47 protein-coding genes (1 of these 47 only partly in view) are annotated in these 56,508 nt (G+C 71.5%); 28 read left to right on the forward strand and 19 right to left on the reverse strand.

The genetic code is table 11. From position 1 onward, the window contains the following. The 4 genes from IPJ59_RS13370 to rpsB all read right to left on the reverse strand — a co-directional run. Window positions 1-304 (reverse strand): ribosome-recycling factor (locus IPJ59_RS13370; RefSeq protein WP_293271957.1); only part of this gene is annotated, 304 nt, incomplete at its 3' end. 22 nt (window positions 305-326) lie between these two features. After that, a complete protein-coding gene (gene pyrH, locus IPJ59_RS13375) occupies window positions 327-1,076 on the reverse strand; it encodes a UMP kinase (protein WP_293263443.1) in 750 nt (249 codons plus the stop codon). A 94-nt stretch (window positions 1,077-1,170) separates the two neighbouring features. Beyond that, window positions 1,171-1,836 carry a translation elongation factor Ts gene (gene tsf, locus IPJ59_RS13380; RefSeq protein ID WP_293263441.1) on the reverse strand — a complete coding sequence of 222 codons (666 nt, stop codon included), beginning with the start codon at window positions 1,834-1,836 and terminating at the stop codon, window positions 1,171-1,173. A gap of 4 nt (window positions 1,837-1,840) precedes the next feature. Then, window positions 1,841-2,767: a 30S ribosomal protein S2 gene (gene rpsB, locus IPJ59_RS13385; RefSeq protein ID WP_463673360.1), complete on the reverse strand. Its 927-nt coding sequence runs from the start codon at window positions 2,765-2,767 to the stop codon at window positions 1,841-1,843. Between the two features lie 326 nt (window positions 2,768-3,093). Here rpsB and IPJ59_RS13390 point away from each other — a divergent pair, with 326 nt between their 5' ends. The 4 genes from IPJ59_RS13390 to IPJ59_RS13405 are packed head-to-tail and all read left to right on the forward strand — an operon-like array spanning window position 3,094 to window position 6,675. Further along, window positions 3,094-3,963, forward strand: coding sequence for a hypothetical protein (locus IPJ59_RS13390; RefSeq protein ID WP_293263439.1), 870 nt, complete (start codon window positions 3,094-3,096; stop codon window positions 3,961-3,963). A gap of 10 nt (window positions 3,964-3,973) precedes the next feature. Beyond that, the gene (locus IPJ59_RS13395) at window positions 3,974-4,555 is read left to right on the forward strand and encodes a hypothetical protein (RefSeq protein WP_293271959.1); all 582 of its coding nucleotides are present in this window, start codon (window positions 3,974-3,976) and stop codon (window positions 4,553-4,555) included. A gap of 13 nt (window positions 4,556-4,568) precedes the next feature. Next, the gene (locus IPJ59_RS13400) at window positions 4,569-6,563 is read left to right on the forward strand and encodes a tetratricopeptide repeat protein (protein WP_293263435.1); all 1,995 of its coding nucleotides are present in this window, start codon (window positions 4,569-4,571) and stop codon (window positions 6,561-6,563) included. Beyond that, entirely contained in the window at window positions 6,553-6,675 is a 123-nt protein-coding gene (locus IPJ59_RS13405; RefSeq protein ID WP_293263433.1) for a hypothetical protein, read from the forward strand. Before IPJ59_RS13400 ends, IPJ59_RS13405 begins: the two co-directional genes overlap by 11 nt. A 248-nt stretch (window positions 6,676-6,923) precedes the next feature. Here IPJ59_RS13405 and IPJ59_RS13410 read toward each other — a convergent pair whose 3' ends face one another. Beyond that, complete coding sequence (locus tag IPJ59_RS13410; RefSeq protein WP_293263431.1) at window positions 6,924-7,751, reverse strand: hypothetical protein; 828 nt, start codon at window positions 7,749-7,751, stop codon at window positions 6,924-6,926. Window positions 7,752-7,971: 220 nt separating this feature from the next. On the opposite strand from IPJ59_RS13410, the gene pcnB reads away from it, so the two are divergent. Together pcnB and IPJ59_RS13420 are read left to right on the forward strand one after the other, a co-directional pair. Then, window positions 7,972-9,357: a polynucleotide adenylyltransferase PcnB gene (gene pcnB / locus IPJ59_RS13415; protein ID WP_293271961.1), complete on the forward strand. Its 1,386-nt coding sequence runs from the start codon at window positions 7,972-7,974 to the stop codon at window positions 9,355-9,357. 53 nt (window positions 9,358-9,410) lie between these two features. After that, on the forward strand, window positions 9,411-10,307 hold the full coding sequence (locus IPJ59_RS13420) for a class I SAM-dependent methyltransferase (protein WP_293271963.1): 897 nt from the start codon (window positions 9,411-9,413) through the stop codon (window positions 10,305-10,307). Between the two features lie 81 nt (window positions 10,308-10,388). Here IPJ59_RS13420 and IPJ59_RS13425 read toward each other — a convergent pair whose 3' ends face one another. Further along, complete coding sequence (locus tag IPJ59_RS13425) at window positions 10,389-11,450, reverse strand: SMP-30/gluconolactonase/LRE family protein (RefSeq protein WP_293271964.1); 1,062 nt, start codon at window positions 11,448-11,450, stop codon at window positions 10,389-10,391. Window positions 11,451-11,732: 282 nt separating this feature from the next. Here IPJ59_RS13425 and IPJ59_RS13430 point away from each other — a divergent pair, with 282 nt between their 5' ends. Beyond that, entirely contained in the window at window positions 11,733-12,038 is a 306-nt protein-coding gene (locus IPJ59_RS13430) for an FtsB family cell division protein (protein ID WP_293263423.1), read from the forward strand. Further along, window positions 12,035-14,179 carry a sensor domain-containing diguanylate cyclase gene (locus tag IPJ59_RS13435; RefSeq protein WP_293271965.1) on the forward strand — a complete coding sequence of 715 codons (2,145 nt, stop codon included), beginning with the start codon at window positions 12,035-12,037 and terminating at the stop codon, window positions 14,177-14,179. Before IPJ59_RS13430 ends, IPJ59_RS13435 begins: the two co-directional genes overlap by 4 nt. Here the strand turns inward: IPJ59_RS13435 and IPJ59_RS13440 are convergent. Continuing rightward, window positions 14,176-15,291 (reverse strand): TIGR04552 family protein, encoded by a 1,116-nt coding sequence (locus IPJ59_RS13440; protein WP_293271966.1) that lies wholly within the window; start codon window positions 15,289-15,291, stop codon window positions 14,176-14,178. The two genes, IPJ59_RS13435 and IPJ59_RS13440, sit on opposite strands and share 4 nt — an antisense overlap. Before the next feature lie 628 nt (window positions 15,292-15,919). On the opposite strand from IPJ59_RS13440, the gene IPJ59_RS13445 reads away from it, so the two are divergent. Beyond that, window positions 15,920-16,396: a hypothetical protein gene (locus tag IPJ59_RS13445; protein ID WP_293263417.1), complete on the forward strand. Its 477-nt coding sequence runs from the start codon at window positions 15,920-15,922 to the stop codon at window positions 16,394-16,396. Between the two features lie 87 nt (window positions 16,397-16,483). Here the strand turns inward: IPJ59_RS13445 and IPJ59_RS13450 are convergent, their stop codons facing one another. Beyond that, on the reverse strand, window positions 16,484-17,329 hold the full coding sequence (locus tag IPJ59_RS13450) for a fumarylacetoacetate hydrolase family protein (RefSeq protein WP_293263415.1): 846 nt from the start codon (window positions 17,327-17,329) through the stop codon (window positions 16,484-16,486). A gap of 171 nt (window positions 17,330-17,500) precedes the next feature. Between IPJ59_RS13450 and IPJ59_RS13455 the strand changes: the two genes are divergently transcribed. The 3 genes from IPJ59_RS13455 (at window position 17,501) to IPJ59_RS13465 (ending at window position 19,507) form a co-directional block, all read left to right on the forward strand. Next, entirely contained in the window at window positions 17,501-18,508 is a 1,008-nt protein-coding gene (locus IPJ59_RS13455; RefSeq protein ID WP_293263413.1) for a lysylphosphatidylglycerol synthase transmembrane domain-containing protein, read from the forward strand. A 15-nt stretch (window positions 18,509-18,523) separates the two neighbouring features. Next, window positions 18,524-19,042: a DUF2505 domain-containing protein gene (locus IPJ59_RS13460; RefSeq protein WP_293271967.1), complete on the forward strand. Its 519-nt coding sequence runs from the start codon at window positions 18,524-18,526 to the stop codon at window positions 19,040-19,042. Between the two features lie 219 nt (window positions 19,043-19,261). Further along, the gene (locus IPJ59_RS13465) at window positions 19,262-19,507 is read left to right on the forward strand and encodes a helix-turn-helix domain-containing protein (RefSeq protein WP_293263409.1); all 246 of its coding nucleotides are present in this window, start codon (window positions 19,262-19,264) and stop codon (window positions 19,505-19,507) included. A 229-nt stretch (window positions 19,508-19,736) separates the two neighbouring features. Here the strand turns inward: IPJ59_RS13465 and IPJ59_RS13470 are convergent, their stop codons facing one another. Then, a complete protein-coding gene (locus tag IPJ59_RS13470) occupies window positions 19,737-20,183 on the reverse strand; it encodes a potassium channel family protein (RefSeq protein WP_293263407.1) in 447 nt (148 codons plus the stop codon). Window positions 20,184-20,214: 31 nt separating this feature from the next. Beyond that, window positions 20,215-21,978 carry a TrkH family potassium uptake protein gene (locus IPJ59_RS13475; RefSeq protein ID WP_293271969.1) on the reverse strand — a complete coding sequence of 588 codons (1,764 nt, stop codon included), beginning with the start codon at window positions 21,976-21,978 and terminating at the stop codon, window positions 20,215-20,217. Window positions 21,979-22,096: 118 nt separating this feature from the next. On the opposite strand from IPJ59_RS13475, the gene IPJ59_RS13480 reads away from it, so the two are divergent. The 7 genes from IPJ59_RS13480 (at window position 22,097) to IPJ59_RS13510 (ending at window position 32,453) form a co-directional block, all read left to right on the forward strand. Next, on the forward strand, window positions 22,097-23,398 hold the full coding sequence (locus tag IPJ59_RS13480) for a hypothetical protein (protein ID WP_293271970.1): 1,302 nt from the start codon (window positions 22,097-22,099) through the stop codon (window positions 23,396-23,398). 437 nt (window positions 23,399-23,835) lie between these two features. Next, window positions 23,836-24,498, forward strand: coding sequence for a hypothetical protein (locus IPJ59_RS13485; protein WP_293271971.1), 663 nt, complete (start codon window positions 23,836-23,838; stop codon window positions 24,496-24,498). A gap of 142 nt (window positions 24,499-24,640) precedes the next feature. Continuing rightward, window positions 24,641-25,195 (forward strand): inorganic diphosphatase, encoded by a 555-nt coding sequence (locus IPJ59_RS13490; RefSeq protein ID WP_293263399.1) that lies wholly within the window; start codon window positions 24,641-24,643, stop codon window positions 25,193-25,195. Between the two features lie 11 nt (window positions 25,196-25,206). Beyond that, on the forward strand, window positions 25,207-25,845 hold the full coding sequence (locus tag IPJ59_RS13495; protein WP_293271972.1) for an RNA polymerase sigma factor: 639 nt from the start codon (window positions 25,207-25,209) through the stop codon (window positions 25,843-25,845). Window positions 25,846-26,020: 175 nt separating this feature from the next. Next, window positions 26,021-27,481, forward strand: a complete 1,461-nt coding sequence (locus tag IPJ59_RS13500; RefSeq protein WP_293271973.1) for a class I SAM-dependent methyltransferase — start codon at window positions 26,021-26,023, stop codon at window positions 27,479-27,481. Then, a complete protein-coding gene (locus IPJ59_RS13505) occupies window positions 27,478-28,608 on the forward strand; it encodes a GGDEF domain-containing protein (protein WP_293263393.1) in 1,131 nt (376 codons plus the stop codon). Before IPJ59_RS13500 ends, IPJ59_RS13505 begins: the two co-directional genes overlap by 4 nt. Before the next feature lie 47 nt (window positions 28,609-28,655). Next, entirely contained in the window at window positions 28,656-32,453 is a 3,798-nt protein-coding gene (locus tag IPJ59_RS13510) for a WD40 repeat domain-containing serine/threonine protein kinase (protein ID WP_293271975.1), read from the forward strand. Between the two features lie 143 nt (window positions 32,454-32,596). On the opposite strand, the gene IPJ59_RS13515 is transcribed toward IPJ59_RS13510, so the two are convergent. Then, a complete protein-coding gene (locus IPJ59_RS13515; RefSeq protein ID WP_293271977.1) occupies window positions 32,597-33,397 on the reverse strand; it encodes a lysophospholipid acyltransferase family protein in 801 nt (266 codons plus the stop codon). A gap of 226 nt (window positions 33,398-33,623) precedes the next feature. Here IPJ59_RS13515 and IPJ59_RS13520 point away from each other — a divergent pair, with 226 nt between their 5' ends. Beyond that, the gene (locus tag IPJ59_RS13520; RefSeq protein ID WP_293271979.1) at window positions 33,624-34,163 is read left to right on the forward strand and encodes a DUF4405 domain-containing protein; all 540 of its coding nucleotides are present in this window, start codon (window positions 33,624-33,626) and stop codon (window positions 34,161-34,163) included. 76 nt (window positions 34,164-34,239) lie between these two features. Then, window positions 34,240-36,111 (forward strand): DUF2079 domain-containing protein, encoded by a 1,872-nt coding sequence (locus IPJ59_RS13525; RefSeq protein ID WP_293271981.1) that lies wholly within the window; start codon window positions 34,240-34,242, stop codon window positions 36,109-36,111. A gap of 43 nt (window positions 36,112-36,154) precedes the next feature. Here the strand turns inward: IPJ59_RS13525 and IPJ59_RS13530 are convergent, their stop codons facing one another. After that, on the reverse strand, window positions 36,155-37,240 hold the full coding sequence (locus IPJ59_RS13530) for a CE1 family esterase (protein WP_293271982.1): 1,086 nt from the start codon (window positions 37,238-37,240) through the stop codon (window positions 36,155-36,157). A gap of 159 nt (window positions 37,241-37,399) precedes the next feature. Between IPJ59_RS13530 and IPJ59_RS13535 the strand changes: the two genes are divergently transcribed. Continuing rightward, entirely contained in the window at window positions 37,400-38,956 is a 1,557-nt protein-coding gene (locus tag IPJ59_RS13535; RefSeq protein ID WP_293271984.1) for an OmpA family protein, read from the forward strand. On the opposite strand, the gene IPJ59_RS13540 is transcribed toward IPJ59_RS13535, so the two are convergent. The 4 genes from IPJ59_RS13540 to IPJ59_RS13555 form a co-directional block, all read right to left on the reverse strand. Then, the gene (locus IPJ59_RS13540; RefSeq protein WP_293271986.1) at window positions 38,957-39,979 is read right to left on the reverse strand and encodes a ParA family protein; all 1,023 of its coding nucleotides are present in this window, start codon (window positions 39,977-39,979) and stop codon (window positions 38,957-38,959) included. Next, a complete protein-coding gene (locus tag IPJ59_RS13545; protein ID WP_293271988.1) occupies window positions 39,976-41,172 on the reverse strand; it encodes an RNA-binding domain-containing protein in 1,197 nt (398 codons plus the stop codon). Before IPJ59_RS13545 ends, IPJ59_RS13540 begins: the two co-directional genes overlap by 4 nt. Window positions 41,173-41,219: 47 nt before the next feature. After that, window positions 41,220-43,049: a feruloyl-CoA synthase gene (locus IPJ59_RS13550; RefSeq protein ID WP_293271990.1), complete on the reverse strand. Its 1,830-nt coding sequence runs from the start codon at window positions 43,047-43,049 to the stop codon at window positions 41,220-41,222. A gap of 82 nt (window positions 43,050-43,131) precedes the next feature. Continuing rightward, window positions 43,132-43,971 carry a hypothetical protein gene (locus IPJ59_RS13555; protein WP_293271992.1) on the reverse strand — a complete coding sequence of 280 codons (840 nt, stop codon included), beginning with the start codon at window positions 43,969-43,971 and terminating at the stop codon, window positions 43,132-43,134. Window positions 43,972-44,018: 47 nt separating this feature from the next. Between IPJ59_RS13555 and IPJ59_RS13560 the strand changes: the two genes are divergently transcribed. The 3 genes from IPJ59_RS13560 to IPJ59_RS13570 all read left to right on the forward strand — a co-directional run bounded on the left by IPJ59_RS13560 (window position 44,019) and on the right by IPJ59_RS13570 (window position 47,675). After that, entirely contained in the window at window positions 44,019-44,246 is a 228-nt protein-coding gene (locus tag IPJ59_RS13560; RefSeq protein ID WP_293263375.1) for a hypothetical protein, read from the forward strand. Window positions 44,247-44,266: 20 nt separating this feature from the next. Then, window positions 44,267-45,877, forward strand: coding sequence for an alpha/beta hydrolase family protein (locus tag IPJ59_RS13565; RefSeq protein ID WP_293271994.1), 1,611 nt, complete (start codon window positions 44,267-44,269; stop codon window positions 45,875-45,877). Between the two features lie 292 nt (window positions 45,878-46,169). Continuing rightward, the gene (locus IPJ59_RS13570; protein WP_293263371.1) at window positions 46,170-47,675 is read left to right on the forward strand and encodes an OmpA family protein; all 1,506 of its coding nucleotides are present in this window, start codon (window positions 46,170-46,172) and stop codon (window positions 47,673-47,675) included. Window positions 47,676-47,813: 138 nt separating this feature from the next. Here IPJ59_RS13570 and IPJ59_RS13575 read toward each other — a convergent pair whose 3' ends face one another. The 3 genes from IPJ59_RS13575 to moeB all read right to left on the reverse strand — a co-directional run bounded on the left by IPJ59_RS13575 (window position 47,814) and on the right by moeB (window position 53,220). After that, on the reverse strand, window positions 47,814-49,196 hold the full coding sequence (locus tag IPJ59_RS13575; RefSeq protein WP_293271996.1) for an ArnT family glycosyltransferase: 1,383 nt from the start codon (window positions 49,194-49,196) through the stop codon (window positions 47,814-47,816). Between the two features lie 153 nt (window positions 49,197-49,349). Next, the gene (locus IPJ59_RS13580) at window positions 49,350-51,611 is read right to left on the reverse strand and encodes a beta-propeller domain-containing protein (protein ID WP_293271998.1); all 2,262 of its coding nucleotides are present in this window, start codon (window positions 51,609-51,611) and stop codon (window positions 49,350-49,352) included. Window positions 51,612-52,017: 406 nt separating this feature from the next. After that, window positions 52,018-53,220, reverse strand: a complete 1,203-nt coding sequence (moeB, locus tag IPJ59_RS13585) for a molybdopterin-synthase adenylyltransferase MoeB (RefSeq protein WP_293272000.1) — start codon at window positions 53,218-53,220, stop codon at window positions 52,018-52,020. A gap of 147 nt (window positions 53,221-53,367) precedes the next feature. Between moeB and IPJ59_RS13590 the strand changes: the two genes are divergently transcribed. The 3 genes from IPJ59_RS13590 to IPJ59_RS13600 form a co-directional block, all read left to right on the forward strand. Continuing rightward, the gene (locus IPJ59_RS13590; RefSeq protein ID WP_293263363.1) at window positions 53,368-54,399 is read left to right on the forward strand and encodes an AAA family ATPase; all 1,032 of its coding nucleotides are present in this window, start codon (window positions 53,368-53,370) and stop codon (window positions 54,397-54,399) included. A 15-nt stretch (window positions 54,400-54,414) separates the two neighbouring features. Beyond that, window positions 54,415-55,377, forward strand: a complete 963-nt coding sequence (locus IPJ59_RS13595; protein WP_293272002.1) for a DUF58 domain-containing protein — start codon at window positions 54,415-54,417, stop codon at window positions 55,375-55,377. Between the two features lie 220 nt (window positions 55,378-55,597). Continuing rightward, window positions 55,598-56,508 carry the beginning of a vWA domain-containing protein gene (locus IPJ59_RS13600; protein ID WP_293272004.1) on the forward strand. It continues 931 nt past the right edge of the window, so 911 of the gene's 1,842 nt are visible here — the first part of the coding sequence; it begins with the start codon at window positions 55,598-55,600; the stop codon falls past the right edge of the window.

Consider the following 56,508-nt stretch of genomic DNA (forward strand, 5'->3'; position numbering starts at 1 on the left):
GGATCGCCAGGCGGATCACCGTGCCGTCGCTCTGCGGGTTCAGGCCCAGGTTCTGCGCGTTGATCGCCTTCTCGATCGGCCCGACCATGTTGCGGTCCCACGGCTTGACGACCAGCAGCCGCGCGTCGGCCACGCTGACGGTCGAGACCTGATTGAGCGGCATCATCGACCCATAGTTGTCGACCCGCACGCCGTCGAGCATCGCCGGGTTGGCCCGACCGGTGCGAACCTTGGTCAGACTCTTGCGGAGGCGGTCGATCGCCTCCTCCATGCCTTCCTTCGCGAGTTCGAGTACCTCGTCCATCGTCGTTCGCTCCTTGTCTCTCTCAGGTCTGGCCCGCGAGGACGCTCTCGCCGTCGGGGCAGACGAGTGTACCAATCTCCTCCCCGCACACCACCCGGCGGATGTTGTTCCGCTCGAGCATGTTGAATACGAGGATCGGCAGATTGTTCTCCTTGCACAGCGAGATCGCGGTGCTGTCCATGACGTTCAGGCCGCGCGACAGCACGTCTAGGTAGGTGAGCCGACTGTAGCGCACCGCCCCCGCATGCTTGTGCGGGTCCATATCGTAGACCCCGTCGACCTTGGTCGCCTTGAGCAGCACCTCGGCGTGGATCTCCATCGCCCGCAGCGCCGCCGCGGTGTCCGTCGTGAAGTACGGGTTGCCGGTCCCGGCCCCGAAGATCACCACCCGACCCTTCTCCAGGTGCCGCTCGGCCCGGCGCCGAATGTACGGCTCCGCGACCTCCTTCATCTCGATCGCCGACAGCACGCGCGTGTGCACGCCGCGCTGCTCGAGCGCGTCCTGCAGCGCCAGCGAGTTCATCACCGTCGCCAGCATCCCCATGTAGTCGGCGCTCGCGCGGTCCATGCCCGAGGCCGCCGCGCTCAGCCCACGGAAGATGTTGCCGCCGCCGATCACGACCGCGACCTCGACCCGCAGCGCCACGAGATCCTCGATCTCCTCGGCGATCGTTCGCATCACCTCGGCGTCGATGCCATAGCCCTGGGCGCCCTGCAGCGCCTCACCGGACAGCTTGAGGAGGATCCTCTTGTAACGCGGCGCTGCTTCCATGCCAAAGCACCTTCCCGACCCCACGGCCGGACACTCGATCTTCCGCTGCGAGCAACGAAGAGGGCGAGGTGCTGTCCCTCGCCCTTGCGCCCTCTCAGGCCTTCGCGGCCGCGACTTGCGCGGCCACCTCGGCGGCGAAGTCCTCGCTCTTCTTCTCGAGGCCCTCGCCCAGCTCGTAGCGGACGAAGCGGCGGATCTTGATGTTCTCGCCCAGCTTGGCCACGATCTCCATCTGGAGCTGCTCGATCGTCTTCTTGTCGTCTTTGACGAACTTCTGCTCGAGCAGCACGTTCTCCGCGTAGAACTTGGCGATCTGCCCGTCGACGATCTTGTCGACCATCTTCTCCGGCTTGCCCTCGGCCAGGGCCTTCTCGCGCAGCAGCACCCGCTCGGACTCCACCTTCGCGGTGTCCATCTCCTCGCGGCGGACCGCCGCCGGGTTCATCGCCGCGATCTGCATCGCCACGTCGGCCGTGAACTGCTTGAAGTCCGGCGTCTGCGCGACGAAGTCCGTCTCGCAGTTGACCTCGAGCAGCACGCCCACCCGGTTGTTGCTGTGGATGTAGGCCGTGATCACGCCCTCGGTGGCCACGCGACCCGCCTTCTTGGCGGCGGCGGCGAGGCCCTTCTTGCGCAGGTACTCGACCGCCTTGTCCTGGTCGCCGTCGGTCTCGACGAGCGCCTTCTTGCAGTCCATGAGGCCCGCGGCGGTGCGCTCGCGGAGCTCCTTGATCATTGCGGGGGTGACGGTGACGGACATGATCTTAGTTCTCCGAATCGTAGGCCGGGACCACGTCCTCTTCGGGCGTGGCGGCGGCCTCGGGCTGCGGCAGCTGGGTGCGACGCGAGACGATCTCGACGCGCGGGCCGTCGCCGCCGGTGGTCACGCGGATCGGCTCGGGGTCGCGGCCCTCGCCCGGGTCGTTGACCGCGCGGGACTTGCCGAGCTTGGTGCCCTCGACGCACGCGTCGCCGATGCGGGCGCAGAACAGCTTGATCGCCCGGATCGCGTCATCGTTGCCGGGGATCACGTACTGGATGAGCCGCGGGTCGGCGTTGGTGTCGGCCACCGCCACCACCGGCACGCCGAGGCGGTTCGCCTCGACCACCGCGATGTGCTCCTTCACCGGGTCGATCACGAAGACCGCCCCCGGGAGCTTCGGCATGTCCTTGATGCCGCCGAGGTTGCGCTCGAGCTTGCCGCGCTTGCGCTCGAGCATCAGCGCCTCCTTCTTGGTGATCTGCTCGTAGGTGCCGTCCTGGCTCATCCGCTCGATGCCACGCAGCTTGTCCACCGACTGCCGCACGGTCGTCCAGTTGGTCAGCGTGCCGCCGAGCCAGCGGCTGCACACGTAGTACTGACCGGCGCGCTGGGCCTCGAGCGCCATCACGTCGGCGGCCTGCTTCTTGGTGCCGACGAACAGCACCGGCTTGCCCTCCGCCGTGCACTGGCGGATGAACGCGTAGGCCCGGCGGAACATCACCGCGGTCTGCTGCAGGTCAATGATGTGGATGCCGTTGCGCGCGCCGTAGATGTACGGCTTCATTCGCGGGTTCCAGCGCTCGGTGCGGTGACCGAAGTGGACGCCAGCCTCGAGCAGCTGACGGACGGTGATGACGCGCTGGCCGTCGCTCATTTCGAGCTGGGTGTGCAGCTCGGGCGACGAGATTTCTTGAGCTTGAGTGGACATCGGACTGTTCGGACCTTTCGGCGTTGTTGCCTCTGCCCTCTTCACTGGGTCTCGCTCCACCGTGCGGTCAACGACCGCGAGGTGACGCCACGGGACCCTCCAAGGGCATGTGGATTTGAGTTCGGGCGGGCCCTGTAACACGCTCCCCGCCGCCCCTGCAAGGCGAGAGCCGCCACGCGTGAGCCTGCTCCGATCGGCCGACAGGCTCCCGTGCCACCAGGGTCCACTCCGGGCGGGTCCAAGGCCCGTGCGCATCCTCGCACATGTCGCGCGCCCCCGCCGCGTCCCCGACGGGCGCAGGCCGCTGCTATAAGCCACCGGTACCCATGCGTCGCAGCCTCTTCATCGCCGCCTTTGTCGCCGGAGTCGTCGGTGGCTGCTACCTGCGACCGGCGCCAGCACCTGGCTTCCGCTACTCCTGCGAGACCGACGACGACTGCCTCGCCCTCGACTGCGACGGCAAGGCGATCTCACTCGCCGACGCCGCCACCCTGATCGAGGGCTGCGACTCCGTCGAGGTCAAGAGCGACCCCTCGCTCGGCGTCGGCTACCGCCAAACCTGCCGCGCCAACCTCTGCGAGTACACCTGCGACCTCCTCACCTTCAAGACCGACTGCCCCTCCACCGAGGGCTTCGCGTTCTGCTTCAACGGCGCCTGCGCCAACCTCTGCGGCACTGACGACTACACCAAGTACAAGGGCTACGAGTCCAACGACGACTTCTGCACCGACCCGCAGACCTGCGTCCCCCTCAACGCCGAGAACGGCATCGACCCCACCATCTTCGACTCCCTCGGCGGCGGCGGCAGCCTCAACAACCTCGCCGACGGCGCCGGCTTCTGCGGCCAGCGCTGCGACGCCAAGGACGCCCCGCCCTGCCCCGCCGGCCAGTACTGCAGCGGCGCCCTCTGCCTGCCCGGCTGCGACAACCCCGAGGCCACCCCCTGCGCCGACGGCAGCATCTGCATCGCCCTCGCCGGCTACTCGAGCTGCCTCGTCCAGTGCGACCCCAACACCCCGGACAGCTGCGGCGTCGGCCAGGTCTGCGTGCCCGGCTTCGACGTGTGCCAGCCGACCTGCCTCGGTGAGGGCGCAGTCGACTGCGCCGACAGCTTCGAATGCGACGCCAACCTCAAGATCTGCGTGCCCATCAGCATCGACACCGACTCCGGCGGCAGCTCGAGCGGGACCACCTGAACAAGGGCCCATGCACCCGCGCACCCCCACCTCCACCTCGGCCCTGGCCGCCCTGCTCTCGCTCACCTGCGCCTGCGCGAGCCTCCAGCCCGCCGCCCAGATCCACATCGACCCGCGCCTCAACATCGGCAACATGAGCGAGCGCAACGGCTTCGAGCTGCGCACCGCCGCGGCACTGGCCGCCCGCGCCAGCGCCAGCTCCACCACCCCCAACGCTGGCCCCAACGCTGGCCCCGACGCCGCGCCGAGCAGCCGCCGCCCCGTCACGCCGATCCTCTTCTGGCTCGGCATCGGCCTCGCCGCCGTCGGCGGCGTCGGCACCATCGGCACCGCCTCCGCCGGCTTCGCCACCCAGCGCCAGATCTCCAACGGCTACCGCGACGGCGCCAACGTCAGCGACATCCACGACCTCGAGGATCGCGGCGACAAGCTCAACAAGGCCAGCATCGCCGGCGCCGCGATCGCGGTGATCGGCGCCGTCCTCGCCCTTACCAGCTACGGCGTCGACTACACCCGCTGCGGCCCGCTCGCCCCCAAGCGCCGCCGCGCCAACGCCCCCCCGGGCCGCTGCGCCGACGCCGACGACAAGTAACACCGGCGCCGCCATGGACCCGGCCAGCCCCGCGCCGCACCTGTCCCCCGGGACAGCCGAGTCCCCGACCCCCGCGCCCGCCGACCCCCTGCGCCCGGGCGTCGTCCTCGCCGCCCTGCTCACCTTGATCGGCCTGGTCCTGCTCCCGCAGCTCGGCTTCGGCCTGGTCTACGACGACGGCTGGACCCTCGTCACCAACGGCTTCCTCCGCGTCCCGACCGAGCTCGGCGCGCTGTTCTCCCCCGAGGCCGTCACCCGCAACATCCCCGACGCCTTCCGCCCCGGCCTGGTGCTGTTCGACGTCCTCAGCTACCAGCTCCTCGGCCTCGACCCGCGCTGGCACCACGCCGTCTCGATCGCCCTCCACCTCGGCGTCTGCGCCGCCCTGGCCGCCTGGCTGCGCCGCCTCGGCGCCCCCCTGATCCTGTGGGCCGGCACCATGACCCTGTTCGGCCTGCTGGCGATCCACGCCGAGGCGATCGCCGTCGTGTCCTTCCGCGAAGATCTGCTCGCCGCCCTCCTCGGCCTGCTCGCCTGCACCGTCGCCAGCGCCGCCGTCCGCTCGCGGCGCGCCTGGCCCCTCGCCCCGCTCGCCGCCCTCCTGTCCCTCGGGGCATGTGCGATGAAACAGTCGGCCGCCGCCCTGCCCCTGCTGTGGCTGCTCGCCGAGGCCCTCGCACCCTGGCAAACCCGCCGCCCCTGGCCCCGCCTGTTCGGCCTCGCGGGCGCCCTCCTGCTCGGCGCCGCCGCCCTCACGGCCTTCACATTCTGGCTCTACGGCGGCCTCAGCCCCTACGGCCTCGACAACCCCCGCCTGTTCGTCACCCGCACCGGCCTCGCCCCGGTGCTGGCCATGTCGACCCAGATCCACCTCGGCTACCTGCAGCAGATCGTCCTGCCCTTCGGCCTGTCCCCCGAATACGTCGACAGCGGCGCCCGTTGGGACGAGCCCGCCACCCTGCTCGCCAGCGCGGCACTCCTCTCGCTGCTCCTCTACGGCCTCGCCCGCGCCCGCGCCCGACCCCTGGCCTGCCTGGCGATCGTCGGCGCCTTCATCCTCGCCCTGCCGACCAGCAACCTCGCCCCCATGCCCAACATGCGGGCCGACCGCTTCATGTACCTGCCGAGCCTGCCCGTGTGCCTCGGCCTCGCCACCCTCACCCTCGCCGCCGGCCGCCGCCTCGCCACCTCCCTCGCCCGCCCCACCCTCCTCCTCGCCCCCCTCGCCGCCCTCGCGATCCTCCAGGGCGCCGTGCTCGCGGGCACCGCCTTCAACTACCGCAGCAACGGCCAGCTGTGGGCCGTCGCCCGCGCCCTCGCCCCCGGCTCCGCCCGCGCCCAGGCCAGCACCGGCGAGCTCCTCATCGCCAGCCAGAACACCACCACCGACAAGACCCGCCGCGCCACGGTCCTGGCCCGCGCCGAGGCCCACTGCATCCACGCCGAACGCCTTGACCCCCACTACGAGCTGCCGCAGCTGTGCTTCGCCCGCCTCGCCGCCGCCCGCCAGGACTGGCGCGAGGCCAGACGCCGTTTCGCCGCCGCCCTGGCCGACAGCCCCGACCGCAACGCCCGCATCCTCGCCGGCCTCGCCCAGACCAGCCTCGACCTCCCCAACCACAGTGAGGACGAACGCCGTCAGCTCGCCCTCGCCGCCCTCGAACGCGGCCTCCACGAATACCCCTACTCGCCGGAGCTCCACGACGTCGCCGGACAGATCTTCCATCGCCTCGGCGATCCACGACAGGCCCTCGAACATTACCGACGTGCCCTGACCCTCGCCCCCGAACGCGGCGAACCATTGCTCGCAGAGCTCGCCCTGCTCCTCGACCTGGGACTACCCGTGGCCGCGAAACACCTGCTCGCCGCACACCCGCAAACCTGGCTGGCCGCCGACCCCATCGATCGGACCGCGCTCATAGCGCGACAGCGCGACGCCTTGCAGCTGTTCGCGCCAACCATGATACTGTCCGCAGACCTCGTCGGAGTTTTCCCGGATGAACCGTAAATTTTTCACCCTGCTGCTCCTCGCGGCGATGATGATCGCCGCCGGTAGCATGGCGTGCATCAACACCGTCACGACCATCGAGATCACCGACGAGACCGACAGCGCGACCTGAGTCGTCGAGCCCATCGAGCCCACTGAGCGGGCCGAACAGGCCGAACGAGTCGTCCCTCAGCGCGTCACCCACATCATAGTGGGCATCCCCGGCGACGGCCGCCAGCGCGGCATCCAGAGCGATCCGCCAGCCCGGCAGCTCCGCCCCCCGACTGGCGCTCCCCTCCGCGCGACGCTCTGACCTGTCCTCCGCGACAGGTCGCAAAGGACAGCGCCCGCGGATCACCCGGGTGTGTCGCCGCGACCGCATCACGGCACCCCCGCGAACAGCTCGGGCCCCTGCACCGCCACATACGCCCGGCGCTCCGCGAGGTCGAGGTGGCAGTGGTGAGCGCAGCCGCAGCCGTCGATCACCAGCCCCTGCGCGTGCGCGACGTTGCGGACCGCCTCGCGCAACCCGTCCGCCGCGCGGGCCGACAGCCGCCACGAACCAGTGCTCGAGGTCGCCGCATAACGCCGCGACACCTCAAAGCCCGCCTCGACCCCCAGCGCCGCGATCAAGGTCGCCGCGGTCGCCGGCATGAGGCGACCGACGCTGAGGTGCACGTCATGAATGTCGGCCGCCGCGATGTGCCGCAGCAGCGGGTCGATCTGCCCCGGCCGATCGTGAAGGCCAGCCACCAGCGGACCCAACTGCACCGCCACCCCCACGCCGAGCCGGCGCAGGTGCTGGGCCTGCAGCAGCAGCGCGGGCGCCGCGTCAGCCTCCGGCCCGAGCAGGGCCCGCTGAATGTCCAGCTTGTGATGCGCCATCTCCAGCACGACCGTCGCCCCGTGGTCGCGGGCCGCCAGCGCCAGCGCCTTCGGCATCACCCGGGCCGTGCGGATGATCGCCCGCCGCCCGTGCGCCGCCAGCCAGCGCAGCGCGGCCTGGGCCCAGAACGCGTCCTCGCTGCGAGCCAGGCGCAGGGTCACCGCGGTGACCGCCTCCCCGGCCGCCTCGTGCTCGCCGATCAGCGTCGCCAGGGCGAGCTCGGGGCGGCCTGGGTCGCCCGAGGCCCCGGCCCGGCTGCCCAGCAGCACGTGCAGCCCGGTGCAGGAGGAGGTCACGTTCAGGGTCTGGAATCCGGTGCTCATGGTCAGCTTGCTCGCCTGTTCAGTAAACTGCCCCCCGTCCAGTCCTGAGTCAACGCCGCGCTTGATCTGAGCGAGATCAAGTGCCGTTTACACCCCTGAACACGGCGCGCGCCCCCGCCCTCCCGGCTGCCACAGATCCACGGGGCTCCCGGGTGGGCGGGCACACGCGCGAGGTTTGTCCGGGGCCCGGGCGAGTGTGTTAGAGCAGCGTCGCATTCGCATGGCCGACGGCAAAGCAGGCACCAGAGGCGCCATTTCCCTCCGAGACGTGGATCCAGACGCGCTCAAGGTCGTCCGCAAGCTGGTCGCCGGGGGCTTCGAGGCCTACCTGGTCGGCGGCTGCGTGCGCGACCTCTACCTCAAGCGCCGCCCGAAGGACTTCGACGTGGCCACCAGCGCCACGCCCGAGGCGCTGCGCCGCACCTTCCGCAACTGTCGCATCATCGGTCGCCGCTTCAAGCTGGCGCACGTGTTCTTCGGGCCCAAGGTCATCGAGACCAGCACCTTCCGCACCACTCCGGTGGCCGCCGAGGACGACCCGCTGATCACCCACGACAACGAGTGGGGCACCGTCGAGGACGACGCTCGTCGGCGCGACTTCACGATCAACGGCCTCTTCTACGACCTCGACGCCGACGCCATCGTCGACTTCGTCGACGGCCTCAGCGACCTCGACCGCGGCGTCATCCGCACGATCGGCGACCCCCTCCTGCGCTTCCAGGAGGACCCCGTGCGCATGATCCGGGCGATCAAGTTCGCCGCCCGCCTCGACTTCACCATCGAGACCGCGACCTGGGCCGCCCTCCTCGCCACCGTCCAGGACATCGCCAAGTGCTCCCGCGCCCGCGTGCTCGAGGAGATCTACAAGCTCATGCGCGGCGGCGGGGCCCGCCGCAGCTTCGAGCTGCTGCTCGAGACCCACCTCCTGCAGCACCTCATGCCCAGCTACCTCGAGCTGTTCGCCAAGCTCGCCCCGCCCGGCCTGCAGGCGCCCTCGCGCTCGCTGCCCGGCACCCCCGGCCGCTTGCTGTGGGACCTGCTCGGCGCGCTCGACGAGTTCACCGGCGCCACCCTGCAGGTCGCCGACAACGGCGTCCTCCTCTCGGTCCTGTTCGCCCCGCTCATCGACGACCAGTGGATGACCGCCTCGCGCCAGGGCCTCGACCAGATGATCGACGACCTCATGCTGCCCTTCTGCAGCGCCCTCGGCATCGCCCGCCGCGACCGCGAGCTCGCCCGCCAGATCCTCATGGCCCACCGCCGCATGGTCGAGGCCGTCACCCGCCGCAAGCGTCGGCCCTCCCTGGTCCAGCGCCAGTACTTCCACGACGCCCTCGTGTTCCTCGGCCTCTCGGTCAAGGCCCGCGGCGGCGACGGCAACGAGCTCACCCACTGGCAGCGCCTCGCCGCCGCCTCCGCGGGCAACGGCGGCCCTTCGCAACCACCAACGGGACTGGCAACGCCAGCGACGAGGACTCCGGCGCCGGCCCCAAGCGCCGCAAGAAGCGCACCCGCCTGCGCCGCCGCGACGACGACCGCCCCCGCTCCTCCTCTCCCGCCCGCGAGCGCGACGGCTCCTCGAGGTAGCGATGGCCCCCCAAGCTGACGGGCCGATCGTCGTCGAGCTGGTGTTCGGCGGGTTCCTCCCGCGAGGTAGCGATGGCCACCCAAGCTGACGGGCCCCCGCGCCCCGACCCCGACGATCTGCTGCGCCGCGGCACCAGCGACCACTACGAGGACGCGGAGCTCTACGACTTCGAGTACCGCGACCACCGCCACGACATCGCCTGGTACCGCAACCAGGCCCGCCGCATCGCCGCCACGCTCACCACCAGCGGCCTCGGCACCGGCAGCATCGCCACTGGCGGCATCGACATCCTCGAGCTCGGCGCCGGCACCGGTCGCGTCGCCATCCCGCTCGCCGAGGACGGCCACCGCGTCACCGCGATCGACCGCATGCCGAGCATGCTCGAGCTGCTCGCCGCCAAGATCGTCGACCACCGCGCCGGCGCCCGCGTCGAACCTGTCCTCGGGGACATCTGCGCCATGCCCCTGCCGGCGGCGCGCTTCGACCTCGTGATCGCCCCCTTCAACGTGCTCATGCACCTGTACCGCTGGCAGGACCTGCTGGCCTGCTTCCGCGAGGTCGCCCGGGTGCTGCGACCGGGCGGCAGCTTCGCCCTCGACGTGCTGCTCCCCGACATCGAGTGGCTGACCTGGGACCCGGTCGAGCGCCACAGCGTCACCTACTTCACCCACCCGGTCACCGGCGCCTCGCTGGTCTACTCGACCAACCACACCTACGACCCGAGCACCCAGGTGTGCCACGTCCGGATCTACTACGACGACGCACCGAAGCGGCCGCGGGCCTTCAAGCCGCCGCCCGAGCCGCGCCGCATCGTCCACCTCGCGCACCGCCAGATCTTCCCCGAGGAGCTGCGCCTGTTGATCGCCAGCGCCGGCCTCGAGCTCGAGAGCCACACCGGCAATTTCCGCAGCGGCGCCCTCGGCCCCGGCGTCGACGCCCAGTCGGCGATCGCCCGCAAGCCGCGCTGAACGACCAGGCGCTGAGCCCTCAGAACGGGCGGAACTCGGCCCGGTCCTCGAGCAGGACCGGCATCAACCTGCGGCTTGCGCTCAGAACGGGTGGAACTCGGCCCGGTCCTCGAGCAGGCGCGGGATCAAGATCAGCTTGCGGCCTTCATCGACCGCGATATCGGCCGGCGAGCTCAGGTCGGCCACCGGCGTCGTCACCGTGCTGAAGTCCGCCGACACCCGCAGCACCCCCGGGGCCTCCCACGAGCTCACCAGCCAGTCGCCGTCCTCGAGGTGCACCAGCCCGTCGAGCTGCCCCACCGCCAGCGTGATCTCCGGGAACGCGACTGGCACGTCGAGGGTCACGCTGAAGATCTTGTTGTCGTTGTAGGTCGCCAGGTAGAGCCGGTCCGCGTGGACCCACAGGCCGTTCGGCCCGAACACCGCCGGACTCGCCAGCATCACCGCCGGCTGGTCGTTGGTGTCGATCGCGTGGAGGATGTTGCTGCCGGTGTCGCTGACGAAGATGTTGCCGTCCGCGTCGGCCGCGAGGTCGTTGAGGAACACCGCCCCCTCGATCACCACCTCACCGAGCGGCAAGCCGCTGACGCGGTGAAACTTGCGGACCCGCGTGATGTCGGCCACCCACAGCGTGTCGTCGACGATCACCATCCCCTTCGGCGCGTCGAGCCCGACCGTGTCGTCGCCCCCGTCGATGAAGGTCAACGCGTCGATCGTGCCGTCCGGCAGGACCCGGCTGATGAAGCCGTTGTCGTCGACCGCATCCGGCGCGCCGTTGATATTGCTGATGAGGTACACGTCGTCGACCAGGTCGTGGGCGATCCCCTCCGGGTGACTCAGCCCCTCGACCACGATCACCCCGTCGCCGCCCGTGCTGCCCGCCCCCGTGCTGTCCCCGCCGGAGCCGCCGCTGCTGTCCCCCGCGCCGCTGCTGCTCGCCGCGCCGCTGGTCGTGGCGGTCGTCTCGCCGCCGCTCGTGCTCGCCGCCTCGCCCGTGGTCGGCGTCGCCGTCGCGCCGCTGCTCGCCCCCGTCGACGCCCCACTCGAGCTCTCCGCGACCGTCCCCGACTCACCCCCCTCCGCCGCGCCGCAGCCCGTGACCATGCCGACAACAAGAGAGAAGGGGATCGCCGCGACGCGCATGCCGCCGCCATACCACGACCCGACGCCGCGGTCGCGTTCGCGCCTCGTGTCTCGCCGCCCCGCAAATTTGTTGCCCCGCCACGCCCCCAAAAAACCGCCGATTTGTTGCCCCACCACGCCCCGACAAGACGCTGATTTGTCGCCCCACCACGCCCCCGACAAAACGCCGATTTGTTGCGCCCATGGCCACGGCGAGCCGCCGCGCCTTGCCCCACCACGCCCCCGACAAAACGCCGAATTGTTGCGCCCACGGCCCCCGCGGATAGCCTGCGAACCTCTCGCATGCAGTGGGTCAATCGCATCTTGCTCGCCGCCTTGCTGGCGTTCGCCGTGGCCTACCTGCCGCAGCACATCTACGCCAGCAGCGGCGCCGACGACCTCGGTCGCGTCGAGCGCGAGCACGCCGCCTTGCAGCGCAGCAACGACCGCCTGCGCGGCGAGATCGCGGCCCTGCGGGCCGAGCTCACCGCGCTCAAGCGAGACCCCGCCGAGGTCGCCCGCATCGCCCGCGAGGACCTGAACCTCATCCGCCCCGGTGAGGTCGTGTTCGAAGTCCAGCGCCCCGCTCCCACCGCGAAGACACCATGACCCACCTGCGTACCGTCTCGGATCTGCTCTGGCGCACCCGCTGGGCCCTCGTCGTGCTCGCCTCCGCGTGGCTGCTCATGGCCAGCGGCCTCGCCTCCACGGCGGCGCTGGCCCGCGGCAGCCTCCCGCTCGCGCTCGGCCTCGGCGTCTACGCTGCCACCCTCGCCCGCGCCGTCTGGCGCGAGCTGTCCCCGAGGACAGCCGCTCGCACGCCCCGCGCCGAGCTCGAGCTCGGCCTCCTCATCATCACCGGCGTGTACCTGCTGGTCGCCCTCACCGGCGGCCTCCACAGCGCGATCCACCCGCTGGTCTACGCCCTCGTCTCCTTCCTCCTCATCATCCACCGCACCCGCTGGGTCGCGCTCGCCTGGCTCGCCAGCATCGCCGCGCTCGAGCTCATCGTCGGCGCCAACGACGGCACCCTCGTCGTCTACCACCTCGGCTTCATCGGCTTCTTCGCCGCCGGCAACCTCCTCATCCTCGGCGGCCTCGTCGCGCGCCTGCGCGGCGAGCACGAGCACCGCGTCACCGGCGAGCTCGCCCGCATGCGCCAGGAGGCCCGCGACTTCCGCCTCATCGCCGGCAGCAGCGGCCGCAGCCGCGAGGTCGACGAGCTCCAGCTCGCCCAGGGCGCCGTCCACGGCATCCACGAGCAGGTCGCCTTCAACCTCGGCCTCCTGCGCGACGCTCTCGGCCTCCACGGCGCCGCCCTGCTGTGGCTGTCCGAGGACGCGCTCGTGCTCAAGCAGGCCGTCGGTCCCGCGGACGAGCTCTGCGAGACCCTGTCCGGCCCCGGCGTGCTCGCCGGCATCTGCCGCGACCCCCACCCGCTCACCCTCAAGAACATGACCGAGCGGCGCCTCCCGCCCTACTACCGCGACGACCGCGGCGGCCCCGTCGTCACCGACCTCTGCGCCGTCCCGCTGCTGCGCAAGGGCCAGCTGCTCGGCATCGTCTGCGCCGACCGCACCGGCGATCGCCCCTTCACCGCCGACGAGCAGGCCCGGGTCGCCGCCGCCGCCCAGCTGGTCCAGCGCATCGTCGAGCAAGAGCGCGTCTTCTCGGCGATCGAGCGCGGCAAGTACGAGCAGGAGCAGTTCTACCGCGCCAGCGAATTGCTGAGCGGCGCCCTCGGCCTCGACGAGGTTTACAGCAAGAGCTTCCGCGCGATCCGTGCGATCGCTGACTACGACCTCGCCGTGATCACCGGCTTCGACCCCGACGCCCTCACCCACCGAGTCCTCGCCGTCGACGCCCCCGGCCAGGCGGACCGCGAGTACGGCGGCGACTGGCGCGGCCTCAGCGAGCAGCTCACCGACCTCGTGTTCGAGGACGGCGCCGGCCTGGTCGCCATGGCCGTCAAGAACCGCCACCACATGCCCGCCGGCGACGAGCGCGTCGAGCCCGAGACCGTCGTCTTCACGCTCCACACCCGCATGCGCCACGCCCACAGCCTGCTGGTGCTCCCGCTGGTCCGCGGCGACCAGGTGCTCGGCACGATCTGCCTCGCCTCCGCCCGCGAGCGCCGCTTCCCGCGGCCGATCCGCGAGATGCTGCGCGTCATCTCGCATCAGGTCAGCGTCAGCCTGCAGAACGCCCGCATGTACCGCGCCATGGAGGAGCGGGCCACCACCGACGGCCTCACCGGCCTCACCAACCACCGCGCCTTCCGCGAGCGCCTGGCCCAGATCCACGCCCTCGCCGAGCGCACCGGCCAGAAGTTCGCCCTCATCCTCACCGACATCGACCACTTCAAGAAGGTCAACGACACCCACGGCCACCCCGTCGGCGACGCCGTGCTCAAGCGCGTCGCCGCGGTGTTCGCCGGCCGCGCCCGCAAGGTCGACGTCGTCGCCCGCTACGGCGGCGAAGAGTTCGTGCTCGTCCTCCCCGACACCGACGGCGAGGGCGCCCTGCTGTTCGCCAACAAGCTCCGCGAGGAGGTCGCCGCCCAGACCATGACCGCCGCCGACGGCACAACCTTTCAGGTCACGGTCTCGATGGGCGTCGCCGAGTTCCCCCACGACTGCCGCGACCCCAGCGAGCTCATCGAGCGCGCCGACCAGGCCCTCTACCGCTGCAAGCACGGCGGCCGCAACTGCGTGACTCGCTGGTCGCGCAGCCTGGCCGCCGCGAGCTAGGGCTTGCGTGGCTCTCGCAGCAGGCGCACGCGCACGTGCTGGTGCTGGCGGTGCTTGTACTGCGTGTGCGAGTTGTCGCCCTGCTCGTTCGCCTCGGCCGTGCCCTTGTCCATGATCTGGAACTCGGCGGTCACGAACACCACGCAGTGCTTCCCGTCCGCGCGGGCCCCCGGCGGCAGCAGCGAGTCGACCCGCACCGGCAGGTCGGCGATGAAGTTGAGCAGGCGGAAGCTCTGGCCCGAGAACTCGTTGGCCCCCGCGAGCCCGGCCGGGCCCGCCGGAGCCACCGGGGCCGCGCCGTCCTCGGTGTCGAAGCCGTCGTCGTGCAGCGCCTTGAGGCTGGCGAGGTCGATCAGCGTGTTCACCGTCTGACCCGGGACCACGTAGTTGAAGGGGATGCAGCGGTGCAGCAAGATCCGCAGCGTCGGCACCAGGTCCGCCGCGTGGCGGACGATCAACCGGAAGCGCAGCCGGTCGAACACCCGCGCCGCGCTGGTCTCCTTCTTGAGCAGCAGCTTGGTGACCTGCGACTCCTTGGTCTTGCGCGACCACGAGAACTCGACCACCGGCACCCCCGCCGTGCGCAGCTCGTCGAACATCCGCGTCACGCTCTCCTCGACCAGCGAGAAGATGTCGTTGTCGCTGATCGCCAGGGTCGTGCGCAGCTCGCGGGCGTCGAGGTGATGGATGATGTGCATCACCTTCAGCAGCATGCAGGCCTGGCGCTGCTGCGGCCCCGCCTTGCCCGAGGCCAGCAGCGGGATCTGGACCCACGGCGTCCGCTCCGCGACGCTCTCGTCGAGGCGCAGCTTGAGCACCTCGACGATGTAGCGCACTGCCTGCTGGCGCAGCTCGGCGAGGCGCTCACAGTCGCCGGCGTCGCCCAGGTCGAGGGCGTTCAGCGAGAGCAGGCGGCGAACGTCGGCCTCGCTGCTGAGGGCCAGGCGATGCCAGTCGATCACCGACTGTCCGCGCAGCAGCAGCTGGATCTCGCCGATGTCCTGGAGGCTGAGCTCCGTGCCGTTGCTGCCCTGCCACAGCGGTCCAGAGTCCGGCCCGGCGCGCAGCGGAGGTTCACGGTTATCGGGCTTGCCGGTCATCCCACCGGTCATCCCACCGAGCCAACTCCCGAGTCGGCCCCAGAGCCAGCCCCAGAGCCAGCAACTCTCAACCGCTCACGCGCCGCGAGAAGCGGAGGGTGCCGACGAGAAGACCGATCGTGACGAGGGCAGCACAGATGTTTCCGAGATACGCGGTCATGAAACCTTGCTCCAGTCCTGTTGGGGAGCCTGCTAGTTACCATGCGGGCTTCTGTGAAGGAAAAAGTCGGACATGTAGGACAAGCAGGAGGTCTTAAGCCGAACCTTCAGGCCCGGGCCGTCCCTGGGGACAAAGCCCGCAGCTCAAACGTCAGGCCCCAGTTAGCACATTCCCCGCGAGCTTGGAAAGCCCCGACGAGCCAATAAAATCCGGCAGATCCAACGGGAACCGTTGCACCTACACCGGTGAAATCCCGGCCTGGAGCCTGCGCCCGCGCGAGGCCACGGGCCGGGCTTGCCCCCGCCCGCCATCAGACCCCCGATTGGCACCCACTCGGCACCCGCTCGGCCAAGAAAATCCGCAGGGGACGAGAGATCTGGCGAAATTCCCGCCTGTGAGGCCCTCCATCGCAGAATGTCGGAGATTGGCCTGCATCGGCCCGATTGGCCACCGCCCGCCCGCGGCGGTACCGTGCCCGCCATGCGCGACCCGGACGACGACGACGACACCCCGCCACCCCGCGAGCCGCGCGAGGACCGGCTGTTCGGGTCGAGCGGCTTTCGCCGCAAGCTCAGCGAGGGACTGACCAGCCTCCTCGACCCCGAGGGCACCCTCGGCAAGGGCAAGGACTTCGTCACCGGCGTCTCGCAAGCGACCAAGACCGAGGTCATCCGCATGGTCTCCGCCGAGGTCCGCAACTTCCTCGACGGCATGGACACGGTCGACCTCATGCAGCGCGTGATCGCCGGCCTGGTCGTCGACGTGAAGGCCGAGATCCGCTTCTCCATCGACCCCAACGGTCAGCTCAAGTCGTCGATCGCGACCAAGGAGACGGAGATCCGCAGCGCCAACGAGGCCAAGAAGCCCGCGGAGACCAAGCCCGCCGACTACCGGCCCGAAACCAAGCCCGCCGACGCCAAGCCCACCGACGCCAAGCCCACCGGCAAGCACGAGTAGCGCACCTGTCCCGGAGAACAGCTCAAGCAGCGACGCCAGCTGCCAACGCCAGCGAGCACGAGTAGCGCACCTGTCCCGGAGGACAGCTCAACGCGTCGGGTTCACCAGCGGCGGCAGCTCCCAGCCCGCCAGCTCGACCGTCATCACGTCGCCCGGCCGCAGCGCGCACACCCCCTCCGGCGTGCCCGTGAAGATGATGTCGCCCGGCATCAAGGTCATGCACGCGCTGATGTACGCCAGCAGGAACGGCACCTCGAAGACCATGTCCGCGAGCGAGGCGTCCTGCTTGCGCTCGCCATTGAGACCACCCTGGATCCGCAGCGCCGCGGCCGGCAACACCGCGCCGGGCGGGCTCATGCGCAGCCACGGCCCGACCGGCCCGAACCCGTCGAAGCCCTTGGCCCGCGTCCACTGCTTGTCTCGCTTCTGCAGGTCGCGGTTGCTGACGTCGTTGCCGAGCGTGTAGCCAGCCACGTGCTGCCAGGCGTCGGTCGCCGCGATCGCCGTGGCCCGGCGACCGATCACCACCACCAGCTCGGCCTCCATGTCGATGCGCTCGTAGCCCCGCGGCAGCGTCACCGGCTCGCCGCTGGCGACCAGACAGCTCGGCGGCTTGAAGAACAGCAGCGGCTCCGTCGGCACCTCGTTGCCGAGCTCCGCCGCGTGGGCCCGGAAGTTGCGACCGACACACACCACCTTGCTCGGCCGCACCGGCGCCAGCAGCCGCGCCTCGCCCACGCGCCCGAGCCCCGCCCCGCCCGCGCTCGCCCGCACCCGCGCGTAGGGCTCGCCCGCCTCGTCGGCGAAGGGATCGTCGATCGCCACCAGCAAATCGTCCGCGGCCGGCGCCCCGCCGCTCGCCTGCACCTGCACCCACCGCGCGCCCGCGGCCGTGGCGACACGACCGACCCAGAGGACCTCGCTCGTCGACATGCCCCGAGGGTGCCGCGCGCACCCGGCCCTGACAAGCGGCCCTCGGCCGGCAAATCGCCCGCACGCCGCCACAGCGCCGCTCGGCGCAGGCGCTCTCCGTGATCCGTCGCTCTGAGACGGCGCCCGGTATTTGCCGCCGCCGCGCCGCGACTCGCTATGCTTCCCGCCCGCATGAGCCGCTTCGTTCAGCGCGCCCTGATCGGCGTCGTCCTCGGCGTGCTGCTCTACGTCGGCGCCGTGCTCTACGTCGACCTCGGCCGCATCCGCGAGGCCCTCGCCGGCTACGCTTGGTCGGCCGTCGCCCTCGCGCTGCTGCTCTCGAGCGCCAACTATCTGCTGCGCTTCCTCAAGTGGGAGCTCTGCCTCGGCTGGCTCAAGGTCCGCGGCGACGGCCCGGGCGACGCCCCCCAGCTCACCCGCACCCGCTCCCTCCTGATCTACCTCGCCGGCCTGTCGATGTCGGTCACCCCTGGCAAGGTCGGCGAGGTCCTGCGCAGCTACCTGCTGCGCCTCACCGACGGCGTCCCCTTCGCCCGCACCGCGCCGATCGTCGTCGCCGACCGCCTCAGCGACCTCGTCGCCCTCGTCATCCTCAGCCTCATCGGCGTCAGTCAGTTTCGCGAGTACCTCCCGGTCGTGCTCGTCACCCTCGCCCTCGTCGTCGCCGGCGTCGTCGTGCTCGGCACGCCGCGCCTCGCTCGCGGCCTGCTCGCCCTGCTCGCCCGCCTGCCCGGCCTCGCCCGCCTCAGCGCCCGCGCCGAGGCCCTGGTCGACAGCAGCGCCGCCCTCCTGCGCCTGCGTCCGCTGCTCCTCCTCAGCCTGATCAGCGTGCTCGGCTGGGGCCTCGAGTGCGTCGGCTACTGGCTCATTCTCCGCGGCCTGGTCGGCGCCGAGGCCAGCCTGGCCCTGTGCACCTTCTTGTGGTCGACCACCACCCTCATCGGCGCGCTCAGCTTCCTCCCCGGCGGGCTCGGGGCCACCGAGGGCTCGCTCGCCGTGCTCGTCGCCCGCCTCGCCAGCGGCGTCTCGCAGGCCGCCGCCCTCGCCACCACCCTGCTCATCCGCGCCTGCACCCTCTGGTACGGCGAGTTGGTCGGCGGCCTCGCCCTCGCCGTGCTGGTCCGCAAGGCCCCACGCGCCGTCCCACCGGCCCCGCACGCCCCGCACGACACCCCGTGATAATGTCGCGCCACCATGCGTTACACGATCAGCGACGACTTCGACACCAGCCTCGAGCACTACTGGCAGGTCTTCTTCGACGACGCCTACAACGCCGCGCTCTACCAGCGCCTGCGCGTCGGTCGCGAGGTGCTCGACGTCCAGCGCGAGGGTGAGGGCGAGGCGCTGATCATCCGCCGCAAGATCAAGCTGAGCCCCCAGCGCGAGGTCCCGGCGCTGGTCGCCAGGTTCGTCAAGGGCGCCATCACCTACACCGAGCAGGGCGTCTTCACCGCCCGCACCAACACCCTCGAGGTCGTCACGATCCCCGGCTTCATGGCGGACCAGCTGACCACCCGCGGCAGCTACCGCGTGCAGGCCCTCGGCCCCAACAAGGTGCGCCGCACGTGGGACGCCGAGGTCACCTGCAAGGTCCCCCTGCTCGGCGGCAAGGTCGAGAAGCACATCATCGAGGAGGTCACGACCAGCTACCGCGACACCACCGAGTTCACCCGCAAGTGGCTGCGCGACCACCCCGCGAAAACCCCAGCCTGAGGCCCCCTGCGGCCCGCCACGGCCCCTCTGCCGCCCAGGCGCTGCGGCCGACCGCCAGGCCCCACGATGCCCCTGCGGTCCCCACCGCGTCGACATCGCGCCTGACCTCGAGGTCCGGGCGTGCTGGCCCCGCGCACGGCCTCCGACGCAAGCGTCGGCCTGTTCATTGGGCGCGCGCCTTGTCTCCGTTGGATCAAGCGCCTGCTCTACATAGACTGCATGCACATCGTCCTCGACAACTACAACCTCACCGTCGCCGAGCGCCTCCTCTGCGAGACCGCCCTCACCACAGCTGGCAGCATCGTCGAAGCCGCCAAGCTGCTCGGCATCACCCGCCACGCGCTCAAGCGGCGCATCATCAAGCACGGCATCCGCTGGAACCGTGAGGGTGGTCGCATCATGGACACCGCCAGCGACAGCCGCGTCGCTGCTGGTGCATCCGCGGCCGCCGCGGTCGCGGTCTGACTCCTCCAGACCGCGCCCCGTCCTCCGCGTCATCCTCGGTTGTGCCGGGGATGCCGCGTTTAAGCCCTACCTCTAACCTGGCCTACCACGAGCCCGGGCCGCCTCGACGAAGCGTCGTGGCGGCCCGCGCCTCGTCGTGCCCAGCTGTCCGCCGGGACATGTCCCGAAGCTCAGCCCTTGGCAGCCCCGCGCCTCGCGCCCAGCTGTCCGCCGGGACATGTCCCGAAGCTCAGCCCTTGGCCGGCAGCGCCGGGGCCTCGCCGGGCTTGCCCGCCAGCCGCCGCCCGAACATGCGGCCCATCTCCGTCTCGAGCTCGATGATCTCCGAGGCCCCGACCGCCTGCAGGATCCTCGCCTCGCGGGCCGTGCGGGCCCGGGCGATGATGTTCTGCACCCCGATCTCGCGCAGCGCCGCCATCGTCAGCACCGTCGCCTCGAAGTTCTCGCCGATCGCCACGATCACCGCGGTGCAGCGCAGCGGCTCGACCGACTGCAGCGCCAGCGGATCGGTCGCGTCGAGCTCGAGCGCGAAGGCCACCTTGCGCTTGACCGCCTCGACCTCCTGCATGCGGTTGTCGACCGCGATGACCTCGGCCCCCTGCTCGCTGAGCGACTCGGCCAGCGCCGCCCCGAAGCGCCCGAGGCCGATCACGAGGTAGCGCTGACTGGTCGACATGACAGCATCCTCGCAGGGCGAGCGGCGCTTGTCACCCCACCGGCAGGTCCTCGCGGGCCAGGCGGTAGCGCTGGGCCCCGCCGCCGCCGGCCGCCACCGCGAGGGCGATGGTGAAGGGCCCGACGCGGCCGAGGAACATCGTCGCCGTGATGATCAGCTTGCCCGCGACCGTGAGCGAGCCGGTGACCCCGGCGCTCAGCCCCACGGTCGCGAACGCCGACACCGCCTCGAGCGTGAGGCGGATGAACGGCTGGTCCTCGGTCAGCGTGAGCAGCAGGATCACCGTCATCACGATCCCGAGCGACATCGCCGTCACCGCGATCGCCTTGCGCAGCGCCTCCGGGGCGATCGCCCGCCCGCCGAGCTCCGGCTCCCGCCCGCGCAGCTCCCCGCGCAGCGTCGCGAACACCACCGCCGCCGTCGTCGTCTTGATGCCGCCCGCCGTCGACGCCGGCGAGCCGCCGATGAACATCAGCGCGCACATCAGCAGCAGCGTCGCGTCCTTCATCGCCGCCAGGTCCACCGTGTTGAAGCCCGAGGTCCGCGTGTTCACCGACGCGAACAACGCCGCCAGCGCCCGCCCGCCCGGCCCGACCTCGGCCGCCGGCGCCAGCGCCCCGCCCACCTCGAGCAGCAAGATCGCCGCCGTCCCGAACGCGATCAAGATCAGCGTGGTCGATAGCACCACGCGGGCCGTCAGGCTCAGCCGCGGGGGCATCGGCGCCTGCTTGCGCACGACCCGGACCAGCCGGCGCCAGCCCGTGCGCACCAGCTCCATGAGCACCGGGAAGCCGAGCCCGCCGAGCACGATCAGCCCCATGATCACCGTCTGCACCCCGAGGTCGCCGACGAAGCCGCTGAGGTTGCCCGGGAACAGCGCGAAGCCGGCGTTGCAGAACGCCGAGACCGCGTGGAACACCGCCATCCACAGCGCCGACGACTCGCCCAGGCGCGGGTCGCCGACCAGCAAGAAGTACAGCGCCGCCGCCCCGACCGCCTCGATCAGGAAGGTGCCCGCGATGATCCCGACCACGATCTGGCGCAGGTCCGTCAGCGTGCGCGCGTCCAGCATCGCCGCGTAGCGCAGCTGGCTCTGCAGCGAGGTGTTGCGGCTGAAGGTCAGCGCGAGCGCGGCGATCGTCATGATCCCGATCCCCCCGAGCTGGATCCCCGCGAGGATCACCGCCTGCCCGAACAGCGTGTACGTCGTCGGCACGTCGTTGACTGTCAGCCCCGTCACGCACACCGCGCTCGCCATCGTGAACAGCGAGTCGACGTACGACACGTGCCCGAACCGCGTCACTGACAGCGGCAGCGTCAGCAGCAGGCTGCCGACGAAGATCATCGCCGCGAAGCTCCCCGCCAGCAGCAGCGCCGGGCGCTGGGCCATGTGCAGCAGGGCCCGCCCCGTCCGCTCCGGCGCGATCACCAGCCCGCCCGCGAGCCCGGCCAGCGCCGTGAACACCATGTCGTAGGTCTGCGCCGCCGCCACCCGACCGGCCGGGTCCACCCCGTCGGGGTTGAACATGTGCCACACGACCAGCCCGCGAGCGATCACAAAACCAACCAGCGCGACCAACAACCCACCCTCGAACCACAGCACCCCGCCGAGCCACCCGCCCGCCGCGCTCGCCCGCCGCTCCGCCACCAGCTGCCGCATGCGCTCCGCCACCGCCAGCACCACCAGCAACATCCCGAGAAACACCGGCAGCCCCGTCCACGGCGCCGTCATGCTGACGTCGAGGCCCACCACCGCGAGCGCCACCAGCAGGACCAGCCAGTTTCCGACGGGCACCCGCCGATTGTACGCGCACACACCCGCCCCCGCGCGGGGCCCCGCTCCCCCACCCGCTTCACCAGCACCCGCACGCCCCCACGTGCCCGCCACACCCGCGCTAGACTGCCCCGCCCGCATGCCCAGCCGCCGCGCCCTCGCCTCGCTCCTCCCGCTCGCCCTCACCACGCTCTTCATGGGCGGCGGCATCGGCGGCTGCGCTGCCGCGGCGTGCCGCAAGGTCCACGCCGAGCACCAGGACTTCCTCCACCGCCGCGGCCCCGCCGACGCCGCTCAGCTGGTCGTCGCCGTCCCGCTCGCGACCCTCGGCCAGGCCCTCAGCTTCCCGCTCGCGCGCCTCCCCGCGATGAGCGTGCCGATGCCCGACCTCGACCTCCCGATCGACCTCGACCTCGGCAACCTCGAGATCGCCCTGCGCAGCGTGCAGGTGGTGCCCGCCCCCGACGGTCAGCTCGGCCTGCGCGTCCGCTTCGTCCTGCGCAGCCGCGGCCGCGATGTCACCGCGATCGACCTCGACGCCGTGGTCGCCCCGCAGATCGAGCCCGGGGCCGGCAGCGTGCGCCTGTCGCTGCGCCCGCAGGACCTCCTGCGCGTGCGCCCGAGCCTGCCCCCCGGCGAGCGCCAGAAGTTCGCCGCCTTCATCGCCGAGCTGCTGCCGCAGGCCGCCCGCGCGCTGATCGGCGGCCGCCTCGACAAGCTCGCCGACCAGGCCCTCAGCGAGTTCATCGAGCGCAGCTTCCCACGCGTGCGCGACGGCCTGCTCGGCCACCTCAAGACCCTCGTCGACCTCGAGATCGATCTGCCACCGGTGCCGCTGACCCGCGTCGCCCTGCGCTCGCCCGGCGCCGACCTCGAGCTGTGGCTCTCCACCTCGCTGCCCGCCGCCGGCCTCGCCCCGGGCCCCGCCCGCGCCCCCGGCGGCGACCCCCGCCTGGTCCAGGTCCGCATGTCCGGAGGGACAGCCGCCGAGCTCGCCAACCAGGCCATGGCCCGCGGCCAGATCCCCGCCCGCTACGACCTCGCGGGCGAGCCGAGCCCGACCGGCGAATTCACGGCCGGCGTCGCCTGGCAGCCCGGCCCACGCCCGCTGCGGCTGCACGCCTGGAAGCAGTCCGGCGTGTGCGCCCACGTCGTGTTCGCCGGCACACCCAGCGTCGACGCCGTCCGCGGCGAGCTCGACCTTCGCGTCCCCGACGCCCAGATCGAACGCATCACCGGCGCCGCCCGGGCCCGCATCGCCGCGTGGTACAGCGGCCTCGGCAAGCAGACCTTCGCGTTCTCGCAGGCCGTCGCCGGCGCGACCTCCTTCGAGCTCCTCGGCATCGACTACGACGCCACCCCGGTGCGCGCCGCCGTCGTCGCCGACACTGTCACGATCGACCTCCAGCTCGCGCCACGAGCCCCCGCCCGCCGGCCCTGAGCGCGCATTCGTAACCTGTCCTTTGGGACATTCATCGTTCGTCCCGCGATCGATCCCCGCGAAGTGACCTCCGGGATCGCCTCGTGAGCGTGAACACAGGCTCACACGCGCGCCATTTATGATTGAACACTATGTTTTCTGGCTTACAAAAAATACAGATGCATCGCTGTCCGAATGCGTCGCGAACAGTCGTCCGCCGGACTTATCCACAGATCGAGAACAGCGACCATTCGCCCCCGTTCGGGCCCACGCGCGACTTCTCCAGATCGCCATCCCCGCACGCCACGGGCTCGCTTTCGTCGCAAGCCCTGCCTCGCTGTGACGCTGCCTTCGCATCACCTTCGCTGTATCGCCACGCGGAGCGGCTGCATAAACTCCGGGCATCGTTGCGCTCGCGGAAATGACCGCACGCATGCTCAACCTTGGGAGCCCGAGTGATGACCCCCCCCCCCTCGACCCCGAAGAGACCCCGTCGCACCCCGCCGAAGATCATCGGCCACACCGCCCCGACGCCGCGCGTCGTGGGCACCACCGCGCGCAGCTCGCTGCGCTCGCTCGCGCCCACCGTCGCCCGCCCCGGCGTTCGCACCCCCACCGGCGCGCCCGGCATGCTCGGCTTCCCGCGCGCTCGCACCACCGCGCTCACCGCGGACCGCCACGTCGGCCCTGCCGTCTCGGTCCGCAAAGCCCTCAGCGAACAGGCACTGGCAGACCAGGTGGCAGACCAAGTGGCAGACCAAGCCAGCGCCTCGCCGACGCCCGAGCTGCTCGACCCGAGCCGTCCGTCACCAGGGCCCCGCCGCAAGCACAAACCCGGCCCCGCACGCCCCACCGTCCGAGGCCGACCCACCACCCCCGATGAGCAGCCCCTCGCCCACGCGCCCGCCGCCGGTCGCCCCGAGGAGCCGCCCCTGCGCACCACCCTGGCCCGCCCACAAGCCCCCGGGGCCGCGCGGGACGGCGAGCCCGCAGCCCACCGCGCCGCCCGTCGCCGCACCGGCCACGAGACCCGCGTCGCCGCACCGCTGCGCCCGCGCCCCTCGCGGGTCCTCGCCGAGCTGCACGCCGCGCTCGACGAGGCCGCCGCTGCGGCCGAGTAGGCCCCCGAGTTGGCCGCAGAGTTGGCCCCCGAGTTGGCCCCCGAGTTGGCCCCCGAGTCGCAGCCCCGGCAGAGCCTGTCCTTCGGGACAGGCCCGGCCGCAGCTTGACAGCGCCGCGCCGGTGCCCGAGCGTGGCCCTCGCATGCACCCCTGGCACGACATCTACGTCGACGAGCAAGTGATCGAGCACGGCTTCCCGGCCGTCATCGAGGTCCCGCAGGGCAGCAAGAACAAGTACGAGGTCGACAAGGAGACCGGCTTCCTCCGCCTCGACCGCGTCCTATTCAGCGCGGTGCACTACCCCGCCAACTACGGCTTCATCCCGCGCACCTTCTGCGACGACGGCGACGCCCTCGACGTGCTCGTGCTGCAGCAGAGCCCGGTGCACCCGCTGTGCATCGTCACCGCGCGGGCGATCGGCGTCATGCGCATGCGCGACGACAAGGGCATCGACGACAAGATCGTCGCCGTCAGCACCCACGACCCCTGGTTCTCCGACTACACCGACCAGGCCCAGCTGCCGGCCCACATCATGCGCGAGGTCCGACGCTTCTTCGAGGACTACAAGATCCTCGAGCAGAAGGCCGTCGTCATCGACGGCATGCTCGGCCAGGCCGACGCGCTCCGCATCATCCGCGAGTCGCTCGACCTCTACAAGCAGCTGCGCCGCGGCGAGCTCGGCCACAAGGGCCACTAGACGGGCGTACGATGGCCCCGGTGCGCAGCGACGGCGAGCTCCTCCTGGCCTGGCAAGGCGGCGACCGCGAGGCAGGCAACCAGCTGGTCGACCGCTACTTCGACGCGATCACCCGCTTCTTCCGCAACAAGGTCTGCGGCGACGACGACGTCGCCGAGCTCGTCAGCCAGACCTTCCTCGGCTGCACCAGCGGCAAGGACCGCTTCCGCGGCGACGCCAGCGTCCGCCAGTACCTCTACTCGATCGCCCAGAACGTCCTGCGCAAGTACATCCGCGGCCGCTACAAGCGGCACAGCGAGCTCCTCGACTTCGCCACCGTGTGCGTACAAGAGCTCGCCCCCGCGTCGCTCAGCTCGATCGTCGCGCACAAGCGCGAGGCCCAGAGCCTCGTGCAGGCCCTGCGGGAGATCCCCGTCGAGGACCAGGTGGTGCTCGAGCTGATGTACTTCGAGGGCCTCTCGGGCAGCGAACTCGCCGGCGTGCTCGGCCTCCCCGAGGGCACCGTCCGCGGTCGCCTCGCCCGCGGCAAGCAGCGCCTGCGCGAACGCATCGCGGTCCTCCTCGCCAGCGCCCCGCAGCGCCCGACCGTCACCCCCGAATTGCTCGATGCATGGGCCGTCGAGCTGCGCCGGCAACAGGGCTGGCAGTAACACTGAGCCTCGATCGCGCCGCGCGGAGCTGTTGCGTGCATATGCGCGCCGCCTGCCCAAACGAACAGGCACCGCCACGACGCCTGAGCCGCCGAACGGATCGTCTATAGTGGACGCTCGCGCGGCGGCCGAGGACGCCTGACGCCGTGCGCCGCTTGCTTGGGGAGGTCGTGCGGTGAGGACATACGAGGAGCTCACGGGGGGGTTCGGGCACGCCATCGCATTCCGGGCCCGGCGGCAGCTCGCGCGGGAGCTCCTGCGCGAACAGGCCTCCACCATCACCATCGCCGGCGCCAGCTACCAGCTCTACGACATGGCCATGAACGGCGTGTCCTTCATCGCCACCCCCGACGGCCCGCACTGGCAGGTCGACGACATCCTCGAGGTCGACATCCGCGTCCACGACACCAGCGCCTACCTCGGCCGCGCCCGCGTCGCCCGCGAGGAGCAGATCTACGGCCAGCGCCGCGTCGGCCTCCAGCTCCTCTCCGGCTTCCTCGACCTCCACGAGATGCAGCGCCTCGACGAGGAGCAGGCGCTCATGCAGGACCTGGTCGACGGCCCCGAGCGCCTGCTCGCCCGCATCCCCAAGCCCTACCGCGACGTCCTCCTGGCCACCGTCCACTTCGCCGCCTTCTACCAGCGCTCGCTCGGCTACCACGAGGCCCGCCTCCACGACGCCAACACCGTCGCCGCCGACGAACGCGAGGCCCTCGCGCGCCGCGCAGTCGCCAGCATCCGCCCGCGCTGGCACGCCCTCCGCATCGCCGCCGCCGAGGCCGCCCTGAGCCTGCGCGGCGACCGACTCGCGCTCGCGGCCGCCAAGGCCGCCACCGAGACGCTGCTGACCTCCCGCCTGATCGCCGCCCCAGTCTTGCACCGCGCCTACACCAAGCCGCTCGGCTACGCCGGCGACTTCTCGGTGATGCTCCACATCTACAAGGACGGCTTCGAGGGCGACAGCGCCTTCGGCCAGGTCTTCCACAAGCTCGCCTGCGAGGAGCCCCTCAGCGCCGGGGTCCGCACCCGCAAGGACCTGATCAAGCGACTCACCGCCCGCGAGCACGCACGCCGCCGCGACGAGGGCGAACCACTGCGCGCCATGAGCCTCGGCTGCGGCCCCGCCCGCGAGGTCGTCGAGTACCTCGACGAGTGCGAGACCCCACCCGCCGGCATCCACTGGACCCTCATCGACCAGGAGGAGAAGGCCCTCAGCGTCGCCTACCACGACGTCCTCCGCGGCATCGACGCCCGCCAGGCCGACTGCACGGCCCAGTGCCTCTACCTCTCCTTCGAGCAGCTGATCCGCGACCCGCTGGCGATCCGCGGCGAACCCCAGGACTTCATCTACTGCGTCGGCCTGTTCGACTACCTCAACAAGCGCCGCGCCCAGGCCCTGCTCGCCAGCCTCTACGAGCGCCTCCAGCCCGGCGGCGTCATGGCCATCGGCAACGCCCTCGGACCAAACCAGCACTACTGGCTCGCCGAGCTGGTCCTCGACTGGACCCTCATCTACCGCGACCGCGACGAGCTGCGCACCCTCGCCGCGCCGCTCACGAGCCAAGGCGCCACCCTCGAGATCCAGCGCGAGGACTCGAGCGCCTACGACTTCATCCTCCTGCGCAAGCCGCGATGAGCACCACGACCGTGACCGACTTCGAGGCCAGCCTCGCCCCGCGCAACGCGGCGGCGCTGCTGGTCGAGGCCCGGCTCGGCGTGTTCTTCGTCCCGGCCTTCTGGGCCCTCGACTGGGTCGTGATGCCCGCCCAGGTGTGGACCCTGCTGTGGATCCGCGCCGTCCCCACCGCCTTCGGCATCGCCCTGCTGCTGCTGCGCCACCTCGCCCCCGAGCTCTTCGAGCGCCGCGCCACCGTGCTCGCCTTCGGCTTCTCGCTGCTCGTCGCCTGGTCGATCGCCCTGATGTGCTTCCTGCACGAGGGCTACGAGTCGCCCTACTACGCCGGCATCAACCTGCTCGTGCTCTGCGTCGGCCTGCTGTTCTCGTGGCGCACGCCGATGGCGATCGCCTTCAGCCTCGCCATCTACGCCTTCTACATGGCCCCGCTGCTGCTCGGCATCACCAGCGCCAAATCCCTGCCGGTGATGCTCTCCAACCAGTTCTTCCTGTTTAGCACCGCCGTCGTCACCGTCGCCTCGCACATCCACCGCCGCCGCCTCGAGCGCAGCGAGTTCGACGCCCAGGTCGCCCAGCGCCACCTCCTCGCCGAGGTCCAGACCATGGCGACGATCGACTGGCTCACCAATCTCTACAACCGCCGCCACTTCTTCCGCCTCGGCGAGGAGGAGATCGCCCGCGCCCGCCGCTACAAGCACGCGATCAGCGTGCTCATGATCGACATCGACCACTTCAAGCACGTCAACGACAACCACGGCCACACAGTCGGCGACGAGGTGCTCAGCACCGTCGCCAAGCGCATCCTCGCCGGCCTGCGCCAGAGCGACATCGCCGGCCGCTACGGCGGCGAAGAATTCGCCATCGTGCTCCCCGAGACCGACCTCGAGAGCGCCGCCGAGATCGTCGCCGAACGCCTCCGCGACACCATCGTCTCCCGCCCCATCGACACCGCCGAGGGCCCGCTGCGCGTCTCGATCAGCGTCGGCGTCGCCGGCGTCGAGCTCGGCAGCGAGAAGCTGCTCGACGCCCTCACCCGCGCCGACGCCGGGCTCTACGCGGCCAAACACGCCGGCCGCAACCGCGTGGTCCGCGGGACCCCTCCCGCCACGCCCGCCGCACCGTCGTAGCCCAACGAACCCTCGCCATTCGCTTTTCGCTACAGTGATCGCCGCCCGTGCCCGCCCGCGAACCAGACCTCGCCAGCGCCCACACCGAGCTCGCAGACCCAAGCCCCAGCGCCCGCACCGAGCTCGCTGCCGCCGTCGCGCCGCCACCCGACCTCGCCCAGCAGCTCGCCCGCGCCGACCTCAAGTCCCGCCTGTTCGGCGCCCCCGCCGAGTCCGCCCGCGTCGGCCGCTACGCCGTGCTCCGCCGCCTCGGCGCCGGCGGCATGGGCGTGGTCTACGTCGCCTTCGACGAGCAGCTCGACCGCAAGGTCGCGCTCAAGCTGGTCCACCCCGGCCGCCACGACCCCGACGCCAGCGCCCGCAGCCGCCGCGAGGCCCAGGCCCTCGCCCGCCTGTCCCACCCCAACGTCGTCCAGGTCTACGAGGTCGGCGAGTACGCCGGCCAGGTCTACCTGGCGATGGAGTTCGTCCCCGGCCAGACCCTGCGCGCCTGGCAAGACCAGGCCCCGCGCGACTGGCGGGCGATCGTCGGCATGTACCTGCAGGCCGGGCGAGGCCTCGCCGCCGCCCACGCCCGCGGCCTGGTCCACCGCGACTTCAAGCCCGAGAACGTGCTCGTCGGCGACGACGACCAGCGCCCGCGCGTCCTCGACTTCGGCCTCGCGCGCGCCCCGGGCATGGCCCATGAGCCAGGTTACATGTCCCAAGAGACAGATCTTCAGAGCCCCGGCGCCGCCCGCCTCACCACCCCCGGCGCCGTGATCGGCACGCCCGCCTACATGGCCCCGGAGCAGCTCGACGGCGGCGACGCCGACCCGCGCAGCGACATCTTCAGCTTCTGCGCCGCCCTCCACGAGGCCCTCCACGGCGCCCGCCCCTTCATCGGCGAGACCCGCAGCGAGCTGCGCGCGGCGATCGCCCGCGCCAGCCCGGCGAGGCCCCGCGCCGCCGACCTCCCCGCCTGGCTGCAACGCATCATCGATCGCGGCCTCGCGGCCGACCCCGCCGCCCGCTGGCCCGCGATGGAGCCCCTGCTCGCCGCCCTCGCTCGTGACCCGACCCGCTGGCGCCGCCGCCTCGCGCTCGCAATCCTCGTCTTCACAATCCTCGCACTCGGCGTCCTCGCAATCCTCCGCGCCAGCGAGCGCCAGCAGGCCCTCGCCCTCGCCGAGGAGCAGGCCCGGGCCGCGGCCGCGACCGCCGAGCTCCGCCGCAGCGACGCCGCCCGCACGCTCGAGCAGCGCCGCAGCGAGGCCCGCCGCCTCGCCACCCAGTCCGGCCTGCACGCCGACACCGACCCCCAGCTGCGCCTCCTGCTCGCCGTCGAGGCGATCGCCCTCCACACCCGCGCCGGCAGCGAGCCGATCGCCGAGGCCGAGCAGGCCCTCCTCGACGCCCTCGACGCCGTCCGCAGCGCCCCCTTCCTCCGCCCCGGCGCCCGCTTCGTCGACGCGGTCGCCAGCAGCCCCGACGGCCGCTGGCTCGCCACCGGCGAGCGCGACGGCAGCGTCACCCTGTGGGCCACCGCCGACCCACACACCCCGATCTCCCTCCACCCCGGCGACGGCCGCCCCGCCCACACCCTCGCCTTCAGCCCCGACAGCCGCCAGCTCGCCGCCCTCCGCCTCGCCGACCCAGGCCCCCTGGTCTGGCCCCTCCCCACAATCTCATCACCTGTCCCCGAGGCCACCTCACCTGTCCCCGCGGACAGTCCAAAAACACCTGTCCCCACAATATCATCACCTGTCCCTCCGACCACCTCACCTGTCCCTCCGACCACATCACCTGTCCCTCCGACCAGCCCAGACCAACCTGTCCCCGAGACCACCTCACCTGTCCCTCCGACCACCTCACCTGTCCCTCCGACCACCTGGCAAAGCCCCCTCCCCGACCTCCGCGACCTCGAGTGGTCCCCGCACAGCGACGCCCTCCTGGCCCGCAGCGGCGCCCTCGCCGTGGTCCTCCGCCCGGCAGCCCCGCCGACCGTCCTGCGCGGCCACACGGCCGCCCTGCGCCGCGTCGCGTGGAGCCCCGACGCCAGCCAGCTGCTCACCGCCTCGGCCGACGGCAGCGCCCGCCTGTGGCCCGCCCGCGGCGGTCCCCCGCGCGTCATCCGACTCCCCGGCAAGGGCCACGGCCTGTGGTCCGCCGAGTTCAGCCCCGACGGCCGCGAGCTCGCGCTCGCCTCCGCCGACCACTCCGCCGCGATCTTCCCGCTCCACGGCGGCCCGACGCTGCGCCTGCGCGGCCACAGCGACGAGGTCTACACCGCCGCCTTCACCCGCGACGGCGAGCGCGTCGTCACCGTCGCCATGGACGACACGGCCCGCATCTGGGAGCGCGACGGCACCAGCACCCGCGTCGCCCTCCCCGGCCACGCCGACGCCCTCGGCGGCGCCCGCCTCGGCCCCGACCGCAACCTCCTCCTCGGCACCCCCGCCGGCGGCTCCGCGTGGCTGTGGCAGCTCGACCGCCCCGGCCCGCCGCTGGTCCTCCACGGCCACCGCAGCAGCGTCGTCGCCGCCCGCTTCAGCCCCGACGGCCTCCGCATCCTCACCGCCTCGACCGACGGCAGCGCCCGCATGTGGCGCTTCGCCGACGACCCCGATGTCCTCCGCGGCCACGACGCCGGCATCGAACACGCGAGCTTCGCCCCCGACGGCCGCAGCATCGTCACCGCCAGCATGGACGGCACCACCCGCATCTGGCCCCGCGACGGCCGTCGCCCCACCCTGCTCCGCGGCCACCGCGAGGGCAGCTCGGTCACCGCCGCCTTCAGCCCCGACAGCCACCACCTCGCCACCGCCGCCAGCGACGGCCTCGCCCGCCTGTGGTCGCTGACCAGCGATCCCCCGACCCTGCTCGCCACCCTCCCGCCCGAACCAGAGCGCGGCGCCTCGCTCACCGACCTGCAGTGGAGCTCCGACGGCCACCACCTCGCCCTCGCCGCCGAGGACGGCGCCATCTTCCTCGTCACCCTCACCGCCGACGGCCCGAGCACCACCACCCTCCGCGGCCACACCGGCCCGGTCCGCGCCCTCGCCTTCTCCAAAGACAACACCCGCCTCGCCAGCGCCGGCGAGGACAGTGCCCTGCGCCTCTGGCACCTGGACGGCTCGCCAATCACCACACCTGTCCCTTCGACCACCCCACCTGTCCCTTCGACCCAGGTAAACACCCCACCTGTCTCTTCGACCACCCCACCTGTCCCTTCGACCACCCCGATCGCCTCCGAGATCCTCAGCCCCGACAGCCTCCCGATCCGCAGCCTCGCCTTCACCCCGGACGGCCTGCTCAGCGCCGGTGATGACGCCATCGCCCGGCTCTGGCCGCTCACCCCACCAGCCCCGCCACGCCTCCTCCACGGCCACCTGCGGGCGATCTGGCAGATCTCCGCGCACCCCCACGCCGACGCCGTCCTCACCGCCTCCGCCGACGCCACCGCCCGCGTCTGGCCCCGCGACGGCGGCCCCGCGCAGGTCCTCGCCGGCCACGCCGACGCCGTCTGGGTCGCCACGCCCTCCCCCGACGGCACGCGAATCGCCACCATCTCCTCCGACGGCACCGCCCGCCTGTGGCGCCGCCACAACGATACATATACCTCCCTCCTTCTGGCCCACCGCGGCACCGCCCCCAGCGCCGGCGACGACACCCTGTGGACCGGCGGCTTCAGCCCCGACGGCCGCCACCTCCTCACCGCCGGCGCCGACGGCCTCGCCCGCGTCTTCCCCGTCACCCTCGCCGACCAGCTCGCCGACGCCTGCGCCCGCGCCGGCCGCAACCTCAGCCAGGGCGAATGGACCCGACTGATCGGCGACCGCCCCTACGCGCCCGCGTGCCCGTGACACTCGGCCTGCCAAACCCGATCGCAGCAGTTCGCGTCTCAGCGGGCCCCCCATGCTGCACCCGCGGGCGGTCAGCGATATCGGCTCGCTCCACCCGGAGAAGCTGCCCTCGAGCCCGTCGAGATCCGGCGGAGCTCCGCGAATCAGGCGTCAATCGCCGGACCCGTCGGTCCCGGCTCGCGCGCCAGCACCCCGGCGAGCCCGCGCTCGTTGAAGTCGCGGACGATCTGCTCGGTGCGCTCGATGACGGCGCGCAGCTCGTCGTCGCTGAGGCCCGCGGTCTCGATCTGGGCGCCGACGTAGATCTGAATGTCGCTCGGCTTGAGCATCCAGCTGCCCTTGCGGTTGAGCTCGGACATGCCGCGCGTCGCCAGCGGGACTACCGGCAGGCCGGCCTCGCGGGCCATCAGGAACACGCCCTTCTTGAACGGCTGGACCTTGCCGTCGCGCGTGCGATGGGCCTCGGGGTAGGTGAGGATCGAGATGCCACGCGACGCGCGCTCGCGGGCCGCGTCCGCGACCTCCCGGTAACGGTTGGCCCCCGAGCGGACCGGGATGCCCTCCGCCAGCCACATGATCCACCCATACATGGGGATGTGGAACTGCCACGCGTTCATCAGCCCGCAAAACGGCTGCTTGATCGCCGCGCAGGCGGCGTGGGCGTCCATCAGGTTGACGTGGTTCTGGCAGAACACGCTGCAGCGACCGCGGACAAACGCCGGGTCGTAGATGATCGTCACCTTGCTCAGCGTGAAGCGCAAGCACACCGCCATGCCCGGAGCGCCGATGATGTCCTGGGTGTTGCGGCCCGGCATCGCCAGACGCACCACCGCCCAGGTCACCGAGACGAGCCCCATCCAGGCGAAGCCCGCACCCCATACCCCGACGGTGTAGACCACCTGGGCGGTCTTGGCGGCGAGCTTCTTGACGAACTTGCGGAGCATGACGGTACCTCGCTGGCCGTGTCCCCGCGCTTCTAACACACGGACCCCGGGCTCGTCAGCGCCCGGGAGTCGCCCCGCGCAGGGCATCCGGGGCCCCGGCGGCCGCCAAGGCTCCCCGACGCGAGATCGTACTCTCATCTCGAGACGGCTGATCGCCCGCTCGACACCGCGGCGAGAGCTTCACTATTCTCCCAGGCTCGCGACCCGGCCACCAGCACGCAAGATCATGTCCGAAGCTCCCCCACGCAAGCTCCTACGCGCCGTCACCCCGATCGCAGCCGCGGTGTTCGCCGTGTCCGCGACCACCGGCGTGCTGCTGTTCTTCCACCTCGGTGAGCGACTGATCAAGGAGCTGCACGAGTGGATCGGCCTCGCCTTCGTCGCCGCCGCCATCCTGCACATCACCCGCAACGCGCGCGCCCTCGCCAGCTACGCGCGGCGGCCGACGCTGTGGATCGCGGCGGCGCTGGTCCTGGCGACCGCGGCGGCCTTCATCGTCCCGGCCCTCACTGCCCCCCAGAAGGAGGGCGGCGGCTCGCGGGCGCTCGCCAGCGTCGTCCTGCGCGCGCCGCTCGACGAGGTCGCCCCGCTCCTGGACACCACCCCGGCCGCGCTCGTCGAGCGCCTCGGCGCCGCAGGCCTGACCGTCACATCGACCTCGGCCTCGCTCGCCGACCTCGCCGCGGCCTCCGGACGATCGCCGCGTGAGGTCCTCGATATCGCATTCGCAGGCCAGGAGCCGGCGCCCCCGCCCGCGGGCCGCTGAACCTATCGTGGACGGCTCCACCAACTCGATCACCACACCGACGCCGACTGGCTGCAGCTCAACGCTCCGGTTCCGAATGAACATTAGCCACAAGCTGCTCCTCGACCGCCTCGCCGACGCGATAGCCAGCACCTGGCGCTGGCTCCCAGCCGCCGCGGTCCTCGGCTTCGCCCCCGGCTGGACCCTGTGGGCCCTGCTCCACACCGAGCTCGCCGCCCTCGCCGACAACAGCCTCGCCGCCGGGCCTCGCGTCGCCGCCGTCCGCTGGGGCCTCGCCTCCCTCCTGCTCCTGCTCGGCCTCTATCTCCTGCTCACCCGCCGCCGCAACGCCGAGCCCTTCGCCGCCCGGGCCGCCCGCTACAACCGCCGCCTCGCCCTCCTCGCCGGCGCCCCGCTGCTCGTCCTGCTCGCCGAGCCCGAGCTCGCCAACCGCCACGGCTTCGCCGCCCTGCTCACCTGCCTCGCCCTCGCCCTGCTCGCCGCCATCACGGCCGCCGCCTGGCGCCCAGCCACAGCTCCCGACCTCGCTCCCAACTCACCCCCCAACGCGGCCCGCCCCCTCGCGGTCCTCGTCGCCCTCGCCACCCTCACCGTCGCCGGCCTGCTCGCCTATCTCGGCGTCATCCGCCACCACGCCCTCGTCAGCAACATCTTCGACCTCGGCATCTTCGAGAACATCCTGTGGCACACGATCCACGGCGACCTCCTCGGCACCAGCATCTTCAATAGTGGCACTTTTAATAGTGAGCACTTCGCCCCCCTGCTGCTCGCCCTCGCCCCGCTCTACGCGCTCGTCCCGCGCGCCGAGACCCTGATCGTCGCCCAGGCGCTGTGGCTGTGCTCCGCCACGATCCCGCTGTGGCGCTGGACCACCCGCAAGCACGGCAACCCGCCCCTCGCCGCCGCCCTCTGCCTCGCCTATCTCCTGTCCCCCTTCGTCCACTCGAACGCCCTGTGGGACTTCCACGACCTGAGCCTCGGCGTCCCGCTGGTCCTGTGGACATTGTGGGCCCTCGCCGCCGACCGACCGCGGATCTTGTGGCCCTGCGCCGCCGCCCTGCTGTTCGTCCGCGAGGAGATGGCCCTCGTCGCCCTCCTCCTCGGCCTCTACACAATCCTCGAGGGCGAGCGCCGCCGCGGCGCCCTGCTGCTGCTCGCGTCCCTGCTCTACTTCACCCTCGTCGCCACCGTCCTCGCCCCCCACGCCGGCCTCGGCGCCTACCCTCAATCGCTCCACGGCAACCTCTCGCAATCTGCCAGCTACGGCGACCTCTCGGCGGTCATCCTCGGCGACCCGCTGTTCCTCCTGTTCGAGCTCCTGCGCTCCTCCAAGTTCGGCCTGCTCCTGGCCCTGCTCACCCCGCTCGCCCTCCTGCCCGCCCTCGGCGGCCGCATCCTCCTGCTGCTCGCCCCCGGCGTGGCGATCCTCGCCCTCAGCGCCAACAAGGCGGTCGCCCACCCCGGCTTCCACTACACGAGCTTCTTCCTGCCGATCGTGTTCGCCGCGGCCCCGCTCGGGCTGATCCGCCTCGAGCGCTGGCTCGCCCGCCCGCTCGCCCGCGAGGCCGCCGCGGCGATCGTCGTCGCCGCCCTCGCCTTCAACTGGAGCTTCGGCGCCCTCGGCCCCAGCACGGCCTTCCGCGCCGGCTTCTCCACCATCGCCTGGACCCTCAGCCCCGCCGAACGCGAGCGCCACGCCTGGCTCACCCAGCTCGCCGCCAGCCTCCCCCCGGACGCCTGCGTCGCCGCCACCGGCAAACCAGGCGCCCACCTGGCCGGCCGCCGCTGCCTGGTCCGCCTCGGCGACCGCGACGACGTCGACCTCGCCGTCATCCTCAGCTCCGAGTTAAACCCCCGCACCAGCGCCAGCCTCCGCGCCCTCGAGGCCAGCGGCCTGCGCCGCCAGAGCGAGGCCCACGGCATCGTCGTCCTCGCCCGCGACCCGTGAGCGGCTAGCAAGTCGGCGTCGCGCCGACTTCCGCCACGGGCGGCTAAAACCCGCGAAAGAACTTCATCGTCTCCGCCGGGTAGTAGTCCGGCCGCTGATGCCCGAACGCCGCGTCATATCGACAGTAGCGGGTCGGCTGCGCGCACCCCGTGTATTCGACGCACTCCCCGGCCGCGGCGATCCCGAGGTCGACCGCCGCGTCCACGCCCACACAGCCGCGCTCCGTCAGCCAGAAGTCCCGACATTCATCGCCGAATTGGCCCGGGTAATCCTGCCACGTGAAATGGTCGTCCCCGGCGCCGAACATCGTCCACACCGCCGTCTCACCCGCGCAGCTGACCACGCCGCCGCCGGCCTCCTCGAACCAGTACGGCCGATTCGCCGCGACCGGCACCGAGGCACGGAAGCGATCGCCGAGGAAGCAGCTCACCACCATCGCCATGTCACCGCCCCAGCTGTGACCCGTGGCGAACACTCGACCAGTATCGATGCAGTAATTATCCTCCATGTAATCGAGCAGCGCGCCGGTGAAGACGAGGTCCTGATCGCCGTCAGCGGGCGCAGCGTTGGGCCCGAGCACCCACCCGCCGAGCACGCCCCAGCCGGGAAAGTCGCGCCAGAGCGGGTCGGGATAGACGAAGATCTCGTCGTTCGCCGCCCCCTCCTCCAGATCGAGATACGGCTGGATCTGCTCGCCGACCCAGTCGGTGCCGGGATAGCCGAGGATGAGCCGGTGCGCCTGATCGGGATCGTAGTCGGCGGGCAGGCTCAGAAAGAAGCCCCGCGTCCCATCCCCCGCCGGCCCCGCGTCGATGCTGACCTGCACCCCGCCCGCCGCGTGCAGCGGCGGCTTGCCGCATCCCGCCGACATGCCCGGCTCCACGCCGCCCGTGCTCGAGGTCGGGCTGCCCGTGCCACCGGCGCTCCCCGTCGTCGCGCCCTCGCCCTCACTCGCGCCGGTTGCCCCACCCGTCGTCCGCTCGCCCGTCGCGCCGGAGCTCGGGCCACCCGTGCCACCGGTCTCGTCCCCCATCGTCGCCGACTCGCCGACCCCGTCCCTCGGCCCGCACGCGACGAGGCCGAGCGCCACGAACACAACACTCCGGAGCCGGGCGATCGCGCGATCCATGGCCCACCCTACACCGCCACTGCGGCCGCATGAAAGCACAAGCGCGCGCCACTGCGATCTGGCCCCAAACAGCCCGCAGCGGCCCCAAAACGCCAACCCACGGCGCCGCGACGATCGCCGCCGATCGACCGCGGGGGGGTCGGTACTTCACCAGGCGCCATGACCCGCACCACGCTCCTCGTCCCCTGCATCGCCGCCCTCGCGGCCCTCCTCTCGGCCCCGCTCGCCCGCGCCGCCGCGCCCGCCGGAGCCGGCGCGGGGAGTTCCACCGCCGCCGCGACCAGCCCCGCGGCAGTCCCCGCGACCACCACCAGTCCCTCGGGACAGGTCCCCGCGGCCAGCACAGCCAGTCCCTCGGGACATGTCCCCACGGACAGCTCAGCCCCCGCGCGCTGCCAGGACCGCCGCGACGTCACGTGGATCCGCCGCTGCCTGCCCGAGCGCAACACCTGGGAGCTCGGCCTCTTCGCCGGCGTCATCTTCCCGGCCGCCCACTCGCACGAGCTCTTCGACCCCTACAAGCAGCGCGACGCCCGGCGCATGGGCACCGACTTCTGGCGCCCCTACCAGACGGCGGCCCCCGCCTTCGGCCTGCGCGCCGCCTACTTCCCGCTGCGCTTCCTCGGCGGCGAGGTCGAGGCCGGCGTCATGCCGACCCGCGTCGTCGAGCAGGACGGCCCCGGCGCCCGCGCGACCCTGTTCAGCGCCCGGGCCCACTTCGTCGGCCAGATCCCGTTCTGGCGCGTCGTCCCCTTCATCGTGCTCGGCAGCGGCGGCATCGGCACCACCGGCGCCCTCGGCTACGACTTCGACCCGATGACCCACTTCGGCGCCGGCGTGAAAGTCCTGCTCGGCCAGCGCACCCTCGTGCGCCTCGACGTCCGCAACAACGTCGCCGCCCGCAAGGAGGTCGACGCCGGCGCCACCAGCTACCCCGAAATTCTCCTCGGCTTCTCGACCGTGCTCGGCCGCAGCGCCCCCAAGAAAACCCCCGCGAAGGACAGCGACGGCGACGGATTCCTCGACCGCAGCGACGCCTGCCCCTACGAGCCCGGCCGCGCCCCCGACGGCTGCCCCGAGCGCGACCGCGACGGCGACGGCTTCATGGACAGCCAGGACGCCTGCCCCGACGTCCCCGGCATCGCCCCCGACGGCTGCCCGGAGAAGGACCGCGACGGCGACGGCTTCCTCGACTCCGTCGACCGCTGCCCCGATGTCCCCGGCGTCGAACCCGACGGCTGCCCGATCCCCGACACGGACAGGGATGGATACCTCGACAATGTCGACAAGTGCGTCGATCAGCCCGAGACCTGGAACGGCTTCGACGACCACGACGGCTGCCCCGACGTGGTCCCGCCCGCGGTCTTCAGGGGCACGGTGAAGGGCATCTACTTCGACCTCGACAAGGACACGATCAAGCCGCGCTCGCGCCCGGTGCTCGACCGCGCCGTCGAGGTGTTCACCAGCTTCCCCAACATCCGCGTCGAGATCTCCGGCCACACCGACAGCACCGGCTCCATCGCCCACAACCGCGACCTCTCGCGCCGCCGCGCCGAGGCCGTCAAGCGCTACCTCGTCGAGGCCGGCATCGACACCGCCCGCATCGAGACCCGCGGCGCCGGCCCCGACGAGCCGATCGACACCAACCGCACCCCCGCCGGCCGCGCCCACAACCGCCGCATCGAGTTCAACCTGATCGTCGATCGCCTGCCCTGATCACGCCGCATCGAGGCGCTGGAGCACCTTCTGGGCCAGCGCCTTGAACTCCGCCCGGGCCCGCTCCACCAATTGAAACTGCGTACCAAGCACCCCGTCCGCATGCTTGAGGTCGAAGATCGGCTTGCGCGCCGCCTGAGCCAACGGCACCAGGCTGGCGAAGTGCCGCAGGTGACCGAGACAATGCGGATCCGCAGCCTGCCCAGGCGCGGGCTCACTCTCTTGACCGAGCACGAAACGACGATAGTACGCTGGTATCTGCTCGGCCCAGCGAGAATATGCCTTGAGCGGCACCTCCTCGCGTGCGAGGTGTTGCTGCAGCACATAGCCGATCGGCTCCATGGCGTGTTCGCGCGGCGCACCTCGCCCGTCTCGCCGTCGCCCCGCGGTACGCGTCTGCGCCTGTTGGATGCGTATGCGCGCCTGCCCCCAGTCGTCCTTCCAATCCCGCATCGCCTCCCCGACGTTCTCCAACCCGCGAAGGCTGAAGAGGTCGGGGGCCAATGGGATCAACACCGCGTCACAGGCCAGCAAGACCGCACGGTTGAGCGCCCCGAGGCTCGGGCCCACGTCGAAGAGCACGACATCGACATCGTGCTCGATCGCCAGCCCCTCGGCCAGCCGCTCAATCGCCGTCGTGACGAACACCGCGGACTCAGCGTCGGTCGAGAAAACCTCAGGCCAAGCCTTCGCCAGTTTGCCCTCGAAGCGGCTCAGCGTCAGGTCCCCAGGCAAGATCGACAGATGCTCCGCTAACTCGAGCAGCGCCGGCTTGTAGAGCTCTCCATTGCCAATCCGTACCCGCTCGACGCACGCTGCAACAGTGCGCCCCATGGACGCATCGCTCGCGAAAACTTCCTCAAGCTCCCCCTCCGTGAGCGCGAGCGCCGACAGATTACATTGAGGATCGCAGTCGATCAACACGACTTCTCGACCCTGCCGCGCCAACATGTGCCCCAGGTTGAACGTCATCGTCGTCTTGCCGACGCCACCCTTGTTATTGAACAACGCAAGCGACTTCACGGGCGCCTCCGAACCGTGATCGACGTAAAACCGTTCGTCTCGACCTCCAGCGGGGGATGCCCGCGGCGCTGGAGCAGCGCGCGTACACGCCGCAACCCCCGGCCCGCTCGCTCAACGTACCCGAGCTCCACCAATAGATTGGTGATCGATGGATTACGGTAATCGGAGTGCTCTCCGAGCTCGCCCTGCGAGGCCTGACCGAAGGGCCCGCCGGGGTTCGTCAGCACGATACGATCGCTGAACCACGCGATGCGAGATGGTGCGCGTGTGGCGGCGTAGTCGCGATGCTGCACCAGATTGCGCCCAAGCTCCTTGAGCGCATCAAGCGGGTAGCTCGGAACAAACTCCGCGATCACCCCGCGCTCCGGCTGCGCCTCCTCGTCTACAAGCGCCCCGAGATACTCCCACAAGCCCTGCAACTGCGCCGGCAGAGGTCCGCCGAAGCGCTTACGGGCGATGATCTCGGCGTCATAGTCACTGCCACGAAAGCGCGTCACGTCGATCTCCGCTCCTGACAGGTAACTCTGCGGGCTAAGCCCGTACACCAGCAAGCCCGCAATCGACGGCACGAATCCTGCCTGGCCTGGCACGCCCACCCCTTGCTGAATCAGCCATGGTTCGAATTCCAGGAACGAATCGAGATCGCCATCTTCGCTGCGAGCTGCGTGATAGCGCTGACGCAGCAACGCCTCGTCGAGGTCGTTCAGCCCCGTACCGTCCGCTGGCCGGACATCGAAAGGTCGGAGGTGAACCGGGCGACGCTCCTCCAGCCGTCGCAGGTCGCTGTCGCTCGCACGTTGTGTCGTCGTGCCCTTGCGAACCCACGCAGTACCGTTCACCTTCACGACCGGCGGCACCTCGTGGGGCGCGACCGCGATTATGAAGATCGTATGCCCCTGATGCTCCTCCACGTGAATCGAGCAGCTCGGGTGCGGGATAATCTGTGTTGAGCTCAGCATACTCGCTAGCGCCTTTTGGGCGTCATCCGCTGACTTGGCGCTGTCGTAGCTCCCCGTTGCCCCGCCATGATCATCGACGCCCACGACCAAAAAGCTCGACCTGCCGCTCCCGCCGAGGTCATTAGCGAAAGCACAAACGGCCTGCAAGATCTCGCTTCGGTCCTTGTGCGAGCTCTTCCGCTCGACGTGAGGACCCTCGCCGCGATGGATCTCGTCGTGGTCTTCTGGCCGCATCGCGACAGCATCGTTACCATGCCGACGGGCTGCGGCCAAGCCCGCCCTCACACCACGATCACCGCCGCGTCCGCCGGCTCCGCGTACAGGCGTGCGACCTCCGCGGCGCGGCGGGTGAGCACCGCCCGCTGATTGATATATCCCTTGTCCGTGATCTCCCCGGCGTCGAGCGCCGGCGGCTCGCGCAGCAGCAGCGCCCGGCCGACGCGGCGGCTGCTGACGGCGTGCTCCGCGTTGTAGCGCTCCAGCGCCGCCTTCACCGCGGCATGCACCCGCGGCTCGGCGAGCAACGCATCGACCTCGACGAGCTCCGGCGCGAGCGCGCGACAGGCCGAAACGTTCGGAAACACCAGCAGCCCGACCTCGGCCTGCCCCTCGCCCGCGACCACCGCGTCCTGCATCAGCGCCCCCGCGGTCGCCAGCGCCGCGACCCGCAACACCCCCACGTTCACCCAGGTCCCCGAGGTCAGCTTAAAATCCTCGGCGACGCGGCCATCGAAGACGATGCCCTTGCGCGGGTCGGTCGGGTCCGCGAGTCGCCCCGCGTCGCCGGTGCGGTACCAGCCCTCGGCATCGAAGGCCGCCGCCGTCTGCTCCGGCTCCTGCACATATCCCGGCGTGATGTTCGGCCCGCGCGCGCGCATCTCGAGCTTGCCCTCGCGGGGCACCAGCTTGACCTCGCAGCCCGGCGCCGGCAGGCCGATGATCCCCGCGTGGTCGATCGCGTAGTGCACCGTCGTGATCAGCGGCGAGGTCTCGGTCGCGCCCCAGGCCGAGGCCATGAACAGCGGCGGGCCGTCCGGGCGGGCCGACGCCGCCACCGCGGCGAGCCGGGCCCACAGGTGCTGCGGCAGCGCGGCACCGGCGTAGAACGCGAGGTCGAGGCGCTGGAACAGCGCGGCCCGCAGCGACGCGTCGGCCTCGAGCAGCGGCAGCAGCACGTCGAAGCCGCGGGGCACGTTGAAGTACAGCGTCGGCGCGTGCATGCGCAGGTTCTCTGCGCTGCGCTCGATCGACCCCGGCGCCGGCTTGCCGTCGTCGATGTAGAGCGCCCCGCCGTGATAGAGCACCATGTTGAAGTTGTGATTGCCGCCGAAGGTGTGGTGCCACGGCAGCCAGTCGACCAGCACCGGCGGGCGCGCGCGCAGGAACGGCCACGACTGCGCGATCGCCTGTTGATTGCTGCACAGCATCCGCTGGGTGTTGAGCACCCCCTTGGGCAGCCCGGTCGAACCCGAGGTGAACAGGATCTTGGCGACGGTGTCCGGCCCGGTCGCGGCGTGGGCCGCGTCCGCGGCGCTGACATCACCTGTCCCTTCGGACAGCTCATCAAACAGGCTCTGACCCGGCTGCCTATCTTCGCTGACCACCACGTGCAGGTCAGCGCGGGCGATCGCCGCCAGCGCGCGGGCGAAGCGGGCCCCGCCCTGCGCGTACACCAGCCCCGGCGCGACCTTCCCGGCGATGTGCCGCAGGTTGGCCAGGTCCTGTGACAGCAGGCTGTAGGCCGGCGACACCGGCACCGCTGGCACCCCGACCTGCATCGCCGCCAGCTGCAGCAGCGCGTTGTCCACCCCGTTGTCCGACAGCAGCAGCGCCGGCCGACGCGGCCCGAGCCCGCGCGCCAGCAGGGCCGCGCCGACGCGACGCACCGCCGCGAACACCTCGCCGTAGCTGCGCACCCGCCAGCCCGCGCCGGCCCGCTCGCCGAGGAAGGGCCGCTCTGGCGCCCGCTCGGCCCACTCGCGCAGGCGCTCGCCGAGGGTCGCCGGGTAGGCCGCGAGCGCGTGCGGCGAGCGCAGCACGATGCTGCCGTCGGCGCGGTAGCTGGCCTCCACCTCCGCTGGCGCGAGCTCGAGGCCGGACCCTGCCTGCATGCCGCCGTGCATCCCTTGGTACCTCCCAGTCACCTCAGCCAGTCACCTCAGCCAGTCACCTCAGTCACCTCAGCCAGTCACCTCAGCTGTCGCAGCGCCAGCGTCCGAGCTCGGTGAGCATCGCGCTGCCGACCTGTTCGATCGACCAGGCGAAGCCCTCGTCGTCGTAGCTGTTGAGCCACAGCTCCGGGCGGCCGTCGGCGTCGAGGTCGAGCGCGCCGAGCACCGTGTACTGCACGCCTGCACCTGGTTCGCCCTTGAGCTTGCGCGGGCGCGCCTCCGCCTCGACGGGCACGAGGTAGATCGCCGCGAAGGCCGGGCCCGCGTCCTCGTCGGCGCCCGGCAGCGTCACCGAGGCCAGGCGCTCCGGCTTACGGTCGCCGTCGAGGTCGATCTCGGCCAGCTGGTGCAGCTGCAGGCGCTTCGCGTCGCCCAGCGTCGGGTGCTCGGCGCTCACCACCGCGGCCAGCTGCGCCGCCAGCCCGGGCGCCGCCTTCGCGGCCTCCTCCGGGGTCATCGGCGGCAGCACCTCGACGAAGCTCGCGTCCGCGGGCGCCGTCGCGTGCCCACGCAGGGCCTCGGGCGCCGCCTGCACGACCAGCGCCTTGCCGCCGCCGCACTCCGCCGGGCCCGTGCCCGTGACCTTCGCCGTGGCCCCCGAGTCCAGCTTCACCTCGCCGCCGACCGGCATGAGCGCGAGGCAGGCCTCGCCCGTGCTGAACTTCGGGACATGTGCCTCGTGACAGGCGATCGGCACCAGCCCGGTCTCGCTGGCGGCCATGAACACCCGCCCGTACGGCGCGACCGTCGGCGGCGGCGCGGGCGTCTCCACGGGCGCCGCCTGGGGCTTCGGAGCGGCCGGCGGCGGGGCCTCACCGCAGGCCGTGCACACGAGGCCTGTCCACGCGAGGCCTGTCCACATGAGACCCGTCCACGCGAGACGACGAGTCGATAGCAGCGACAACAGCGATGGAGCGCGCATTGGGCGGCCACCCTATCACGAAAGCCCGCCGCCTCGCGGCCCTCGACAGCCGCACCGCCACCGCGATACCACAGGGCGTGCGCCTGGCCTGCAAGCTCATGCTGCTCGTCGCCCTCCGCGCCTGCGGCGACGACAGCAACGGCGACCCGCCGGACGGCGACAACACGCGCATACAGCCCGACCCCAACACCAAGATGTGCCCGCTCTTCCCATAGAAGCCCTCGAAGCCCTCGTCATGCGCCGCACCCACCTCGTCACGCCCCGCGCCCTCGCCCTCGCCCTCCCGCTGCTCGCCGCCTGTCCGCAGCAGCAGCAGCCGCCACCCCAGCCGCCACCGGCCGAGCCCGCGCCCGTCGTCGTCGTCGCCGAGCACCCGCTGGCCCCGATCGCCGCGCCCGAGACCTGGGTCGGCAGCGTCACCTTGATCGGCGCGTCGCTCGAGGTCATCGCCCACCTCGAGCCCGACCCCGCCAAGCCCGGCGCCTGGCGCGGGCGCATCGACATCCCGATGCAGGGCGTCAAGGACTTCCCGCTGCAGGACGTCGACATGAGCCCCGAGGGCCTCGAGTTCACCCTCGCCCCGCCCGGTGCGAGCGAGGCCCAGCGCGCCGTCTTCGTGGTCGCGCGCGAGCCCAACGCCGCCACCGCGAAGGGCGAGCTGAGCCAAAACGGCCAGAGCTTCCCGCTCGAGCTGCGCCGCCTCGCGCCCGGCGAGAGCGTCGCCGACCTCGGCCCCAAGCGCCCGCAGGAGCCGAAGCCCCCGTATCCGTACAGCGTCCGCGACGCCAGCTTCACCAGCCCCGTCGACAACATCACCCTCGCCGGCAGCTTCACCGCGCCCGCGACCCCCGGCAAGCACGCGGCCGTCGTCCTGCTCACCGGCTCCGGCGCCCAGGACCGCGACGAGGCGATCATGGGTCACAAGCCCTTCCTCGTGCTCGCCGACCACCTCACGCGCAGCGGCGTCGCCGTGCTCCGCTTCGACGACCGCGGCGTCGGCGGCTCCGGCGGCAACCTCAGCAACACCAGCCACGAGACCCAGCAGAAGGACGCCAGCGCCGCGCTCGCGTGGCTGCAGGCCCAGCCCGAGGTCGACCCCACGCGCGTCGGCATCGTCGGCCACAGCGAAGGCGCCAACCTGGCGATCCTCACCGCCGCCGCCGACAAGCAGGTCCGCTTCATCGTCCTGCTCGCCGGCATGGGCGTCTCGGGCCAGGAGATCTTGCCGATGCAAATGGCCGCGCTGCTGCGGGCCGCCGGCGCGCCCGAGGCCGAGCTCGCCCCGCTCGTCGCGCTCGAGAAGAAGCTCATCGCCGGCATCATGAAGAAGAAGCCGCGCCCCGAGCTCGAGGCCCTCGCTCGCGACCTCACCCGCCGTCAGCTCGACCTCAGCAAGCCGCCGACCCCCGTCACGCCCGAACAGCTCGACGCGATCGTCAAGTCCAGCCTCGACGCATTCGACACCCCGTCGTTCCGCTCGCTCCTGCGCCACGACCCCCGCCCATCGCTGCGCAAGCTCAAGATCCCCGTGCTCGCCCTGAACGGCACCCTCGACCTGCAAGTCCCGGTCAAGGAGAACCTCGGTGAGATCGAGAAGGCCCTCAAGGCCGCCCGCAACAAGGACTTCACGGTCAAGCCGCTCACGGGCTTGAACCACCTGTTTCAACCCGCGAGCACCGGCCAGATCGAGGAGTACAGCAAGATCGAGCTGACCTTCGCGCCCGAGGCCCTGAACGAGGTCTCGAGCTGGATCTCCGCCCATACCGCCGCGACTCCGTCCGCGACTCCGCCCGCGACTCCGTCCGCGACTCCGCCCGCGACTCCGCCCGCGACTCCGCCCGCCTGAAGGTCCCGCGAATCTTCGCGAGACTGCTCGCATTGCCCGCCCGCGGCGGTGTATGTGGCCACGATAGCGACACCACGATTCGCGTTCGTAATGGCCTGTTCGAAGTCACTCCCAGGCCGACGGGCGAAATTGCGTTCAACGCCCGAACCAGGCCCAGGACGCCAATATCGCGCCGAAGATGGCGATGGACAGCACCAACCTGATCTGTAAATTCGGCCAATATACCCGCTCCCGGATGGGGTCGGCTGCTCCGACTTCAAGACCCTCTGCAGCGAATAGGGCCGTTCGACCCATGCACACACGCCAACTATCCCTCGCCGCCCTCGCGGCGCTCCTGTCCCTTCCGTCCACCGCGGCCGCCGCACAAGCCGCGCCTGCATCGGTCGCGCCCGCCGCAACCGCCGAGCCCGCAACCGCCGAGCCCGCGCCCGCCGAGCCCGCGCCCGCCGAGCCCCCGGCCGCGGCGTCCGGCGAGGTGTCAGTCACCAGCTCGGCCCCACCCGCCGCCGCCGCGTCGACCACCCCAGCCACGAAGCCCCGCGACACCACGCCGTGGATCAAGCGCTACCGGCCGCGACCGCTCTCGCTGGAGCTCGGCATCTATGGCGGCATCCTCCTCCCGGCCAAGGACCACGAGCTCTACAACCCCAACCAGACCTGGCTGGCCTACAAGAGCATCGCCCCGGACATCGGCCTGCGGGTCGGCTTCTACCCGCTCTCCTTCCTCGGCCTCGAGGTCGAGGGCGGCGTGGCCCCGACCAAGACCTCCGACGGCAAAGGCGCCCTGATCGGCATGTTCCGCGGCTACGCCATCGCCCAGCTGCCCTACCGCATCGCCCCCTTCGCCCTGTTCGGCGGCGGCATGATGGGGACCAACGCGCTCGGCAAGGACCTCGACCCCGCCATCCACTACGGCGGCGGCGTGAAGTTCTACGTCAACAAGCTCATCGTCCTGCGCCTCGACGCGCGCGACAACCTGGCCGCGCAGAAGGATGTCGCCGCCGGCCGCACCCACCACCTCGAGATCCTCCTCGGCCTCTCCATCGCGCTCGGCTTCAAGAAGGAGCCCGTCAAGGAGAAGGACAGCGATAACGACGGCTTCCTCGACAGCGGCGACGACTGCCCGACCGTGCCCGGCGTCGCCCCGCGCGGCTGCCCGGCCCCGACCCCGGCCGACAGCGACGGCGACGGCTTCGTCGACGCCGACGACAGCTGCCCGACCGTCGCCGGCATCGCCCCCGACGGCTGCCCGGAGAAGGACAGCGACAACGACGGCTTCCTCGACAGCAAGGACGTCTGCCCGGCCCTCGCGGGCGTCGCCCCCGACGGCTGCCCGCCGCCCGACAAGGACGCCGACGGCGTCATCGACCGCGACGACAAGTGCATCGACATCCCCGAGACGCGCAACAACTACCAGGACGCCGACGGCTGCCCCGACGAGCTGCCGAAGGATGTACAGAAGTTCACCGGCGTCATCGAGGGCATCTTCTTCGACGTCGACAAGGACGTGATCAAGCCCAAGTCGAAGACCACCCTCGACGCCGCGGTCAAGGTGCTCAGCGACTTCCCCGACGTGAACGTCGAGATCTCCGGCCACACCGACAGCGACGGCGTCCGCCAGCACAACATCGACCTGTCGCTGCGCCGCGCCGACGCGGTGAAGAAGTACCTGGTCGACAAGGGCATCAAGACCGGCCGCATCACCACCCGCGGCGCGGGCCCGGACCAGCCGCTCGCCGACAACACGACGCCCGAGGGCAAGGCCAAGAACCGGCGCATCGAGTTCAAGCTGCAATAAGCCGAGCGCCGCCCGGCGCAGCGCGGGGACGTCGCGGCTCCGGCCGCTTCGTCCCCGTCTCGTCTCCCGCGCCCGACTCAGCCAGGCTTCGGCGCGGCGCAGCGCCGCTGCGTCCCCGTCTCGTCTCCCGCGCCCGACTCAGCCAGGCTTCGGCGCGGCGCGTCGGCGCAGCCGGCCCCACAGGGCCGAGCCCGCGAAGATGTACGCCTCGATCGCCAGCAGCACCAGCATCGGGTCGTAGGGGGCGCGCAAGCGGGTGTCGCCGAAGTAGATCGCCGCCGTGACGAGCAGCGCCCAGATGTGCAGCGCCAGGATGCCGTGGCGCGTCACCGTCCGGCGCATGAAGCAGGTGAACATCATCAGCAGCGCCGGCGCCGTGAACACCGCCGTATAGAACACCTGCCACCGGTTGGCCTGGTGACGCCACAGGTCGCGGCCCGAGTCGGGCCAGGGCGTGTTGTAGCCGGCGAGCATGAGCACGTTGATCACCGCGTACTTGAGCTGACCGAGGTAGCCGGTCTTGGCGATGCACTTGCGCATCAGGTCGTTGAGCGGCTTGGCGTCGGAGATGTAGCCCGCGTAGTTGAGCTCGGCCCCGATCGCCGGGTCGAGCTGCACCCACGAGTTCGGGGCGGTCTTGGCCCGCTTCTCGAGCTGGATCAGCGGCGGCGGCCCGAAGCGGATGCGCCCGCGGCCGGGCTCCTCCGGGGTGGCGACCGCCTTCTTGTTGTGACAGCGACCGAAGAGCTGGTTGAAGCGACCGTTCTCGCTGATCAGGCCGAGGCGCCCGGTGTGGTGGTAGAGGCGCGCCGACGAGAACACCAGCACCACCGCGATCGGGATCGCGGCGCACACCAGGTGCTTCACCCGCACCTTCGACATGTGTCGGTGCAGCAGCACCCAGACCACGCCGAACACCAGGATCGACAGCAAGATCTGGGGCCGGAAGGCGGTGGCGATCCCGGCGTGGACGCCGGCCCACCAGGCGTCGCGCGTCCGTCCGTCCTGCACCAGGCGCAGCAGCGCGTAGCTCGAGGCCAGCAGGAACACCGAGAACGGGACCTCGCTCAAGGTGTAGCCGCCGAGCGAGATCAGCGGGTAGTAGAACACCATGAACATGGCGAGCAGCGGCGGGACCCAGCGACGCGACGACACCCGCTCGGCGATGCGGTAGGCGTAGTAGACGATGATCGTGCCGAGCAGCGCGTAGACCACTCCGATCGCCGCGTAGTTCTCGCGCCCGAACAACACCTTGAGCAGCGCCAGCAGGAAGTGCGTGCCGTAGGGGAAGAACGCGTGGTACTCGATCGAGGCGCCGAACTTGTCGATCAGCTGATCAGCGCGGCTGGTGTAGCCGCGCATGTCCGAGGAGATGTAGTCGCCGAGCGGATGGACCAGCAGGTTCCAGTGCAGGCGCACCGCGAACGACGCTAGCAACGCGACGATCAGCCAGCGGTTGCGGTAGAGCCAGGCCTGGAAGCCCTGGGCGGAGAACCGAGGTTTTGCGGTCGAGGCGGACAAGGCGAATCGGAATGGTAAAAAAGCCGGCGGACTCTACCCGAATCCCCAAGCGACCGCGAGTCGTCACGGCCGCGAGGGAGCGCCGCCCAAACGGCCGCAGGCCGCCCCGCGCTTGACACGCGGCACGGCCTGTGGCGAGCGCTCCTGCGCCTCCTAGAACTCGACGAAGGCGACGTCGCTGAGGTCGCCGATCAGCGAGGCCTTGAGGCCGAGCTCCGAGAGGGTGAGCACGCGGTCACCGATGACCATCGAGCGGCGGATCGACGGCAACCAGGTCTGCTCGTCGGGGTTCTGCGGCGCCACGGCGTGCTCGACCTGGCCGATCGGGGTGATGCCGGTCTGCGCGTCGATCGTGTAGCCGATCGCGCCAGCGAACTGCGACTCGGTCATCGCCACCTCGTCCCAGGTGTACGACTCCACCGGCAGCACCGCGAGCTTGGTCTTCCCCCAGTACAGGAAGGCCTTGGGGTCGAAGGTCGCCTCGGACCAGCCGAAGGCCTCGCCGAGCGGCGCCTGGTGGATCCGCTTCGGGGCCTTCAGGTCGGACACGTCGAACAGGCTCAGCTGCAGGCCGGTGATGTCGCCCTGGTCGGTGCCGGCGAAGCCGACGCCGAGGATCAGGTCCTCGCCCACGGGGTGCAGGTAGGCGCTAAAGCCCGGGATCTTGAGCTCACCCGCGACGACCGGCTTGGTCGGGTCGTGCAGGTCGATCGTGTAGAGCGGGTCGGTCTGGCGGAAGGTGACGACGTAGCCGACGCCGCCGATGAAGCGCACGCCCTGGATCTCCTCGCCCTTGCCGAGCCCGCCGACCTGGCCGATCACGCCCAGCTCGTCGCCGGTCTGGCGCAGCACGCTGACGAAGCTCTCGGTGGTCGCGCTGTCCCAGCTCTGCTGGTCGGTGGTGGCGATGCGCAGGTCGCCCTCGTGCTCCGACAGGGACCACTGGCTGCGGACCCGCCCGCGGACCTCGCCCGAGGCGACGTACTCGGCCTGCTCGGCGCTCGCCAGCGAGAACTTGTGCACATACGACTGCAAGCCGGCGCCGATGTCCTCCTCGGTCCACTGCTGCGGCCGCCACGGGCTCGTGGTGACGTAGAGGTTCTGCTTCGAGGCGTAGATCGTCTCGCCCTCGGAGAACACGCCGACGCCCTTGCCGAGCGCCAGCGCGGCGTCGAGGTCGACGGTCAGCACCGACAGCGTCGACAGGCCCGAGTAGCTGCCCGGGTGACGCACGTCGGTGCAGTCGAGCAGCAGGCCCTTGCTGAGCTTGGACTCGCCGCCCGAGAGGTCCTCGAGCACGTAGTGCGGCAGCCAATCCTCGACCGTCGACGACTCGACGATCGCGAGGTTGTACAGCTTGGCCTGCTCCTTGGCCTTGTTCCACTCGATGGTCCACGGGTCCTGCGGCTCGCCCTCGCGGAAGGCCGGGGCGTCGCCCTCCTTCGGCTGGTTGGCGCCGGAGCTGCCGGAGGTGCCGGGCACCGGCGGAGGCACGTCCCCGCCGTCGCTCGGCGACGCGGTGGTGACCGCGGTCCCCGGATCCTCGCCGCCGCCACCCTGGTTGACCGCGTCCCAGTTCATGAAGTCGTAGGGGCCCTTGAACTCGAGGCCGGTGGCCGACGAGCGCAGCACCACGCGAGCCACCCCGTCGATCAGGCGGGCGCTCACGAGGTCGCCGTTGACGTAGAGGTTGCTGACGATGCGCAGGTTGTCGGGGTCGCTGATGTCGATCTCGACCAGGCGGGCGATCGAGCCGGTGTTCTTCGGGAAGTGCTTGGAGAGGTCGAGGCCCGGGGCCGGCAGCGGCTGCGGGAACTCACCGTCCGGGACCCCGGGCTCGCCGCCGCCGTAGTCGTAGAGGTAGCTGCGCATCAGCAGCAGCGCGCGGTCCTCGTGCATGAACAGCTGCGCGTCCCAGCCGCCGTCGCCGAGCTCGAGCGAGCCGCGCAGCTGAGGGGTCACGCCCGAGGCGTCGACGAAGTGCAGCTTGCCCTGCGCCAGCGCCAGGATGCGCTCGCCGTCGGTCTTCACCAGGTCGGGCTCATCGACGCCGACCTCCTGCACGTTGGTGCCGGAGAAGTCGTCGGCGCCGCCGTTCTCGCCGTCGCCGGGGGCCTGGCCGCCGTCGCCGCCCGAGTCGCCAACCGGGTCGCCGCCCGACTCGCCCGCGGTGCCAGCCGGCTCGCCGTCCTCGACGATGATGCCGTCGTCCTCGTAGCCCCAGGGGTTGCCGTACTCCTCGATCATCTCCTTGGCGTTGGACTTGGCGTAGCCGAGCAGCTCGTCGCAGCTCTCGAAGCCGTAGAGGACGCGGGGGTCGAGCTGCTCGGGGCCGTTCAGGTTGCGGTCGGCGCAGCCCGGCGCGACGACGATGAGGGCGAGCAGAGATGCGAGCGGGAAGAGAGAGCGATGCATGGTCAATTTCTCCAAAGTGGGTAAGGCCGCAGGACCACGGAGGTTCGGGGGGCCCGTTGTCCGGCGCAGCGCAGCCCACCAAGCACGCCGCATGCCAAGCCCGTATTGGGGCTCTCCGCGCCGCTCTGCGGCCGTTCACGCGGCCCGGCGCGTCAGCCCGCGACGTCGCTGCCCCACGCATTCACGGCGGGCCTGACATCCGGGGAGTGAGACGCCGCACGGATATCACATGGTCCTTGAGACCTGTCCTCCAGGACAGCCACCGTACGACCGCAGGCGCATCCGACGACGCGTGAGACGACCCGTGCAGCGACCCCCGTGACGACCCGTGAACGACCCATGAACGACCAACGCGACGAGGCCGCCCTCGCGGCTGCGAGCGCGGCCCTCGCGACCCACGCGCGGCTCACTGCGCCAGGCTACAGAACGCCTCGTAGTCGATGAGCTCGATGTCCTCGGGCCGCTTGTGGCACACCCGGCACTCCGGGTCCTTGCGCAGCTTGAGCGAGCGGAACTTCGCGCCGAGCGCGTCGAACACCATCAGGCGGCCCGAGAGGCTCTGGCCGGCGCCGAGGATCAGCTTGAGCGCCTCGTTGGCCTGCAGGGTGCCGATGATGCCGGGCAGTACGCCGAGCACGCCCGCCTCCTGGCACGACGGCGCCATCCCGGGCGGCGGCGGGTCGGGGTACAGGCAGCGGTAGCAGGGGCCGTGATCACCCGCTTCTGTACCAACCTCGGAGTTGGACAGGAAGGTCGTGATCTGGCCCTCGAAGCGGAAGATGCTGGCGTGCACCACCGGCTTGCCGAGCTTCAGCGCCGCGTCGTTGAGCAGATAGCGGGTCGGGAAGTTGTCGGCGCCGTCGACCACGAGGTCGTAGCCGGCGAGGATCTCGAGGATGTTCTCCGACGTGAGGCGGGTCTGGTGGGCGATGACCTTCACGTCGGGGTTGAGCGCCTGCAGCGTCATGCGGGCGCTCTCCACCTTCGGCATGCCGAGGCGCTCCATGTTGTGCAAGATCTGGCGCTGCAGGTTGCTCTCGTCGACCAGGTCGTCGTCGACCATGCCGATCGTCCCGACCCCGGCCGCGGCCAGGTACAGCGCCGAGGGCGAGCCGAGCCCACCGGCGCCGAGGCACAGCACCTTCGCGTCGAGCAGCTTGCCCTGCCCGACCTCACCGACCTCGGGCAACATGATGTGTCGGCTGTAGCGCTTGACCTGCTCGGCGGTGAGGCTGCGCGGGCGCTCGAACGCGTGGCCGGCCTGCTTCCACGCGCGAAAGCCCCCGGCCATCGAGCTGACGCGGGTGTAGCCGAGCTCCGCCAGCGAGCGGGCCGCCAGCGCCGAGCGGTTGCCACCGGCGCAGTAGAGGATCACCTCGCGGCCGCGTTCAGGCACGAGGTCCTCGATCTTCATCTCGAGGAAGCCGCGGGGGATCCACTCGGCGCGGGGGATGAAGCCCTGCTCGTACTCGTCGCGCTCGCGGATGTCGACGAGCAGCGGACGAGCGTCGGAGCTCGGGGCGCCCAGCACCTGGGCTTTCGTCTCGTCGACCGACACCTCGCGGATCGATCGCTTCACCTGGCTGAGAAGGTCGCTAAAGCTGGCCACGGCAGACTCCTGGGCCGCGCGCGCGGCCGGCGTCGCAGGTTCTACCAGAGATCGCCGGGGGGCTGACAAACGCCGTCGTCAAACCGTGGCTCGGGCCGTGGGTCGGGCCCTGCTCACGCAACCTCGCTGCTATACTCCGCGCCCTCCGTGCACATCGCCACGCCGCCACCTCCTGCACCGTCCTCTGGACCGCGGCCCGAGAGCGACAGCGCCGCCTTGCAGGCGCTCGCCCGCAGCCGCGAGCAGCTGGTCGATCAGCTGCACCGCCGAATCGTCGGCCAGCAGGGCGTGATCGACCTCCTGCTCGTGTGCCTGTTCGCCGGCGGCCACGGCCTCTTCGTCGGCGTGCCCGGCCTGGCCAAGACCCTGCTCGTCAGCAGCCTGGCGCAGTGCCTCGACCTCCAGTTCTCGCGGGTGCAGTTCACGCCCGACCTCATGCCCTCGGACATCACCGGCTCCGAGGTGCTCGAGGAGGATCCCGCGAGCGGACGCCGGCAGTTTCGCTTCGTCGCCGGCCCGGTGTTCTGCAACCTCCTGCTCGCCGACGAGATCAACCGCACCCCGCCGAAGACCCAGGCCGCGCTGCTGCAGGCGATGCAGGAGGCCCGCGTCAGCGCCGGCGGCCGCACCCACCCGCTGCCGCAGCCCTTCCACGTGTTCGCGACCCAGAACCCGATCGAGCAGGAGGGCACCTATCCGCTGCCCGAGGCCCAGCTCGATCGCTTCACCCTGCAGATCGTGGTCCGCTACCCGGACGAGGACGCCGAGCGGCAGATCGTCGCGCTGTCCAGCGACACCGGGCCCGCGCTCAGCCCCGTGCTCAGCCCGGCCGAGCTGCGCGCTCACCAGGCGCTGGTGCGAAGGATCCCCGTGCCCGAGTCGGTGATCGGCCACGTCGTCGCCCTCCTTCGGGCGACCAGGCCCGGTGAGCCCGGCTGCTCGCCCGCGCTGCGCGAGCTGCTGCAGTGGGGCGCGGGGCCTCGCGCCGGCCAGCAGCTGGTCGCCGCGGCCCAGGCCCGCGCCGCGCTCGACGGCCGCCCCGCGGTCACGATCGCCGACGTGCGCGCGCTCGCCGGGGCCGCGCTCGAGCACCGGCTGGTCCGCAGCTTCGCCGCCGAGAGCCGCGCGGTGTCCACCGCGGAGATCCTGCAAAAAGTGCTGGCGGTGGTGCCGGGCTGACCTGTCCTTCGCGCCATGTCCGAAGATCCCGCCCAGGCGCTCGCCGCCGTCGTCCCGCCCGAGCTGCGCGAGCTGCTGCGCGGGCGCCAGCTGGTGTTGACGCGGCCGGTCGGCGGACCGCACGCGGGCCGGCACGCCTCGACCCGCGCCGGGCTCGGTGACCAGTTCCGCGGCCACATCCCTTACACGCCCGGCGACGACCCGCGCCGCATCGACTGGCGCGCGGTGGCCCGGCGCGACCGCCTGGTGCTGCGCCAGACCGACAGCGAGGACGCGCTCGCCACCGTCCTCCTGATCGACGCCTCCGGCGGCATGGCCTATGGGACAGGTCCCGGCAACAAGCAGCGCCACGCGGCCGCGATCGCCGGCGCCATCGCCCACCTCGCCCTGCGCCAGGGTGACCGCGTCGGCTTCGCCTGCGGCCGCGACGGCGCGCTCGAGCTGGCCCAGCTGCGCCCGCACGGCGGCGCACCCCGCCTCGCCGCGCTCGCCCAGGCGCTGCTGCGCGAGCCCACCGGCACCTGCCCCTGGCCCGCCCTGATCGCCGCGGCCGCCCCCGCGCTGCCCCGCCGCAGCCTGGTCCTCCTGTTCTCCGACCTGCTCGACCCCGACCCCGCCGACCCGGACTCCGACGCCCGCCTGCTGCACGACCTCGCCGCCCTGCGCAGCCGCGGCCACGACGTCGTGCTCGTCCAGGTCCTCCACCGCGACGAGCTCCAGTTCCCGTGGAGCGGCCGCGACCTGTGGCGCTTCGAGGACCCCCGCGGCGCCCGCGAGCCGCGCGAGGGCCACGCCCCCAGCCTGCGCGCCGCCTACCTCGAGCGCCTCGGCGCGCACCTGTCGCGGCTCGAGCACGGCTGCGCCGACGCCGGCCTGCACCTGCACCGCTGCGTCAGCGACCAGCCGCTGACCGCCGCCCTGCTCGGCCTGCTCGCCCGCCTCGCCGGCCGCCCGCAGCCCGCGGAGGCCCGCCCATGAACCACCTGTCCCAAGGGACAGTTCACGCACACATGTCCTCATGGACAGCCGAGCTGTCCCCAGGGACAGCTCACGTACACCTGTCCCCGGGGACAATAAGCATGTCCATGGGGACAGCCGAGCTGTCCCCATGGACATATCACGTACCCCTGTCCCAAGGGATAGTCGACATGTCCCCAGGGACAGCCGAGCTGCCCCCGGCGCCCAGGGAGCCCCGCGCGTGAGCCTGCTGGCGCCGCTCATGCTGCTCGGCCTGCTCGGCCTCGGCCTGCCGCTGCTGGCCCACCTGCGCGGCAGGGAGGAGCCGAAGCGGGTCCGCTTCGCCGGCCTGCGCTTCCTCGGGGCCAGCGACGAGGTCGTGACCCAGCGCCGACGCGTTCGCGACGGCCTGCTGCTGCTGCTACGGCTCGCCCTGCTGCTCCTGCTGGTGCTGGCGCTGACGCGCCCGGTGAGCACCGGCGACGCGCGGGTCGCCGTGCTGGGCGAGCCGCACGACGCCGTGCTGCTGCTCGACGCCTCGTTCAGCATGAACCTCGCCCGCGACGGCGTCAGCCTGCGCAGCGCCAGTGAGGACACCGCCGCCGCGATCCTCGAGGCGCTGCCGCCGGGCAGCCGGGTCGGCCTCGTCACCACCGACCCGGGCGGCCCGCGACGGGAGCTCGGCGCCGACCCCGAGCGGGTGCGCGCCGCGATCGCCGAGTGGGTCGCCGCGGCGCCGCGGGCCGGCGCCTGGACCCTCGAGAGCGGCCTGCCCCGCGCCGTCGCCCTGCTGCGCCAGGCCGGCGAGGGCCAGCCCGGCGCGGCCGGGCGGCGGGTCGTCTACGCCATCGGCGACTTCACCGGCCGCGGCCTCGCCAGCCTGCCGCCCACCGCCGCCGCCGACATCCCGGTCCTCCCGGTCGCCGCGTCCGGTCGCCTCGACGACCCGCCGCCTGTCCCGGAGCACATGTCCCTCGAGTCAGCCAGCTGGGTCCCCGCCCGCGAGATCGACCCGCGGGCCGTGCGGATCTCCGGCGCCGTGCGGCGTCACGGCGGCGCCGGCGAGCGCGGCCTCGCCGTGCTCCTGCGGGTCGACGGTGAGGTCGCGGCCCGCGTCGAGGTCGTCGCGCCAGCCGACGGCCTCGCCGCCTT

Source organism: Nannocystis sp., assembly GCF_016714285.1.
In the GTDB taxonomy this organism is placed as follows: domain Bacteria; phylum Myxococcota_A; class Polyangia; order Nannocystales; family Nannocystaceae; genus Nannocystis.

What these genes read in the sequence shown, in the direction of transcription:
- IPJ59_RS13505 (WP_293263393.1), top strand. Translation starts at nt 27,478, where the DNA reads ATGAGCACCACGACCGTGACCGACTTCGAGGCCAGCCTCGCCCCGCGC.
- IPJ59_RS13545 (WP_293271988.1), bottom strand. Translation starts at nt 41,172, where the DNA reads ATGCGGCCAGAAGACCACGACGAGATCCATCGCGGCGAGGGTCCTCAC.
- IPJ59_RS13520 (WP_293271979.1), top strand. Translation starts at nt 33,624, where the DNA reads ATGTCCGAAGCTCCCCCACGCAAGCTCCTACGCGCCGTCACCCCGATC.
- IPJ59_RS13570 (WP_293263371.1), top strand. Translation starts at nt 46,170, where the DNA reads ATGCACACACGCCAACTATCCCTCGCCGCCCTCGCGGCGCTCCTGTCC.
- IPJ59_RS13455 (WP_293263413.1), top strand. Translation starts at nt 17,501, where the DNA reads ATGAGCCGCTTCGTTCAGCGCGCCCTGATCGGCGTCGTCCTCGGCGTG.
- IPJ59_RS13495 (WP_293271972.1), top strand. Translation starts at nt 25,207, where the DNA reads ATGGCCCCGGTGCGCAGCGACGGCGAGCTCCTCCTGGCCTGGCAAGGC.
- IPJ59_RS13480 (WP_293271970.1), top strand. Translation starts at nt 22,097, where the DNA reads ATGCCCAGCCGCCGCGCCCTCGCCTCGCTCCTCCCGCTCGCCCTCACC.
- IPJ59_RS13525 (WP_293271981.1), top strand. Translation starts at nt 34,240, where the DNA reads ATGAACATTAGCCACAAGCTGCTCCTCGACCGCCTCGCCGACGCGATA.
- IPJ59_RS13425 (WP_293271964.1), bottom strand. Translation starts at nt 11,450, where the DNA reads ATGCGCGTCGCGGCGATCCCCTTCTCTCTTGTTGTCGGCATGGTCACG.
- IPJ59_RS13465 (WP_293263409.1), top strand. Translation starts at nt 19,262, where the DNA reads ATGCACATCGTCCTCGACAACTACAACCTCACCGTCGCCGAGCGCCTC.
- IPJ59_RS13490 (WP_293263399.1), top strand. Translation starts at nt 24,641, where the DNA reads ATGCACCCCTGGCACGACATCTACGTCGACGAGCAAGTGATCGAGCAC.
- pyrH (WP_293263443.1), bottom strand. Translation starts at nt 1,076, where the DNA reads ATGGAAGCAGCGCCGCGTTACAAGAGGATCCTCCTCAAGCTGTCCGGT.
- IPJ59_RS13450 (WP_293263415.1), bottom strand. Translation starts at nt 17,329, where the DNA reads ATGTCGACGAGCGAGGTCCTCTGGGTCGGTCGTGTCGCCACGGCCGCG.
- IPJ59_RS13560 (WP_293263375.1), top strand. Translation starts at nt 44,019, where the DNA reads ATGGAGCGCGCATTGGGCGGCCACCCTATCACGAAAGCCCGCCGCCTC.
- IPJ59_RS13530 (WP_293271982.1), bottom strand. Translation starts at nt 37,240, where the DNA reads ATGGATCGCGCGATCGCCCGGCTCCGGAGTGTTGTGTTCGTGGCGCTC.
- IPJ59_RS13555 (WP_293271992.1), bottom strand. Translation starts at nt 43,971, where the DNA reads ATGTGGACAGGCCTCGCGTGGACAGGCCTCGTGTGCACGGCCTGCGGT.
- IPJ59_RS13405 (WP_293263433.1), top strand. Translation starts at nt 6,553, where the DNA reads ATGAACCGTAAATTTTTCACCCTGCTGCTCCTCGCGGCGATGATGATC.
- IPJ59_RS13445 (WP_293263417.1), top strand. Translation starts at nt 15,920, where the DNA reads ATGCGCGACCCGGACGACGACGACGACACCCCGCCACCCCGCGAGCCG.
- IPJ59_RS13460 (WP_293271967.1), top strand. Translation starts at nt 18,524, where the DNA reads ATGCGTTACACGATCAGCGACGACTTCGACACCAGCCTCGAGCACTAC.
- IPJ59_RS13515 (WP_293271977.1), bottom strand. Translation starts at nt 33,397, where the DNA reads ATGCTCCGCAAGTTCGTCAAGAAGCTCGCCGCCAAGACCGCCCAGGTG.
- IPJ59_RS13430 (WP_293263423.1), top strand. Translation starts at nt 11,733, where the DNA reads ATGCAGTGGGTCAATCGCATCTTGCTCGCCGCCTTGCTGGCGTTCGCC.
- IPJ59_RS13395 (WP_293271959.1), top strand. Translation starts at nt 3,974, where the DNA reads ATGCACCCGCGCACCCCCACCTCCACCTCGGCCCTGGCCGCCCTGCTC.
- IPJ59_RS13565 (WP_293271994.1), top strand. Translation starts at nt 44,267, where the DNA reads ATGCGCCGCACCCACCTCGTCACGCCCCGCGCCCTCGCCCTCGCCCTC.
- IPJ59_RS13485 (WP_293271971.1), top strand. Translation starts at nt 23,836, where the DNA reads ATGACCCCCCCCCCCTCGACCCCGAAGAGACCCCGTCGCACCCCGCCG.
- IPJ59_RS13440 (WP_293271966.1), bottom strand. Translation starts at nt 15,291, where the DNA reads ATGACCGGTGGGATGACCGGCAAGCCCGATAACCGTGAACCTCCGCTG.
- IPJ59_RS13435 (WP_293271965.1), top strand. Translation starts at nt 12,035, where the DNA reads ATGACCCACCTGCGTACCGTCTCGGATCTGCTCTGGCGCACCCGCTGG.
- IPJ59_RS13595 (WP_293272002.1), top strand. Translation starts at nt 54,415, where the DNA reads ATGTCCGAAGATCCCGCCCAGGCGCTCGCCGCCGTCGTCCCGCCCGAG.
- IPJ59_RS13400 (WP_293263435.1), top strand. Translation starts at nt 4,569, where the DNA reads ATGGACCCGGCCAGCCCCGCGCCGCACCTGTCCCCCGGGACAGCCGAG.
- IPJ59_RS13410 (WP_293263431.1), bottom strand. Translation starts at nt 7,751, where the DNA reads ATGAGCACCGGATTCCAGACCCTGAACGTGACCTCCTCCTGCACCGGG.
- IPJ59_RS13580 (WP_293271998.1), bottom strand. Translation starts at nt 51,611, where the DNA reads ATGCATCGCTCTCTCTTCCCGCTCGCATCTCTGCTCGCCCTCATCGTC.
- IPJ59_RS13535 (WP_293271984.1), top strand. Translation starts at nt 37,400, where the DNA reads ATGACCCGCACCACGCTCCTCGTCCCCTGCATCGCCGCCCTCGCGGCC.
- tsf (WP_293263441.1), bottom strand. Translation starts at nt 1,836, where the DNA reads ATGTCCGTCACCGTCACCCCCGCAATGATCAAGGAGCTCCGCGAGCGC.
- IPJ59_RS13420 (WP_293271963.1), top strand. Translation starts at nt 9,411, where the DNA reads ATGGCCACCCAAGCTGACGGGCCCCCGCGCCCCGACCCCGACGATCTG.
- IPJ59_RS13390 (WP_293263439.1), top strand. Translation starts at nt 3,094, where the DNA reads ATGCGTCGCAGCCTCTTCATCGCCGCCTTTGTCGCCGGAGTCGTCGGT.
- pcnB (WP_293271961.1), top strand. Translation starts at nt 7,972, where the DNA reads ATGGCCGACGGCAAAGCAGGCACCAGAGGCGCCATTTCCCTCCGAGAC.
- rpsB (WP_463673360.1), bottom strand. Translation starts at nt 2,767, where the DNA reads ATGTCCACTCAAGCTCAAGAAATCTCGTCGCCCGAGCTGCACACCCAG.
- IPJ59_RS13470 (WP_293263407.1), bottom strand. Translation starts at nt 20,183, where the DNA reads ATGTCGACCAGTCAGCGCTACCTCGTGATCGGCCTCGGGCGCTTCGGG.
- IPJ59_RS13550 (WP_293271990.1), bottom strand. Translation starts at nt 43,049, where the DNA reads ATGCAGGCAGGGTCCGGCCTCGAGCTCGCGCCAGCGGAGGTGGAGGCC.